This window comes from Parasphingomonas frigoris, from assembly GCF_036663815.1.
Classification (GTDB): domain Bacteria; phylum Pseudomonadota; class Alphaproteobacteria; order Sphingomonadales; family Sphingomonadaceae; genus Sphingomonas.
In genome coordinates this window covers 226385-280969 of sequence record NZ_JAXOJQ010000004.1, presented here as the reverse complement: position 1 = coordinate 280969, position 54585 = coordinate 226385, and the positions used below count along the sequence as shown (strand labels likewise).

Here is a 54585-nt window from a genome sequence, read left to right as displayed (position 1 = left end):
GCTCTCACTCCTTCCCTCGATGCACGAGGTCAGGCTCGACCCCGATCCAGGCATCGTATGTGAAGGGGCTGCAATCTCATCGCTGTCGAAATGCAGCCGCCGCGATACACCATCTTTGTCCCAAATTTCGTCATTCCTAGGGTCCTGTGGGCGATCGCTTAAACCGATGAATGAATGTCCGGAACCTGGAAGCGCAAGCACGATGCCGAACGTCCACAAGTGGGTCATCTGGCCACGGGTTAGAATGCGGCTGCTGACCTTCGCAGCCTAAGGTAAGCTAGGCCGGTTGCTGCTGTCCAATAGACTGGTTGTAACAGCAGCTAACAGCTAACACCTATTTTGAAATTTTGATAGCTAAGACCTAACCATGAACTATTCGCCCAATTGCTTCCGTAATTCGCCTGATATTGATAGGCTTTTGACACAGAACAATATCTGAAAATCGGCTCGGCAACACTGACTGATCGTAGCCCGTCGTGAACAGAAATGGCACTTGACGCTCGGCTAAGGCATCGGCCGCGGGGAATGCCCATTCGCCTTCTAAATTCACGTCGAGGATGGCGCCGTCGATCTTCACCGCAGACGCGATCAAATCGATTGCGTCCTCGATCGTTCCAGCCGGTCCAATCACGGTAGCACCAAGGTCGGTTAGTTCAGCCTGAAGCTCATCGGCCAGCATGTACTCGTCTTCAACAACAAGGATATGGCATCCTTCAAGGCTTTGCTCCGGCATGCTTTATATCCCCTGTGCTCGCCGATACCGGCATCGAAATCGTGCAATGAACGCCGTCGGACTCGAAAACGTACGAGGTCTTTGCGCGCAGCTGATGCGGCAATGCCTTCTCGATCAGTTCGCGGCCCTGACCGGTGCCACGTGGTGCTGACCCGACGGGTGGCATCTCAACGCCACGTTCTCGCCAATCGATGTGCAGCCATGGCTTACGGCCTTCACCGACTTCCTCCAGCGACCATGTGATGTCGAGATGCCCAGCCGTTTGCCCAAGCGCGCCGTATTTGACCGCGTTGGTCGCAAGCTCATGCAACCCCATGGCGAGTGTCTGCACCGTAGATGAGCGCAAGCGTATGCCGCCGGGCCCACTGAGCGTCACACGTCCGGGGCTGACGTCCATAGCCGTCAGCTCGGCATTGATGAGCTCGTCGAAGGTCACCCGATCATGCTCGTGCAGCCGGGACAAGAGACCCTGGACACGCGCCAACGCCTCGATCCGGTCGCGAAAACGGCTGCGGAAATCCGGAATATCGACGCTCGCGCGCGCGGTCTTGTCGCTGACGGCGCGCACAACGGCCAGGAGATTACGGGTGCGATGCTGAAGCTCAGCGACGAGCACTTGCTGACGCTCGTGCAACTCTCGCAAATCGTGAACGTCGGTCGAGGTGCCCAGCCATTCAATGATCTCCCCCGAACTGTCGCGCACCGGCGTCGCGCGGGTCTGGAACCAGCGATATTGATCGTCTGCGAAGTGACAGATGCGATACTCAACCTGGAAGCCGCCATCGCCCATCGCGTTGCCCCAGGCGTCGACGGCCGCCGCGCGGTCGTCGGGATGCAAGGTTTGCAACCAGCCCGAACCGTGACTGTCGGAGCCGGTCTGGCCGGTATATTCGGCCCATTGCGGGCTGGCCCAAGTCCACTCTCCCCCGTGCACAGCCCGCCAGACCAGCTGCGGAATGCCCTCCATCAGCGTCTTCAGACGTTCTTCTGCTTCCCTAACGTCAGTGAAATCATGACCGGTGCCGCCGATCGAGATAATTCGCCCCGCAGTATCCGTAATCGGGAAGTCGGTATCGCGCATCCAGCGGATCGCGCCGTCTGAAGGGCGACGGATGCGATATTCGAAGGTGACGTGCTCGCCCGCGCTCACGCGCCTGATCGAGGTTGCCGCGTGTGCCCGATCCTCGGGCTCGATCAGGTCGAGCCAGTTCTGGAAATCGTCCCCCTTCAACGCCGCCTTACGGTCCAGCCCATAGGTCGTGTCAAAAGCTGGAGTCAGATAGGTCCACTGGAACGTCTCGACGTCGCGAATCCACAGAACGTCCTGTGATGCCTCGCCGAACCGGCGCAGCCGTTCCTCACTATCCCTGACCTGCTCGACCGCCGCGCGTCGCTCGGTCACATCGCTCCCTGTGCCGAACCACTCGATGATCGCGCCATCTGCGTCGATCAGCGGAACCGCCTTCGATAGCACCCAGCCGACGGTGCCATCTGCGAGACGGACGCGGTGTTCGAGTTCGAACGGCGCCTTGTTTCGGATCGCCCGCTCGATTGCGGCCCTGACGTCGGGCAAATCCTGATCCGGAATATATTTCTCGACCCAGTTTTCGATCGGCTCGTCGGTGATAGCCATGGTCTGGCTGTCGAGCTGGAACATCAGCCGCCAATCGGGACTCATTCGATAGGTCGAGGCCGTGCCGGTAAGAACCAATGCGCGGAGCTGCTCCTCTGTACGTTTGCGTGAAGTAATGTCCCTAAACAGAATAGCTACGCGCCCACGCTCCGGCTCGTCGATGCGAAAAGCGTATACGTCAAAAATGATTCCGAGCGCCGCGGCCCGGTGCTCGAAGCGCGCTGGCTCACCAGTTACGGCGATACGGCCATAAGTATCGAACCAGAATTGCTCATGGTCCGGCGCGATCGCCCGCATACGGCTTCCGGGCGCGACCTTGAAGCCGGCCTGCTCTTCAAAGACAGGATTGCTTTCCAGGAAGATATAGTCAGTCGCTTTGCCATTTTCTTCGAAGACAACTTCGACGATACAGAAGCCTTCATCGATCGACTCGAACAACGATCGATATTTCGACTCACTATCGCGCAGCGCCGCTTCGGCGCGCTTGCGAGGGTCGATGTCAATGTTCATTCCGACCCACTTCGCCAGGCCCCCCTCGGCATCAAGCACGGGGGCAGCGCGAACATTGGTCCAGCGCCAGCCGCCATCGGGGGCACGAAGGCGAAATTCCGCATCGACCAGCCCGTGTGCCGCGATCGCTTCGCGCCATTGCTTCTCGGCGTAAGCCCGGTCGTCGGGATGGATCGCGTCCAACCAGCCGTAGCCGAGCCACTCCTCGAAGGTCTGACCGGTGTGGTCGCGCCAGCTCGGGCTGTCTGCAACAACGACCCCATTACCATCGGTTTCCCACTGCGCCTGGGCCCAGCTTCCGACCAGCAAGCTGTTGCGTGCCTCGCTGGCCCTCATCACATCCCGGTTTCGTGCGCGCTCTTCGACCAAGTGCAGGCGATCGATGACCGGACCGAGGATCATGGCGTAGGTTCGCAGAAACTCGATTTCGTCATTCCCGAATTCGCGCGGCCTCGTATCGTCGATCTGTAGCACGCCGTAAGGACGCTGGCCTGGAACGAAGATCGGGACATTGACGAGCGCGACGACTCCGGCCTGTTTCATGAAGGGCGGAACATCGAATCTGTCGTCCTTCGCAATGTCTTGCGAAACAACCGGTCTGGCAGCCTCGATAGCGTATGTCTCAGACGAGCGTTCGCCCATCTGAAGGCGAACCTTGCCTACCACACCTAGTGCCCAGCCAACGCCCGCGCGGACGAGCAACTCTTGCCGACCTTCCTGTATTTCAAGGACTTTGGCGCGATCCGTTCCGGTCGCCTCCCCGACAAGCCGACACGCTTCCATGAGCACCGCGTCAAGGTCGTTCGAATGGATCGCGAATTCGCCAAACGCGGCCAGCACCTGCTGGCGTTTCATCATTCTTTCTAGCTCGGGCACGCTGGTCTCCAATCCGCCGCTCAGCTAGTTTGAGTTAAAACCGCACCCCGTAGGTTAATGAATGAACTCGTGTTGGACGGGTTCGATCCCGTTGCCAAAACGAATGTTATTATCTGCAGCGGAAGGACACCTGATTATTTAGGACCGGCCAAGATGGCGTCACAGGTTATTATCATTGCGAAACGAACCTAGTGAGAGGTGGTGGCACCGTCCGCAGGAGACCGTGTCTTACGGTCGGGCGCCTTCAGATCCTCCCATCAGCGACGGCTTTGCTCCGTTGCGAACGCCAATGGTCTGTGATTGGGGGCGGGACCCAGCGACGGGAGCGAATATTTTCTGACCGTTTCGGGCGCGGGGTATAAGGCGCAACTGACCTGCCGTCGGACGAACGTAGTTGTCGCGGCGCATAGCCATGTCTGATCTCCTTGCTTCGATCCGCGCCCGTCGCGGCCTCGATGGCGATCAGGTGCCGGGGGCGCTCGGCGATGCATCGTTTACGGCCGCAGCACAGCGAAAGACGAGAAGAAGGGCCTTTTTTGCTTCGCGATGCAAAGCTGCATGCGGCGGAAAAAAGGTCACGCTTCCCGTTGCAGCTAGACGTTCGAGGCGTAGCCGACCCCCGGTTAGACGTATCCATCCGACGGGTGCAGCCTTGCGGAGTGTGGGTCGGGGATAGAGTACGTCCTTACAGTCGTACGTAAGGACGTCCGTTCCGATCATGGCACAGGTAACGATATTGGCAGGGCCAGAGCGTCGGCGTCGCTGGAGCGATGAGCAGCGCGAGCGGATTCTGGCGGACGCTCTCCGGCCCGGCGCCAGGGTTTGCGATGTGGCCCGACGCCATGACGTTGCCCGCAGCCTGATCTACGAGTGGCGCGGGGCTGCGCTGCGCAGGGAGGATCCGGTGTTCGTGCCGGCGGTGGTGATGGACGGTCCGCCCGGGCAAGCGTCCAAGCCTGTCGTCGCGGCCGTGCTGGATCTGCCCGACGGCAGACGGCTGCGGATCTTCAACTCAGCGTCGCCGGCGTTGGCGGCGGCGGCGCTGAAGGCGCTGCGGTGATCCCACCGGGCGCGCGGGTGTGGATCGCGATGGGCCACACAGACATGAGGAAGGGGATGCAGGGCTTGGCGCTGCTCGTACAGCAGCACCTCCACCGCGATCCTCACGCGGGCGATCTCTTCGTGTTCCGGGGTCGGCTCGGATCGCTGGTCAAGATCATCTGGCACGACGGTCTGGGCATGTCGCTCTATGCGAAGCGGCTGGAGAAGGGGCGGTTCATCTGGCCCTCGGCGAACGACGGCGTCGTGTCGCTGACAGCCTCTCAAGCTGCAGATCGCCAAGCTCAGGCGTGAGCAGTACGGTTCGAGCGCCGAGCGCAGCCGCCGCCTGCTCGAGCAGATGGAGTTACAGCTCGAGGATCTCGAGGCCGACGCAAGCGAGGACGATCTTGCCGCCGAGGTTGCTACCGCCAGCACCACCAACGTTGCCCCGTTCGAGCGTAAGCGGCCGATGCGCAAGCCGTTCCCCGAACACCTGCCGCGCGAGCGTGTTGTCATACCAGCACCGTGCTCGTGTCCGGCCTGCGGCGGCTCGCGCCTGTCCCGGCTCGGCGAGGACGTGACAGAGACGCTTGAGGTGATCCCGCGGTCGTGGAAGGTTATCCAGACGGTCCGCGAGAAGGTCTCGTGCCGCGACTGCCAGACTATCAGCCAGCCGCCGGCGCCGTTCCACGTCGTGCCGCGCGGATGGGCGGGGGCCAGCTTCCTCGCCATGCTGCTGTTCGAGAAGTACGGCCAGCACCAGCCGCTCAACCGCCAGGCCGAGCGGTTCGCGCGCGAAGGCGTACCGCTGAGCGTCTCGACGCTCGCCGATCAGGTTGGCGCCGCCGTATTCGCGCTGATGCCACTCTACAGGCAGATCGAGGCTCACATCCTCGCCGTTGAGCGCTTGCACGGTGACGATACGACCGTTCCTGTCATGGCCAAGGTCAAGGCCGATGTTGCTCGGCTGTGGGTTTATGTCCGGGACGATCGGCCGTTTGCCGGCGCCGACCCACCCGCAGCGCTGTTCCACTATTCACGCGACAGGCGCGGCGAGCACCCACAGGCACATCTCGCGTCCTGGTCAGGGATTTTCCAGGCTGACGCCTATGGCGGCTATGGCGAGCTGTACCGCGAAGGTCGTGCGCCGGGCCCAGTACGCGAAGCCGGGTGCTTCGCGCACGCCCGACGCAAGTTCTTCGAGCTCGCCGATGTCGCAGGCGCCGCGCGCAAGAAGAGCCGCGGCGAGCGGACCGGCATGATCTACCCGATCGCGCTCGAAGCGGTGCGGCGGCTTGACGCTCTGTTCGACGTCGAGCGCACCATCAACGGCAAGTCCGCTGCCGACCGGCTCGCGGTACGCAAGACACTCAGCGCGCCGCTGATGACCGAGCTCCACACCTGGCTCACCGCCCAACGCGCGATCCTGTCGCGCAACCACGATCTCGCCAAGGCGTGTCTCTACATGCTGCGTCGCTGGGATGCGTTCACGCGCTTTCTCGACGATGGCCGGGTATGCCTCACCAACAACGCCGCCGAGCGCGCCCTTCGCTGCGTCCCGCTCGGCCGCAAGGCCTGGCTGTTCTGCGGCTCGGACCGCGGCGGTCAGCGCGCCGCCGTCCTTTACACGCTGATCCAGACCGCCCGCCTCAACGATGTCGACCCGCAAGCCTGGCTTGCCGACGTGCTCGCCCGCATCGCGGACCACCCCGCGGCTCGGCTCGACGAGCTATTGCCGTGGAACTGGGCAGCTCGGATCCAGGTCGCGAAGGCCGCCTGATGTCGGCACCGTCGATGGTGTTCACCGCTCGCTACGCCGCGAGCTGGCTCGGCGTCGAAATCGACGTGGTCGAGGTACTTGCCCAGGAGATGGCGCCCGAAGATGGTTGCCTGAACGTCATCGACAGCCTCGACAACGACGCTGTTTCCGCAACTGCGTTCACCAGACGCGGTCTCGACCACCTCGACGAACTTCTCGACCAACGCCGCTCGGATTTCATGCAGGAGAGCTAACATCATCCGCGGCCTTCGGCGGATGGATACAGCGGACGTCCGGGTATGGGTCCTTATCGACGCAAAGCTATCGGACGGCTCCTGACTAAGACGACAATGTCGGCCGGTCGCCGCGTTCCTCGGCAGCCTGTTCCATAACCCTGTTGATTAGCGAATCAGTCCCAGCCTCGCTGATGGATTGACCTAATTTAATGGCGACCTCAGGTGTCATGCTGATCGTTACGCCGTCATGACCTTCTACGAACACATGTCCATCCTCGACCCATACTTTGCGAGGTGACCCATACGCCTCAACTTCCCCAAGTCGGCTTGCGTCGTCGGTCTTTTCTTCTTGTGTACGCGGAACATGACGCGTGGGACGGATCATAACTAATCCCTTTCACCGAGCGCATGTTACGCACTCCAAGAACACTAATTAACTTTGGGGACTTAACCAACGCGACGTTTCGTAGTTCCGATGCTTGACGAATGCGGGCTTGATATCGCTCACCGGGGGGGGAGAGAAAGATCGATGGTCAGGGCCTCGTGGTCGAATGCCGTCAGCAGGTCAGCACACGGATCGTCGGGTTAGGCCCGTGCCTCAAAGCTTTCATCCGTCCGACATGAACAAGTGGCAGCTTCTGGCAAACACACGGAGCGCTCTGGGTCATCTTGGCTGATCCCACGCACCTGTTCGCAATGACTTACGCGTTGACATCTAAGACCTTCTTTGTCGCGCGCGGGTGCTATTCCTAATCGCTCCTGCGTCGGCCTGATCATGCTCGACGGATTCTTCTCGTAAATAGATAACGAAGCGCCGACTTACCATTCATAGGTTGTCCCGCCGAACCAAATCGCCGCGTCGTCGACTTCATCGTTCGGGAGCAAGCGCGTCAGGCCTTGCCGCCCATAGAAGCGCACGGCTCGGGTGTTTTCACTGCTAACGCCAAGATGGAATCCGGTCGAGCCGAGTGCGCGTGCTTGCTCGGTCCAGGCGCGAAGAAGGCGTCCGCCATAACCGCCCCCCTGCACGCGCGGCAGCAGGTTGATGTGGAGGTGCGAAGGGTAGTGCTCCAGAAGCCAGTCCGGCGCGCGATGCGGATCGTGGATGGTCCGCCAGGCGTGTACGTCATCCCCGGCAGTTACGCCGATAAGATCGTCCCCCATAGCGGCGTGCGCAGCACGCAGTGCGGGCCACCATTTCTCCTCGAGGATTTGTTCGAAACCTTGCGTATCCAATGCTCCGACGATGTATCCGCCGACGCCACGGTCGTCTTCGAGGACCAAGGCGAGTTCCGGTGCGAACAGGGCGTAGGGCGCTGCGTAGATGTGACCCAAGAGTCTGGGATCGCGATACGAATGTGACGCGTCGGCGCCGCCGTCACCGGTCTGAACGGCGATCTGATACAACGCATCGAGATCGCCCTCTGCGTAATTTCTGATGACAGCCGTGGCTCGGTTTCCTTGGTGCGGCGCTCAATTCCCACATGGACCGTTGGCGCAAATCCGTCGACCTGAGATGCACGCCGCTGATGCACTGCTATCGGGCGGTTCGCATCTCGTGCACTGAACGAATTTGCCGACGCGACAATGGTTCATATCGGGCGTTGATGGGTTGGGGGCTGACGGTTGCGTTAGCCGAAAAGAACGTAGGCTTGAGTTTATGACCGCGCTATCTGAGCTACCCGATGGTCTTTCAAACTGGCAGCAGGCGCCGCGCGTTCGCCCGCTAAACGATCGGTTGCCAGCCGCCGACGGTCGCTATGTGCTGTGCTGGCTGCAGCAGGCATTGCGCGCACACGATAACCCCGTCATCGACGCAGCCGTCCGTCTTAGCAATGCGCTACGCCTCCCTGTTCTGGTCTATCACGGCGTCCGTGAGGATTATCCATACGCGTCAGATCGATTGCACCACTTCATCCTAGGCGCCAGCATCGATCTCGCCGTGGGGTGTCGCCAACGCGGGCTTGCGTGCGTGCGGTTCATCGACCGCGCCGAGCGACGGGAGAAGGGTTTGGTCTACCGTCTGAGTGTCGACGCTGCCGCAATTTTCGTGGAGGACCAGCCGACCTTCGTCGCGCGGTGGCAGTCTGAGCGCGTAGCCGCACGGGTAGACGTACCCGTCTTCGCGGTGAACGCCGCGTGCCTGGTCCCGCCTGCCATCATCGGCGCCGACGTCCGCGGACGGACTGCGTTCCTGCGCATCCACGAGCCGGCGCGCTTCGCCTGGGCGGTTTGGGATGAGGAGCTTGCCGATGTTGCGCCATATGCCGGTGCGTTGCCCTTCACGCCCGACAACTTCGGGGTGGGCGAACTCGATACGTTGATCGCAGGCCTCGACATCGACCATTCTCTTCCGGCGACCTCCGCGCATTCGGCGGGTCGGAAGGCGGCGGTGGAGCGGCTCGCGCGGCTGGTCGCGGATGTGCTGCCCAGCTACGCATCCACCCGGAACGACGCCACGCGCACCGACGGGGCTAGCGGCCTTTCGCCCTATCTGCACTTCGGCGTTCTCGGCCCGCGCGAGGTCCTGGCTGCGGTGAACGCCGCTACTGCTGGCGGACAGCATAAGCGAAAGTTTGTCGACGAGTTGCTCGGCTGGCGCGAGTGGTTTCACTATCAGGCGCGGCATCTGGACGTTCCCGAGCATTACGAGAGGATCGCTAGTTGGGCGCGTCAGACAATGACCGACCATGCCAGCGACGCGCGCCGCGACCAGGAGACGCTTGCGACGATGCTCAGGGGTGAGACGCGCGACGAGACGTGGAATGCCTGTCAGCGGCAGTTCCTGGCCGAGGGTTGGATGCACAACAATTTGCGGATGTACTGGAGCAAGCGGATCATCGCGATGACGGCCAGCCCCGAGGCCGCATGGACGACGGCCTGCTATCTCAACGATCGGCTCAGTCTCGACGGCCGTGATCCAAGTACCTACGGCAACATCGCTGCGATGTTCGCCGGCTCACCCGCCGATCGCGAGCGTCCCATCTATGGTCGTGTGGCGCCGCGTAGTGATGGTTCTATCCGTCATAGGGTGGGCGGAGATGAGTGGCTCTCGGCTTCCGCATCAAGGGCGGTACCGAAAGTTACTGTCCCCGACATGGCGCCGGTCGGCCCATATTTAACTGGGGATATGACGATTTAACCGGTCTGCCTATTCGCCAGAATAAATGGCAGCCGTCGTCAGCCGAGCGAGCGACCCTCGATGTCTGCAATTGGAGCCGGTCGGTCGGTCGTGCGAAGTCGAATGTGATGAAACATCAATGCTTTCTTACCTAAATTGGAAAACTGCGCTACCTCACATTGCTCCACAGGGTGTAACGGCCGGCTCGGCATAAGTAAAGTGATCTGACCTATGTTCGATTAGTTTGATTCTTCAGGCAGCGCGGATCTGGAAGACGCCGCGCCTCTTCTTGAAACTTTTGTGTACTGCAGTCGTGCCGCCGAAGGCGTCGACGAGAGCGAAGTCGGCCGCATCATCGAACGGTCTCAACGCCGCAATAATGAACGTGGAAACACTGGGGTGCTGGTTTTCGGCAGCGGTGTCTTCTTCCAATGGGTCGAGGGACCGCCCGTAGAAGTGGAGTAGCTGATCTTGGATCTTAATGGCGATCTGCGCCACCACGATATCGTTCCGTTCGATCGGAGTGTGGAGATGCGGGATCGCCTGTATCCACATTGGGATATGGAGCGGGTCGGAGCGGACGGGATCCGCGCGGTTCTGCAGGATGCGCTCGCAAGCGCCGAAAACGACAGCAACATCGCTTCACTTAGACGCATTCTCGAGCATCTAAACTCGGGTCCGCTGGACACGCTCGGGCGGAGTTGATTCGTTCGCCAAGTGGACACTTCGAGCCGACCCGCGCCGGCACCGCGTTGATCAAGCGGCTAAAACCACCCCCCCCCCATATGGAGCTGTCGGTTTTTCACCTGCAAGTCCGATTCCATTCAAACTGCCGCACCCTAATCAGCCGATGCACGCCACAGTCGCTGCGCGAAAGAACAGCAGGCGTTCCAGCGCGGATCGGATGGCGTACGTCGATTGTACGTTGCCGTGGACGCAGCCTATCAGTGTTCTCGATTCTTCTGGAGGTCGTTTCTCGGACCGTAAGGTCTCGACACCTGCCGTCTGATGTGCTGATTTCAGACATTGCAATCGTCACAATGGCGAGGCGGAGAGGAAGGTTATGGGGCAGGCGAGCAGCGCGTTGGCTAGACCAGCAATCCACCGTCATGGCCTAAAACGTCTTGAAACGCATTTCGTCGCTCCGGAGATCTATCGCCGAGAAGATGTGGCTGAGCGGCAGGCGAAGCTGGCGCGCATCGTGTCGAATGAGATCGTACCGCGATTGCTGAGGTTGCACACGGCTGTTGCGACTGCCCCATCCGTAAACGTTGTTCTCGAGACCCTGGCTCCGACTAGCGCCGACATTACGGGCCTCGCCGACATTGTGCTCGGCAGTGATTTGGAGGCGGCGGCCGCGTACGTGCTGGTGCTCCGTGACCGCGGGCTTTCGATGGAGACGTTGTTCCTCGAGCTGCTAGAACCTACCGCGCGCCTGCTCGGCGAAATGTGGGACAGCGACGAGTGTGATTTCATCGATGTCACCTTGGGTGTTGCCCGGCTGCAGAAGCTGCTGGCGATCTTCAACAACACCTATACCCTATCGGCGCTGGACGAACGTCGCCAAGTCCTGATGGCGATGACCCCGGGTAACGAGCACTCCTTCGGGGTCACAATGGTGGAGCGGTTCCTGCTGGCGGCAGGGTGGCAGGTCCGTACCGAGCTCGAGGGCACGTCCGAGGACATTGCCGACATCGCCAAGAACGCCTGGTTCGCGGTCGTCGGGTTGACGGCGGGATCTGAACGCCAACTCGATAGCATGAGGACCACGATTGCGCAGGTACGCCGGGAGTCTTGCAATCAGGCGGTCGGCATCATGGTCGGCGGACCTATGTTCACCGCGAACCCGGCGCTGGCGGATAACGTAGGCGCTGACGCTACGGCGCCTAATGCGCCCTCCGCCGTAATCGTCGCGCAGAAGCTCTTCGACATCACGGCGGCGGCCTTCCGGGACTCTGAGTAGCGATAAGTCGCAGTCGATATCGCTGATGGCGGCGACCACATTGGGTGCTGGGACGTACATCCGTGTTGACAGACAAATCGGTAAAGTCAGTCAGTGCGCCGCGCAAATACCTTTCGTCATTTCTTTCCGACGCCATGTTCTCAAAACTCTATTCCGTTCGAAAGGCTGATCTTCCCGATTGATGGCGGATTGCCTTCTTTCCAGTGCTCCCAAAATTTGAAATCGGTCAATCCGATCCGAGACGGAAGCTGAATGGATGGCAGGAATAGCGAGCCGGGACGCGGGCGTGAATGTCGTCTTATGGGTCAATCCGGCGTTGGCGGCGAGTTATTGAACCGCACCACAGGATCTTGGTCAGTCCCCCGCGCGAAGATCACCGTGTCGACCGGATGCATGTCCTCTTGCGCCCAACGATCCCAATCGCGGTGAATGAAGTCGGGCTTGCCCCATATTCGTACGGCGGAGTGATACTCCTCGCCACGGAAGGCAATGAAGTGGAGTGCCGGCGTAATTTTGAACAGCTCTGCCATCGCTTCGTTCGAGCTCCTCCGGCAAGCTACGCTTCCCGCAGGCGTCGGGAATGGCGGGGACTGAATTGTTGCAGGTAGGTGCGGCCAGCAAATTCAACCGACCTATAGCAATACGACGCCTTTTCCTCGTAATTAGCAGCATGATTGAGCAGGCGCACGCTGTTGTAGATGCACTCGCCAAGCTTCTGGAGCTGGTGGGGGCGGCGATCATCCTCGGCGGTGTCGTGTTTGCCTCGGCACGATTCGCCGTCGATGGTCGTAAGATGAACTGGGGCGATGCGTATCAGCTGTATCGAGCAGGACTGGGGCGTGGCATCCTCGTAGGTCTCGAGCTCCTCGTCGGAGCCGACATCATTTCAACGATCACCGCGCCGCTAACCTTCGCGAGCGTTGGGCTCCTCGGCGCCATCATCGCGATCCGCACCTTCCTGAGCTTCTCCCTCGAAACTGAGATCGAAGGGTGCTGGCCATGGCGGCGAACGGCGCGTGACGCGGATCGCAGCAGGAGCCGCGAGCAGGGGCACGGCTAGCGCCTAATGGCGGGTAGCCGCAAACAGTTGGTCGGCGAAGGTCGCGCCGATCCAAATCTGAATCGACCGTTTGTTGGCCTACTGCTTATGCGCGGCAGTGGGGTTGGCCCGACGGTAAAACACAGATCTCATAGGCTTTCAAAGAAAGGTACGGTGCTCCATTCGGCACCGGTTCGAGGCCTAAAAAGGGACCGAATTTTTAGTGGGCCACGAAGGGACCACGAATTTGGCGGCGAGCCAAAACCTCTGCTTTCCTGCGGGTTGTAGAGCGCAATGTGAGTCCTGTAAGCGGCACCATTCCAAACCATTGAATTTTTGGACCTTTTTCTTAGGCCGTCTTGGCTAGGCATGTGATGCCCGCAGTTTGGTATCGCGCTGGTATCGCACCTCCGTGGCCTTCAACGGTTCACGTCGCGTCAGGACGCGGTCCGATCTGAAGCGGGCCGACGAATCGGTTGGGATTGCAGCGGTTTCTAAGGCTCTGTCATCCTCACAGGGCCGACAATGGAATCGACGCGCGTTGCGGATGATCTGGTATTGAACCGGCGAACTGCGATCAGTCGCGAGAAATCGTCAGATCGGGTGGAAACCGGAACGGCCGGTTTGGAGCACCCAATGCCGTAAGCAGACTTTCGTTCAGGCTCTGCGGTCCTCGATGCTTTCATAGCGAACGCAATCTGCGCTTCGCAGGACGTTCCTACTTTTCGACCTCCATCACCCGGCCCTCAAACCTAAGCGCGAGTTCTCCAGTTCAATCGGTCCAGGAAACGGGCAGCGGGTCAATCGACTGGAACCGTAACCGGAAAAGACTGCCAAATCAGGCGAAAAGCTCATCGACGGTCAGCGATACCGGCGCGAGCCCGTCGGCGACCGCATAGCGCAGCATCGTCTCGAGCACCTCGCGATTGCCCTCCACGCCATAGGTCCAGGGATCGGTACCGAGCGCGCCGTGCGTTTGGTGGGCGAAGGATGGCAGCCAAGGCAGCATAACCTTGGGGAAATCGCGAGCCTGCAAGTCCGCCGCTGCGATGCTTCGGGCCGCGTCAAAGGCCGTGAACACCGCTTCCGCCAGACCGCGCCGCGCGGCGCACAGGCTGCGCCGGACGACCAGCACATGCATGATCGGGAACAGCCGACGGCTTTGCCAGTATCGCAGTTCCGCCGCCCGGGGATCGGGCCAGAGCCGATCGACCGGGCTGGCGGGATCGGCGAAGGCGCGGGGCGCGGTCGGGCTGATGACGGCATCGATCGCACCCGCGCGCAGCAGCGCGTCGAGCGTCTCGGGCGAGCGTTCGACGTGCAGGCCGGGCGGCAATGCGAGCGGCATCCGATCCTCGAGCATCGGCGCGTGGAGGCCGCCGGTGATCCAGGTGATTGATTCCCGCGCGACGCCGTAATCGTCGGCGAGCAGGCCGCGCAGCCACAGCGCCGCCGTCTGCTGGAAATCGACGAGGCCGATCCGCTTGCCCGCCAGATCGGACGGCGAAGCGATCCCACGGTCGGTCCGCACATACAGGTTCGAATGGCGGAAGCTGCGCGACAGGAACGCCGGCACCGCGCGATAATCGCGCCGCCCCGCCGCGATCGCGGCGATGTGCGATCCCATCGACAGTTCGGCGATGTCATAAGCCTGGTCGTGCAACACCTGCCGGAACAGCCGCTGCGGCTCGACGATGCGGAGATCGTGCGCCACGCCCTCGATCGCCACGCGACCATCGAGCAGCGCCTCGATCCGGTCGGAGAAGGTGCAGCCGATCGAGAGCGCCTGCTCCATCAGGCGAGCGTCACGTCGATCTGGTGGGCACGCGTTAGTTTCGCGCTATCGGCCTCGCGGTTGTGTTCGGTCGGGAAGCAGAAGGCGGCGCAGTCACTGCCCGCAACATCCCATAGCTCGGCGCCATTGCCGCCCGACGCCGTCGCGACCCAGCGGGCTGCTCCGGAAAGGATGTGCGTCGCATAGGCGGTCCCCGCCGGGATGTTGGCGGAATCACCGCTGCTGAGCTGATAGGTTTCGCCGTCGAGCGTCAGCGCGACCAGGCCGTCCAGGATGTAGAGAAACTGGTGCGTCTCGCCGTGGCGCAGCATCGGCATCGCAGCATCATGCCCGCCCTCGATCACGCGCATATCGACGAAGCCTGCGCTTTCCTTGGCCGTGAGGACCGCGGTCGACAGATGGCCGAACAGCGTGCGGCGCATGCCGTAGCCGGCTTCGAGGAAATAGGATGCGGGCGTCCCCGGCAACTGCTGGTCATTCTCGCCGACCGGCGTGGCCTCTGCATAGACCGGATTGTCCACGCGCATGATGCCGTGCTTGCCCATCGCCGGGCCCATCCGCGAGAAGTCGAACGGCTTGTCGGCCGGCGGCAGGCCGGTCATGCCCCACACTTCGCCCGCATCGGCGAAGAACTGCTCCCAACCGCCCGGCGCCACGACGCCGAAGAATTGCGTGCGCGGGGCGACGCTTTGATAGCTGTGCGTGCCGCCCGGTTTCACATAGGCGAAATCGCCGGGGGTCAGCACGCGCGATTCGTCGCCGCTCCACACCTGCAGCTTGCCGCGGACGCAGAACCACGTGTCATGCTCGCGCTCGTGCCAGTGCATCGGGATCGGACCGCGATCGAGCGGGGCATCGCACACCATCGCGCCGAAACCCCCGGCGGTCTGCTCGATCCCGGCGAGCGTGCGGACGACCTGGCCCGCCACGAGATGCGACACGCCCTCGCCGGCGCGCAGGACATAGGGGGCGGCACCGGGCAGGATTCGATTAAGCGTCATGGCGTCTCTCCTAAAGCTGTCAGGCGAACGGAATGGCGAGCTGTGCCGCCTTGCATTCCGGGGTCTTGGGCGGGGCAATGCCCCATTGGTCGGATCGGCCGGCGGGCCAGGTCCAGTCATCCGGGCTACCGGTGCGGTAGCTATCGTCGACCTGCAACACCTCGGCGGTGTATTCGATCACGAAGCCGAACGGATCCACGAAATAGGTGAAGACATTGTCGCCCGGGCCATGCCGGCCGGGCCCCCAGCCGATCGGGAAGCTGCGGTCGATCATCTTGCCCGCCGCAAGCATCACGCCTTCCCAGGTCGGCATCTGGAAGGCGACGTGGTTGAGCGTGTTGACCGGTGCGGTCGAGATGACGATCGTGTGATGATCGGCATTTGTGCGCACGAACCCCATCATCTTCGAACGATCGGTGAGCCCGAAGCCGAGCGCGTCGGTGAAGAAGGCGACGTCGCGGTCGACATCGTCGCTGTTGAAATTGACGTGCGACAGCCGCTCGGGGCGCGCGGGATCATCGGGTAGCGCAGCGATCGGTGTGTCGCCCTGGACGAACCGGATCGCGCGGCCCATCGGATCGCGCATTGCCAGAACGGAGCCGCCACCGGGCTCGTCGGCACCGCGGGCCGCGTGCAGCAGGGTCGCGCCATGCGACAGCGCCGTCGCACAAAGCGCATCGGGGTCAGTATCGTCGGCAAGCCGGAATGTCATCGAACGGATGTCGGGCGCCTGGCCGGCGTGAAGCGCGACCACGTGCGGATCGGTCCCGGTCGCGCGCAACCACGCGCGGTCGGCGGTCTGGTCGGCTAGGTCGAGACCCCATACCGACGTGTAGAAATCGATCGCGGCGGCAAGATCGGGCACCGTCAGATCGACGCTGCGCAGGCCAGTGATGGGAAAGCGGGCCATAATCCTCTCTCTCGCCGCGGATGCGCGGTCCAGATTGCTATGCGCTTCGATCGGCATACCCGCAAATATGCATTGCCTAGAGATGCATAGTTTCAGACTATAGCATCGGACGGAGACAATGATGATCGATTCCCGCGTATTGCGCATGTTTCTGGCGATCGGCCGTGGCGGTTCGATCAGCGGGGCGGCGCGCGAGCTCAACATCTCGCAACCCTCGGTGTCGGTGGCGATCGCGCAATTGGAACAGCAACTCGGCACGACACTGTTCGTGCGCGGGCGTCGCGGGATCGTGCTGACCGATACGGGCACGGTGCTGATGCGCCGCGCCGAGATGATGGAGGCGTTGCTGCGCGATACCGAGGAGTCGGTCGCGCTCGCCCGCAAGGGCGTGCGCGGGCCGCTGCGTGTAGGTGGGACGCCCGGCGCACTCGTCAGCCTGTTGCCCGCCGCGATCAATCGTATGGCGCAAGCCGACCAGATGGCGCTGCACATCATCGAGCGGTCGGATGCGCAGCTCGCAGATCTGCTGCGACGTGGCGCGATCGAAGTGGCGGTGGTGACGACCGGGATCGAGCCGCCGCCCGAGGATATCGAGGAGATCAGCATCGCGCGCGATCCCTTCGCGCTGATCGTCGGCAAGGCGCATGATGCGCTGGGGCCGACAGTGTCGCTCAGTGAGATGAGCGCGATGGGGTGGGTGCTCCCGCTGCCGGGCGGCGCGTTCCGGCGGCAGATCGATGCGCTGTTCCTCGCCGCCGAAGTGCCGTTGCCGCTCGACGTGATCTATTGCGATTCGCTGCTGACGTCGATGGCGATCGTACGCGGCGGCGCGCGCGTCACGATGCTGCCGCGCGGGGTGGCCCGAGCCGAGCTGTCGATGGGCGTGCTGCGCGCGGTGCCGGTGACCGACGCGAAGGTCACGCGCAGCATCGGGATCAGGACGCTCCGCAACCGCGCGCTGTCCGACTTGGGCGCGCAATTGGTAGCGGCAATCACTTCGGAATAGCCATAGGTCCACTCTATGGTATTTGCAAAATCCAATATTTTACAACAGGGCTGGGAAGCGCGCAGTTGGGGCTCGGTGTCATCAGAACACCGAGAGAGGATCCCGATCGATGCGCTATCGCTGCCACCAGTCGTCTGCTGAACACCTCGGATGACGGTGCCGATCGCCTATGATCTGGTCATCGTCGGATGCGGCCCCGTTGGCGCGCTGGCGGCAAACCTTGCGGCACAGGCGGGGCTTCAAACCCTGGTCGTCGATCGTCACGCGGCACCGCATGTCCTGCCGCGCGCGGTGCATCTCGATCATGAGATGATGCGCCTGTTCCAGGGGGTCGGCCTGGCCGATGCGATCGCCCCGACCATGCGCGAGACCGAAGGGCATCTGCATGTCGGCGCCGACCACGGCGTGATCCGCTATATGGGGACGGCGGGGCGACCCAAGCCGTTTGGCTGGGCCAATGACTATTTCTTCTATCAGCCCGAGCTGGAGGCGCTGTTGCGCGGCGGCCTCGCGCAAGCCCCGACCGTCACGGTGTCGCTCGACACGACGCTCGACGGCTTTGTCCAGGACGATGTCGGGGTCAGCGTGCAGCTGGGCCGCAACGGCACGACCGACACGGTCCGCGCGCGGTGGGTGATCGCGTGCGACGGCGCGCGCAGCGATACGCGCAAGGCGCTTGGCATCGCGCTCGACGATCTCGATTTCGAGGAATCGTGGCTCGTCGTCGATGCACAGGTCGAACAGCCGGTGCGCTTTCCCGATCTGTGGGGCGTGCCTGAAGCGGCCAACCTTCAGCAATTGTCGGTCATGATGTGCGACCCGCGCCGCCCGGCGACGATCGTACCCGGACGCGGCAACATCCGCCGCTGGGAATTCATGCTGCTGCCGGGCGAGGATGACGCCGCGATGATGCGGCCTGACGCGGTTGCGGCGCTGCTCAAGCCATATCTCGATGGCGTCCCCTACGACCTGATCCGCGCGACGACCTATCGCTTCCACGGGCTGATCGCCGAACGGTGGCGCGACGGGCGCGTGTTCCTGGCGGGCGACGCGGCGCACCAGACCCCGCCCTTCTTCGGGCAGGGCATGTGTCACGGTATGCGCGACGTCGCGAACCTGATCTGGAAACTCGCGCTGGTCGAACGCGGCGATGCCGATGCGGCATTGCTCGACACCTATCAGGTCGAACGCGATCCGCACGTGCGCAGCGTCGTCAGCGCGGCGGTCGAGGCCGGGCGCTATATCTGCGAACTCGATCCCGAACGGGCCGCCGCGCGCGATGCGGCGATGCGCGAACAGCAGGCCGGTGGCGCGGGTCGCACCGCGGCCGATCTCATCCCTGCCTATTTCTCGGGGGTCGTCGTTGCGGGCACGCGCGCGGCCGGGGAGCGCTTCATCCAGCCACGGATCGGGCAGGGGGTAACGCTGCTCGATACGGTAACAGGCGGGGGCTGGCGCCTGTTCGCGGTCGATGCCGCGGCAACCGCCGACGCCGTGGCATCGCCTGTGCTCGCGTCGCTCGCCGCGCTCGACCTTACGATCGTCGATGCGGAATTGATCGACGACGGCGGTGTGCTGGGCGCCTGGCTTGCGCTGCACGGGGCGCGCTTCGTGCTGGTGCGGCCCGATTTCTATGTGTTCGGGGTCGCGCAGGACGATCTCGACGCATTGCTGATCGAAGCGCGCTCCGCGCTGAAGCTGCGCGCGTGAAACCCCAGTCTCGCCGCGGCCCCGCCGATCGCGGCCCTTTCTTCAGGAGAGCGTTAATGCCTTATGTCAGCTTCCGCCGCGCCGATGGCACGACGAGTTACGGGCGGATCGATGGCGGAACGATCCGCGATTGCGGCGCCATGCCGGGCGCCCCGGCCGACCTGAAGGCGGCGATCGCGGCCGGCCCGCTCGACGACATCGCGGACGGTCCTGCGCTGGCCGCGGCGGACGTGCTGCTGCTGCCGGTGCTCCCCAATCCGGGCAAGATCCTGTGCGTCGGGCATAATTACGAAAGCCACCGGGTCGAGACCGGTCGCGCGAAGGTCGACAATCCCTCCATCTTCACGCGGTTCGCCGATACGCTGATCGCGGACGGCCAGCCGATCGTTCGGCCGCGCGTGTCCGAGCATCTCGACTTCGAGGGGGAGCTGGCGATCGTCATCGGCCGCGGCGGGCGCGCCATCGCCGAGCAGGATGCGCTCGCGCATGTCGCGGGCTACGCCTGCTTCAACGACGCGTCGATCCGCGACTGGCAATGGCATACGTCGCAATTCATCCCGGGCAAAAATTTTCCCGGCACCGGCGCCTTTGGCCCGCAATTGGTGACGCCGCAGGAGGCGGGGGATCTGTCCGGCGTGCATGTCACGACGCGGCTCAACGGAGAGATCGTCCAGGACCAGCCGATCGGCGACATGGTGTTCCCGATCGCCAAGATCATTGCCTATGTCTCGGCGTTCACCCCGCTCTCGCCGGGAGACGTGATCGCCACGGGCACGCCCGGCGGCGTCGGGGCCAAGCGCACCCCCCCGTTGTGGATGAAGGCCGGCGACCGCGTCGAGGTCGAGATCGGCCCGATCGGTACGCTGAGCAACCATGTGGTCGATGAGGACATCGCCCACTGAAACGGCCCTAAAAAACCAACAACAACAAAAAATCAGGAGAGGTCATCATGAACCGCACGCTTGCAGTCGCACTCGCATCCGCCAGTTGGCTGGCTGTCCCCAATGTCGCCTCGGCGCAGGACAGCGCACCTTCTACGTCGCCCCCTGCGGCGACCACGGCCGACCAGACTGGTGCCGATATCGTCGTCACCGCACAGCGTAGGCGCGAACGCGTGGTCGACGTGCCGATTTCGATCACGGTTGCCGACCAGAAGCAGCTCGAGCGCCAGCAGGTCAACACGCTCAACGACCTCAACCGCATTGCGCCCTCGCTCGAGATCCAGCAGGCGCCCGGCCAGAATACCGGCGGCGGCGGTGCGATCCGCGGGATCGGTACGCAGACCTTCTCGGCGGGCGCAGTGGCATCGGTCGGGGTCGTGGTCGATCAGGTCAGCCAGGGCAACGCCAACATCGGTGATCTGTTCGACGTCGCGCGGATCGAGGTGCTCAAGGGGCCGCAAGGAACGCTGTTCGGCCTCACCACGTCGGCCGGCGTCATCAACGTCACCACCAACGCGCCCGATCCGACCCGGCTCAGCGCGCGCGTGCGGACCGAGCTCTCGAACGACGGAACGGCCGGATCGAAGTTCGGCAACCAGGTCGTGCAGGGCGTCGTCAACGTGCCGCTCGCTTCGAACGCTGCGATCCGCGTGTCGGGGCTCCTCAACCAGCGGCAGGGCGTCAACCGCAACGCACTGACCGGCGATCTCAACAACGTCGATCGCTTCGGCTTTCGCGGGCGGCTGCTGTGGACGCCGACCGACGCGCTCACGGTCAACGTGATCGGCGACTACACCAAGTCGCGCCTCGAGAATGGCGGCGACTTCTTCACCTTCGTCCGCGCCGGCGGGCCGGGGCCATTCTTTGGCGGTGGCGGGTTCGATCCGATCGGCATCACCGCGCGTCTCGCCAGCTGTGGCGTGACGGTGGGCGAGGGCAACCAAAACTATTGCGCGGCGACGCCGCGGCTCAGCCGTAATTACAATTTCGGCGGTTCGGTCCAGCTCGATTACGATGCGGGTCCGCTCACCCTGACGTCGATCAGCGCCTATCGCGCGAACAAGGAGCGCGGCGACGTTACGTCGATCTTCCGCGGCGATCCGCTCGAACTGCAGGTCGAAAACGGCGCGACGCATCGCAATATCGACCTGTTCACGCAGGAATTCCGGGCCAGTTCGCCATCGGGCAACCGGCTGGAATATACGGTCGGCGCCTTTTACTCGCACCAGAAGCAGACCCGGACGCCTGAATCGCTGAGTGTCACGCTCATCCCGGCGCCCAATGTCGCGATCCCGATCGCACGATCGATCGGGGCCTATGACACGATCATCGATGAATCGCTGGCCGCGTTCGGGCAGGCGACTTTCCACGTGACGCCGGCCTTCCGGCTGATCGGCGGGGGGCGCATCACCAGCGCAAAGCTGTCGCTGGATCGCAACAACCTGGACCTGGCGACGAACCGGATTCAGGCGCAGCGCCTAAGCACCGAAAAGATCTCTTATCGGTTCGGCGCGCAATATGATCTGCAGAAGAATGCCATGATCTATGCAACCGCTTCGCGCGGCTTCAAGGGCGGGCAGATCGCGACGCCGGCCGCACCGCTGGCGCCCTATATCGTCCGTCCGGAGATTCCGATGGCGTATGAAGCGGGGCTCAAGGCCACCCTGTTCCGCGGTCTTGTTGCCGATCTCAACCTGTTCTACACCAAGGTTAAGGACTTCCAGGCGCAGCAGTGCACGACCGTTGCTTCGACGGCAGCCTTGTCGTGCGTTCAGACCAACATCGACGGCGTCAAGACGCGCGGTGCCGAGCTCAATTTCTTCGGGCGCGTGAACCGCAATTTGTCGCTCAACACCGGCTTCATCTACGCCAAGGCGACCTATCCGACCAACTACCTCGGCACCGACGGGACGCAGATCGGCGGGACGCAGCTCGCTTATGCGCCAAAGTACAAGTTCACGCTGTCGGGCGAATATCAGCAGCCGATAACCACGCGACTCAACGCGTTCCTGGCGGCCGACACGGTGTGGAAGTCGCGGATCCGCTATGAAGCCAATTCGCGCCAGGAATCGACCTTCCGCCCCCACTGGACGGTCGGCGGGCGGATCGGCCTGCGCACCGAGGATGATCGTTATCAGATCGCGGTGTTCGCGCGGAACCTGTTCGATGTGCATGAGCCGTCGCTGTACCAGAGCGATTTCCCGTACAACGGCTCGGCCAATGTCGGCGCGATCTATGGTCCGCAGTCCTTCCGCCAGGTCGGACTGAGCCTGGACGCAAAGTTCTGAGACTCGCCAGCGGCGGCGGGTTGCAGGGCGATCCGCCGCCGCGGTCGACGACGCTCGGCTACTACGGTCGGAGCGGTGCGGTGAGCGCCCAAAGGGGACGGCAGTGTATCTGATGATCGACCGAACCTTCCACGCCACGGTGCCCAGTAGCAAAGCAGGGCCTGACGGACGGAGCACATGGTCATGACGCACGCTTCGGATCCACGACGCGCCGCGATCGCGGCGCTCGGCCGTACGCTCGGCCCGACGACGCTGGCGCAAGTCCAGGCGCTGTTTCGGGCCGAACAAGATGCGTATCTGACGGCACAGCCGGCAAGCGCGCGCGACCTGCCGTATGGCGACGATCCCCGCCAGATGCTGGATCTGTACGCGCCCGCGTCGGCGGAGCGCGTGCCGGTCGTGCTGTGGGTCCATGGCGGCGGCTTTGTGCGCGGGGAGAAGAGCAGTCCGGATCACCCGTTCAACGCGCATGTCGGGCGCTGGGCGGCACGGTTGGGAATGCTCGGGGCAATAATGAACTATCGCCTCGCGCCCGAAGCCGTCTGGCCTGCCGGCGGCGAGGATGTCGGCGCGGCGATCGACTGGTTGCGGGGCCATGCCGCCGAGCATGGCGGTGATCCCGACCGCATCGTCGTCGTCGGCACGTCGGCCGGGGCGGTGCATGTCGCGACGCATTTGCGATTGCGCGCGGCTGATCCCGGCGTGCGCGGTGCGGTGCTGCTGTCGGGGCTATACGGCTTCACGCCGATCGAAGACCGCGACACGCTCTATTACGGCCCTGCGGAGAAGTATCCCGAGCGGCACCCGCGCGATGCGATGGTCGAGACCGACGTGCCGCTTCTGATCGCGTGCGCCGAGTTCGACCCGGCCCGCTTCCAGACCGAAACGATCGCCGTGTTGGCGGCGCGGCTCGCACGGCACGGGCATCTGCCGCGCAGCCATATCGCATCGGGCCACAATCACTTCAGTCTCGCCTGCCATATCGGCGGTGCCGACACGCGGATGACCAACGAAATCCGCGCCTTCATCGCCGACGTCGCGGCACCACAGCAGGAGTCCCTATGACCATCGACCGCCGTATGCTGCTCGCCGCCGGTGGCGCGCTCCTCGCTGCGCCGGCCTTGGCTCGGCGCGCCGGCCCGAGTGCCACCGCGGGCGCCTTCCCCAAGGGCTTTCTGTGGGGCGCTGCCACCGCAGGGCATCAGGTCGAGGGCAACAATACCAATAGCGACCAGTGGGTGCTGGAGAATGTCCAGCCGCCGATTGGCCCACCGTCGGGCGATGCCGACAACAGTTTCGAGCTGTGGCGCACCGATCTCGACCTGGTGAAGAGCCTCGGCCTCAACACCTATCGCTTCAGCCTGGAATGGCCGCGGATCGAGCCCGGGCCCGGCTTGTTCTCGATCGCAATGCTCGATCATTACAAGGCGATGATCGACGGCTGCCGCGCGCGTGGGCTGACGCCGGTGGTGACGTTCAACCATTACACCACCCCGCGCTGGTTCGCGGCGCAGGGTGGGTGGACGCACGCGCAGGCGCCGGCGCTGTTCGCGCGCTTCTGCGAGCGGGCGGCGCGCCATCTGGCGGGCGGAATCGGCTATGCGATGACGTTCAACGAACCCAATATCGCCAGTATGCTGCCGATCGTCCTGCCGCCGGCCTTTTTCGGCTTGCTCAAGGCGAATCTGGCGGCGGCGGCACGCGCGACCGGGTCGAGCAAGTTCGTCGTGGCCAATACCGTCATGCCCGAGGATGTCGCGGCGGTGACGCGCAACATGCTCGCCGGGCACAAAGCCGCGCGCGACGCGATCAAGGGCGTCCGCCCCGATCTGCCTGTCGGTATCAGCCTCGCTGTCGCCGACGATCAGGCCGTGGGGGACAACAGCCTGCGCGATGCCAAGCGCGCCGAACTGTATGGCGTGTGGCTCGAATCGGCCAAGGGCGACGATTATCTCGGCGTCCAGAATTACGAGCGATCGGTGTGGACCGCGACCGGCAAGCTGCCGCCGCCGCCCGGCGCGACGCTCAACTTCCGCGGGGCGGAGGTGTATGCGCCCTCGCTCGCGGGCGCGGTCCGCTACGCGCATCAGGCGACCGGCAAGCCGATCCTGGTCAGCGAACATGGTGTCGGCACCGACGACGATCGCATCCGTAGCGCGCTCATCTCGGGCGCACTGCCCGAATTGAAGCGTGCGATCGACGATGGCGTGCCGGTGCTTGGCTACATCCACTGGTCGCTGCTCGACAATTACGAATGGGGTGGCGGGTTCGACCATGGCTTCGGGCTGGCGGCGGTCGATCGCACCACCTTCAAGCGGACGCCCAAACCCAGCGCCGCCGTGCTAGGCGCATTCGCGCGGCGGAACGCGTTATGAAGCGAGGCGCGCGGGGTGCTGCGCTGGCCGCCGCACTGCTGGCATCATCAGCCGCGCTAGGCCAGACCACTTCGCCAGCCGCCGACAGCACCTCCGGCGACAGCCTCGCCGCCGGGTTCGTCGATCCCCCGGCCGAGGCGCGGCCACGGGTGTGGTGGCATTGGCTCAACGGCAATATCAGCGAAGCCGGAATCGTCGCCGATCTCGAATGGATGAAGCGCGTCGGCCTGGGGGGCGTCCAGACGTTCGACGCGTCGCTGATGACCCCGCAGGTGGTCGAGAAGCGGCTTGCTTATATGACCCCGGAATGGCGCCACGCGTTCCGGCTTGCGGCGACGACAGCAGACCGGCTCGGCCTCGAATTCGCGGTTGCGGGCTCACCGGGATGGAGCGAGACCGGTGGACCATGGGTCGCACCCGCCGACGGCATGAAGAAACTGGTGTGGAGCGAAACCGACATCGTTGGGGGCCATCGCTTCGCGGGGCGGCTGGCTTCACCGCCGCGCGCGACCGGGCCGTTCCAGGCGCTGCCGTTCGACGATCCGCTGACGGCGTTTGGCGGCAAGGCGTCGGATCCGCCGGCACACTATGCCGATGTCATGGTGCTGGCCTATCCGGTCGATCCGCCCACAGCCGCGATTCCGACCGCGACCGTCGCCGGTCGCCCGGTCGATGCTGCGGCGCTGCTCGATGAGGATGCCAAGACGACAGTCGCCGTGCCGCGGGGCAGCGCCGATCAGCCCGGCAGCGTGACGCTGAGCTATGCCCGCCCCACCACGATCCGCAGCGCAACGCTGTTCATACCAAGCGCTCTGCCACCCTTTGGCGACCCGTTGTTCCAGCCGGTGCTGGAGGTTGCCGACGGGGCGGGGTGGCGCGCAATCGCGACGCTGCCGCTCGGCACCGTGCCGACGACGATCAGCTTTGCGCCGATTATGGCGCGTGCGTTCCGGCTCGTGCTTGGGCCCAACACCGCGCCACCGCGGATCGGGCTCGGTGCGCCCGCGCCCGGTGCCGTGGTCGATGGCTTGTTCCCGAGCGGACCGCCCGCGCCATCGGTCGCGCTCGCGCAATTGCGCCTGTCGGGCGAGGCGAGGATCGACCGGTTCGAAGCCAAGGCCGGTTTCGCGACCGTCCCGAATTACTACGCGCTCAGCGCCGATGTGCCGGAAACCGCGGGAATCGATCCTGCGCGCGTGGTCGATCTCACCGCGCGGATGCAGCCCGACGGCACGCTCGACTGGACTCCGCCCACGGGCCGTTGGCGGATCGTTCGGCTGGGGGCGACGCTGCTCGGCACGACCAACCACCCCGCCACCGCCGAGGCGACGGGGCTGGAAGTAGACAAATACGATGCCGCCGCGGTCACGCGCTATCTCCAGCATTATATCGGGCTGTACCGGGAGGCGGCGGGGGCCGATTTGGTCGGCGCGAGGGGCGTGCGTGCGATCGTCACCGACAGTTTCGAGGCGGGCGATGCCAATTGGACGCCGTTGATGCTCGCGCAGTTCGAGCGGCTGCGCGGCTATGATCCGCGGCCGTGGCTTCCGGCGCTGACCGGGGCGGTGATCGGATCGCGTGCGCGCAGCGACGCCTTTCTGTACGATTATCGCCGGACGCTCGCCGATCTGCTCGCAAGCGAACATTATGGGACGATCGCGCGCGTTGCCCATGCCGCGGGTCTCAAAGTATATGGCGAGGCGCTCGAGGATGGTCGACCCGCGCTCGGCGACGACATCGCGATGCGGCGCCATGCCGACGTGCCGATGGCGGCGATGTGGACCTACGATCGCGCCGGAAAACCGCGCCCGACGTTGCTCGGCGATTTGCGCGGCGCGGCATCGGTGGCGCATCTCTATGGCCAGAACATCGTCGCGGCGGAATCCTTCACCTCGGGGCTGGCACCCTGGGCGTTCGCACCGGCCGATCTCAAGCGTGTTGTCGACCTGGAGTTTGCAAGCGGCGTCAATCGGCCAGTGATCCACACCTCGGTACATCAGCCGGTCGACGACAAATTGCCCGGTCTTTCGCTCGCGATTTTCGGGCAATATTTCAACCGGCACGAAAGCTGGGCCGAGATGGCCCGGCCCTGGATCGACTATATCGCGCGCTCGAGCTATGTGCTCCAGCAGGGGCGCAACGTCGCCGACGTCGCCTATTTCTATGGCGAGGAAGCGCCGCTGACTGCGCTGTTCGCGCGCGCGCCGTTGGGCGATACGCCGACCCGCTATGCCTATGATTTCGTCAACGCAGACGCGGTGACGGAAGACCTTTCGGTCGAGCAGGGCAACTTGGTTTCGTCCGGCGGAGCGCGTTACCGCGCGCTTTATCTCGGCGGTGCGGCACACCGGATGACGCTGCCCGTCCTGCGTCGGTTGGCGACGCTGGTCGAGCAGGGGGCCACCCTGATAGGCGATGCGCCGACAGGGTCGCCGGCGTTGACCGACGATCGTGCCGCTTTCTCCGCGCTTGTGCGGCGCATGTGGTCGGGCACGCCGGTCACGACGATCGGGAAGGGGCGCGTCATCGCCGGGCATGATGTCGAGGCCGCGCTTGCTGGAACCGGTTTGCTGCCCGATTTCGCCTATACCAAGCCCGCGCCCGACAGCGAGCTCCTCTTTGCGCATCGCGCGCTCGCCGATGGCGACGTCTATTTCGTCACCAATCGACGCAACCGTGCGGAGCGCATCGAGGCGCGCTTCCGCGTCACCGGCAAGGTGCCTGAACTGTGGCACGCCGACACCGGGCGGCGCAGCGCCGTTTCGTATCGCATCGAAGGAGGCCAGACGATCGTCCCGCTCGATCTGGTGGGAGAGGAGGCAGTGTTCGTAGTGTTTCGCCGCAAGGCGACCAACGCCAGCGTGACGGTTCCAGCCCCAGCGTCGCGGCCGGTGGGAAGAGTGGACGGACCGTGGACCGTCACCTTCCAGCCCGGACGCGGGGCGCCTGCCACCACGAGGCTGGCGCGACTGATCCCGCTCAACGAGAATCCGTCGCCCGCGATCCGCTATTTCTCGGGCGTCGCCAGCTATGCGGCGGCCCTGGATTTGCCAAAGGCGATTGATCGCGCGACGCCGCTTCTGCTCGATCTCGGGCAAGTCGGCGATCTCGCCGAAGTGCGGGTGAACGGCATTGTGGTCGGCACGGTATGGCACGCGCCCTATCACATCGACATCGCCGCCGCGGCACGCCCCGGCCACAACCGGATCGAGGTGCGCGTGGCCAATCTCTGGGTCAATCGCCTGATTGGCGACGCCAAGTCGGGCGCGCGCAAACTGACCTGGACCGCGATGCCGAGTTACCGCCCCGATGCGCCATTGCGGGCGTCGGGGCTGATCGGGCCTGTCACCGTATTGGCTCAACGGTGACTCCGGCGCAGCGGCGCTATGTCCGCACCGAGGTGGCCATCTCGGCGATCATCAACGCAGTGCTCAGCGCAGCGTTCGTATGGCTGACGTTCGGCGGCCAGGCGGTCGTGCCCGTTCTTGGCTGGCGGGGGCTGGCCGTCGACACGGTCCCGCAGAGCCTGATGGTCGCGCTGATGAGCTGCCTCGTTCCGACGGTGCTGACCCGGCGGCGGCTTGCTTCCGGGCGTGTCGCGGCCCTGCCGCCGGGGCGCCGATGGCCGCGCCATGCGCTCGTGCGTGCGTTGGTTGTCGCTGTGCCGGTCGCGGCTATGGCAGGGTTGGCGGGTATGGCCGTGCTGCCGCTGACCGGATCGGCTTGGTCGCTCGCAGCGGTCGCCGCGCTCAAACCGCTTTATGGTGCGCTGCTGGGTGGCATGATCGCGCGGCTGGCGATCATGCTCGCGCTTAGGGAGTCTGCGATGCGAGCGAGCCGCTCGGCTGTTCAGCAGGGGCGCGGTTCGCGGTGCGCAGGCCAATCAGAGCAAAAATCTGAATGACAACGAGCGGCCGCTTTAGGGGAGCACTCGGGCAGGGCTGGTCGTCTGCCGTTGGGTCTTACTGGCTTTGATTGGACCAGAGCCAGTTAGTGGTTTTGAGAGCATAGCTGAGAGAGCCGGTCTCCAAGAAAATTCAGCGTTGCACGAACATGCGGCAGTTCGCGCGTGCGTTCGTGAACTAGTAGCCAAAGACCGCGCTCGTTTTCCGGGTCGGGCGGCAGGCATTGAATCAGGCTGGTATCCTGGTCGGCCACGAGACACGGTAAGGCGGCAATTCCGATACCAGCACGTACCCAGGACAGGATACCGGTCGACGAATCGTGCTGTAGCCCGATCGCATCCACCAATTCGTTACGCTCAAGCCAAGCGCGGTAATATCGCCCGAACCCCGCACCGCCGCCGCCAATGATCGTATGGCTACGCAAATCCTTCCGTCGCTGCGGCTGCCCATGCTCGGACGCATAGGCTTGACTGCAATACACCGCCCAGTTGTCAGTCCCGACCCGCCTTCCCACAAGCCCAGCGCCGCTGGGTCTCACACAGCTGCGCAGCGCAATGTCCGCTTCTCCGGATGCAAGATCGCGGACCACGTCGGTCGTATCCAGATCGATCCGTATCAACCCATGCTCGTCATGCAGTGCGCGCAAGATCGGTGTCAGAACGGTGGCCGCGTAGATATCGGTGACCGTCAGCCGGACTGTACCGCTTGCATCGCGAAGACCAGCCGCAGCCGCATCAACCAGCTTTCCTGCCTGACTCGCTACGTCGCGCGCGAACGGTAATAACGCCTTGCCGCGTTCGGTCAGACGATACCCCGCCGATAATCGCTCGAACAAGGTGACCCCAAGTGCTTGCTCGAGCGATGCCACGCGGCGGGCCGCGGTGGTTTGACTGACGCGTAGTGTGCGCCCCGCCGCCAAAGTGCTGCCAGTTTCAGCGACCGCTATGAAGTAGCGAAGGTCGTTCCAGTCCATCACGCCTGATACTGCAAAATTGCAGAACGTGCGCGCAATATCGTTGTTAGGCAGAGAAACGAAGCGGACTTAATTGGAGCGCCGCGGCGATGTGCCGCAGGAGATCGCTGACATGATCCGTTTTCCACTTCTCGCGGCGCTGGCCGCGAGCGCCGTTGTTGCGCCCGCTGTCGGGCAGACAATCGATGGCGTTTCGGTAGTCCGACACACCGACCTCCAGTTGAGTCGACTACACGACATCGCTCGGTTGGACCGCCGGATCGACCGCGCGGCATCGGATGCGTGCGGCACGGTCTCGTCAATCGACCCGGCCGGCGTGGATGCTCATACCCGCTGCAAACGCGAGACGGTCGCTGCGGCTCGCCCACAGCGCGACGCTGCTATCCGCCGATCGGAAATCCAACAAGCGAGCGTCCGCTAACCATACCAGCAGTTTGCGCATCTCTTAGAAGGACCGATCCATGTCGAACGTTCTGATCACCGGAGCCAATAGCGGTTTCGGACTGCTGACCGCCCGCAAGTTCGCGGAGGCCGGACACACTGTTCACGCCGGCTATCGATCGAAGGCTCGTGCCACCGATCTCTATGCATTGGCGATGGAGTTGCCGCTGGTTCGCGCGATCCAGTTGGACGTTACCGATCAGGCTTCGATCGACGCGGCGGTCGTCGAGGCGAGGGGCGCCGGGCCAATCGACGTCCTCGTCAACAATGCAGGCTTCGAGGTAGCCTCTCCTATCGACACGCTGTCCGACGAGATGTTGCATCGCCAGTTCGACACCAATGTGTACGGTGTCGTCCGAATGATCCGCGCCGTTGCGCCGGAAATGCGCGATCGCCGTCGCGGCGCTATCATCAATCTTTCCTCGGTCCTTGGTTGGCTGACTTTGGCCTACACGGCGGCTTATGCCGCCAGCAAACATGCGGTGGAATCGCTTTCGGAAGGTCTTTGGTTCGAACTCGCGCCATTCGGTATCCGGGTTGCCATCGTTGAGCCGGGCGTCTTTCCGACGCGGTTTGGCGTCAACACGATAGCGTCTCCTGACTTCAAGGAGGGCTCGACCCACTGGGCGAACTTTCAGCGCTACAACGCGGCCCTGCGGTCGACGATGGCCGCCGCGAGTACCGCTGCGGATCCCCAAGACGTAGCCGATGCCGTATTCGAGGCGGCCATGACCGCCACGCCCGTGCTTCGGTATGTGGTCGGTACCGATGCACGGGCATTCATTCCAGCTTATAAAAGCATGGAGTTCGAAGCATTCAGGGACGCGGTCTTGGCGCGGGCGGGCATAGCGAATTGGGCAACAGCCGCAGATGCGAGATGAATGAATAGGCGCTCACGCGTCGGCAAGGCACGCGTTCGAGTGGCGACCTCTGGGTCTTTTCGGCGGCGCACTCGCATCGGCCGCCAGCTGTCTCTCATATAGCGCTTCTTGCTAAGAACTGTATTAATAGAACAACACAGTTCGAGTCGGAGAGCGAGAATGGGATACCTGACAGTGATTGTCGCGCTTGTTACCGCCGTATCCTCGAGCACCGCGCCGCCTGATCCAGAGCAGCGGGTAAGAGTTGCGGACTCTGAGTTTTGGGCTGCTTTCAACGCCTGCAATCGGACGCGAATGAGTGAGATTCTCTCGCCGGATGTTGAGTTCTATCACGATAAAACGGGCGCTACGATCACCCGGAGCGCTGTGGTGAAGTCCCTCATGGACGGCCCATGCGGCACCGCGGGCTTGCGGGTCCGTCGCGAATCTGTCGCTGGATCTGTATCTTACGATCCTATTCCTGGATTTGGCGCAATTCTGACCGGGCGGCATCGCTTCTATGCTCAGTATAAGGGGCAAGCCGAGCGCCTGGACGGCGAGGCGCGGTTCGCGGTTGTATGGCAGATCGCGAATGGGCGGATCCTGATCCGCCGAGTTCTGAGTTATGCTCATGGCCCGGCGCATGAGACCGCGGCAACCTATCGTTCCGTGCCGACGTCCATGCTGCAGCGCTATGCCGGGAGTTACTCATCCAAGCTGGGTGAAATCGTAGTGACCATCGAGGGCGATCACCTGCACGTTGCATCGGGTGGCCTCGCCACGCCGGTATTTGCGATTACCAACAATACGTTCGAGGCTAGCGGGCGACCGCTGCGATTCGAGTTCGCAGAACAGGGAAACACTCTAATGGTGCTGGTTCAAGAGAATGGCACGCTCGCCGCGATTGGAACCCGAAGGATTGGCGGCTAAGCGCAAAGTTGTACATAAACAAATGTCCGCTTCTGGTAAGCAGACTTAGCGCTCTGAAAGGCCGGCATTCGGGTCATGTCGGCCAACGTAAAGCGGACACCACCGCGAACAGGCTGGCCAGAAATTACGCGCCAAACTTTGGCCGCTCAGGATCGGTGAGCCCGATTCTGGAGCGGCCGTTATCGACGAGTGGGAGCTCGCCTCACATCAAAGTATCGATGACGCCACCGTCCACCCGCAAAGCCGCGCCCGTTGTCGCCGACGCCAGCGGTGATGCGAGATAGACGACCATGTTCGCGACCTCCTCGACCGTGGCGGCACGCTGGAGGATTGAGCTGGACCGGTGCTGCTGGACGAAGGCCGCGGCAACCTCCTCGATTGGCTTACCCGAACGGGCGCGCTCCGCTTCGAGCATCGCCTCGACGCCTTCGGACAGGGTCGGGCCAGGCAGCACCGAGTTCACGGTCACACCGGTTCCGGCCATCCGTTTGGCGAGCCCGCGTGCAAGGGCGACGTCGGCCGTCTTGCTGACGCCGTAGTGGATCATCTCGACCGGGATGTTGAAGGCGGATTCTGACGCCAGGAAGAGAAAGCGGCCCCAGCCGCTTGCTTCCATTCCCGGCAAATACGTCCGTGCGAGCCGCACGCCCGCCATCACGTTGACCTGCCAGTGCCGATCCCAGGTCGCGTCGTCGGCTTCGAAGAAGTCGGCCGGCTGAAAGATACCGAGATTGCTGACGACGATGTCGGCCATGGGCACTGCGGCGACGAGCTGATCATGGCCTTCGATGTTCCCGAGATCAGCCGCTACGCCGCGCGCGCTGCCGCCAATGCGCGCGACCGCAGCGTCCACCTTGGTCTGCGTGCGGCCGTTGACGATCACGGTTGCGCCGGCCCTTGCCAGACCCTGCGCGATGCCGAAACCGATGCCTTCGGTCGAGCCAGTGACGAGGGCGGTCTTTCCGTTGAGGTCGATGTTCATGAGATTGATCCTTTCATAAAGTGCGAGGAGACCCGCCGGACCCTGCCTTGGTCGTATCCCGGCGGGGCTTGGGGATGTGTCGGGGTTTTCGAGCGCTTGTGGCCGTGCCCGACTTTCAAGTGGCCAACGCGACTGCGCGGCGCTGTATCCAGTTGCCGATATCGTTCGTGACGCGGTCTCGGTCGAGGTCGTTGAGCAGATCGTGGTAATGCCCCTCGTATAGCTTGAGCGTCTTGTCGCTCGAGCCGGCAGCATCGAAAAAGTCTCGGCTGCCGTCGGCGTTTGCCGCCTTGTCCGCGGTGCCGTGCAAGATCAGGACGGGCAGGACGATGCGGCCAAAGTCTTCACGCAGCCGAGCGGCGGCGCGCGTCAGCGCCGCGACGGTCTGCATGGGCTGCACCTCGTCGCGCACCAAGGGATCTTGCTCGAGCTGTTCGACCCAGGCGGGATCGCGCGAAAAGTCGGTCATCTTCAGGCGCAGCGCGCTCGCGTGCGGCACGATGTGGCTGGCGCCGCGCAGGAGCGCCAGCGCGAAATCGGGCGCGAACACGCGGTACGCGAAGCTCTCGCAGATGAGGCCGTCGAGCCTGTCCTGATGATCGAGGGCATAGCCGAGCGCGATCACCCCGCCGGCACTGTGCCCGAGCAGGAAGACCGGCAGGTCGGGTGCAAGCGAACGCGCAAGCTCGACGGTCCGCGCCAGGTCCGACCCATAGTCGTCGAACGTGTCGACATACCAGCGATCGCCGTCCGACCGGCCCCGGCCGCGCAGGTCGAGCGCGGTGACGGCGAAGCCGCGCTGGGCGAACACTGCGGCGGCACGCGCATAATGGCCGCTATGGGCGTTGAAGCCGTGGCAGATGATCAGCGACGCGCAGGCCGTGCCGATCGCGGGCCAGTGCCGGACGAACACGCGTCCGGCACCCCCATCGAAATCAAGCGCCTGCATGGCGGTCGCAGAGAAGTCTGGCATCTTCTGTCTCCTTGATTGGGGCCGATCACCGCGGGGTTGCCGCGGCAACGAAGGCGGTGTCGCTGGGCCCGGTGCCGGTGATGCGGACGACGGCTGCTTCGTCGCGCGTGGCGGCGAAGTGCGGCGCTGTGCCGGGTTCGGTGTAGAAGCCGCCGGCGCCGAGCGCGCGCAGCGTCGCGGTCGCGGTATCGGCGCCATAGCCGAAGTACCAGGTGCCCGAGACCACGGTCGCGACACGATCGTCGCGGTGCGTGTGCGGCGCGATCGTCGTGTGCGCGGGGACGGGGATCTCCAGCGTATACGGGCCGGGCTTCGTCGGATCGCCGGAGAGCAGCACCGTGCGGATCCCGGCCATGCCCGAGGTGCCGGTGCCGGCCCCCGTGGTCGGAACGCGATCGACCTGTTCGCTCGACAGCGCGACCGGGCCGAACCGCACCCGCGTCGTGACAACCGGCGCATCCAGATAGTCGCGGATCGCCTTGACGGTGGCGTCGGGCTGCTCCTCCATCAGCCAGTGCCCGGCATCGGCAATGACGCGCTCCTGCACATCGACCGCGCCGGCGCGCGTGACCGCCGCCATCGTCGCGCCGAACGATTTCTCACCGCCGATCGCGAGGACCGGCATGGTGAGCTTGCCGTGCGCTGTCATCCAGGCCCGATTGTCGACCGCGTCCTGATCGAACGCGGCGAATTGCGCGAAGCCGGCATGCATGCGGCCGGGGCCGGCGTAGAGCGCCGCGTAATGCTCGCGGTCGGCTTCGGTGAAACGCGCCGGCTTGGCCGAAAAGTCGTTCCAGAAGCGATCGAGATAGATCCGCTCGCGGCCTGCGACCAGTCGCTCCATGTCGGGTCCGCCGAAGCGGAAGTGCCACAGCAGCGGGTTCTTGAGGATCTCCTCCCACGGCCCGATGCCCGGCACTGGCGCATCCATCAGCACCAGCTTGGTCACGCGCTCGCCGTGCCGCGCGGCAAGCGCATAGCCGACCATGTTGCCGATATCGTGCGCGACGACGTCGGCGCGCGCTGCACCCAGCGCATCCATCACGCCGACGATATCGTTCGCCTCGTTCGCCTTCTCGAAGCCGCTATCGGCACGTGCCGACAGGCCCATGCCGCGCAGGTCGGGCACGATCACTTTATGGTCGCGCGCGAGCGCTGTGGCGAGTGGCACCCACATGTCACCGGTGTCGCCGTAACCGTGGAGCAGCACGACCGCCGGTCCCGATCCGCCGACGCGGACGTGGATAGTGGTGCCGTTGGTAGCGATGTCCTGCTCGCGGAAGCTGGCGGGAAAGTGCGGCGCGCTTTGCGCAAGCGCGGTGGTGCTCGCGAGGCTGAGCAGGGATGCCGCCGCGTAGGCGAGGCGGCGGGGCTGGCGGTGCGTCGTCATCGTCTGTCTCCTGAAGGCGCTCCATGCGCCTAGGCAAAACCTAGACAGATCGCCGCCTTCTGATTAGCCAGATCGGAGGGCAAGAACCTTTGATCCGGGAGCAAAGATGGCCAATTTCGATCGTGCGCGCGACCTCGCCGTCTTTGCCGCCGTCGCATCGACCGGCAGCTTCTCCGCAGCAGGCCGCCAGCTCGCGCTGACACCGTCGGGCGTCAGCCGAACGGTCGACCGGATCGAGGCCCGGCTGGGAACACGGCTGCTGCTCCGAACCACGCGCGCGCTTACCCTGACGGCGGAGGGCAGGACGTATCTGAGCGGCGCACGGCGGATCCTCGCCGATCTCGACGAGGTCGAGCAGGGGATCGCCGATCAAGGCGCGCCGCGCGGCCGGATTCGGGTGAGCGCCGCGGTCTCGCATGGCCGCGTCTGCATCGTGCCGCTGCTCAAGGCGTTCACGCGCGATCATCCGTTGATCGTCGTCGACATCAACCTGTCCGACGAGAAGGTCGACGTGGCGCAGGGACAGGCGGACGTCGCAGTGCGTTCGGGCCCGTTGCCCGACAGCCTGCTGATGGCCCGCCGACTGGGCGACAACGGTCGCACGATCGTTGCCTCGCCCGACTATCTCGCCGAGCGCGGCACGCCGCGCGCACCGGAAGATCTCGCGCAGCACGATTGCCTGAACTTCAACTTCCGTCGCGCCGAGCCGGTCTGGCCGTTTCGGATCGACGGCGAAACCGAGGTGATGGCGGTGCACGGCGCGATCGAGGCCAATAGCGGCGAGACGCTGCTGCAACTGGCATTGGATGGCGTCGGCATAGCGCGCGTCGGAAATTTCGCGATCGGCCGCGCGATCGCGGAGCGGCGGCTTGTGCCATTGCTGGAGCCGTTCAATCCCGGCGACCGGGAGGTGTTTCACGCCGTCTTTGTCGGTGGGGCGAATATGCCCGCGCGAACGCGCTTGTTCGTCGACTATTTGGCGGAGCATTACGGCGAGTACAGGCATCAGCAAATTTAGTCGCTGCAATCGGCAGGGCCGCGAACGTTTGCTGCGGCTGTGCGCCCTAGTTAGGCGTATTCGGAAGATGAACCACATGTCCGCTGTTCGAGAGCGGAAACCAGACTGCGCGTGACCAGGTTTGGGACGTCGCGTCCCGCCACGCGGTCGGCGGGTGTCGACCAACTCAAGCCGTTCCCAATCCGCCACATGAATGGCCGCTCCTGCAAAAATCTGCCATTGCCGTTCAATTGAGCAGTCCGGCAGCAGTGCGCTCCAATTGCGGTCCTTAACCCCTCACTGAGATCCAGCCGAAAGCGGCCGTCCGTTCAACCGGATTGACTTCATCATTGTGGACGTGGCCGCGACAGTGATTACAGTGTCTCGTATGCCCGCTATCCTGTACGCTGCCTCGGCCTTCCTGCGGACGCGTTGGCTAGCAGCTCGATTACAAACCCCAACCGATGTTCGTCGGTGGCAGGCGAAGAGGCTCGCCAATTGGCTGAAAACTGCCGTGCCACGTGTCGGAGCGTTCGCCGGGGCAGGCGTTACACGCCTCGATCAATTGCCCTTTATGGACAAGGCGACACTTATCAACGCCTTTGGCGAATATAACCGTCCCATCATATCGGCTGAAGAGGTCCGCGCGGCGATCGATGGCGGCGCGGATCGGGTCCGCGGTTATCCGGTCGGACAAAGCACCGGGACGAGCGGCAACCGCGGGTATTTCGTGATAAGCGATGCCGAGCGCTTCGTATGGCTGGGGACGATCCTCGCCAAGGCACTGCCCGATGTGTTGTGGCACCGGCACCGCGTCGCGCTCGCGCTGCCGGGTTTCTCGACGCTGTATCGCTCGGCCGAGCATGGTCAGCGGATCGCGCTGCGCTTTTTCGATCTTGGGCTCGGTGTCGACGCCTGGGCCGACGAACTGGTCGGCTTTGCGCCCGATACGATCGTCGCCCCGCCCAAGGTCTTGCGCCGGCTCGCCGAAACCGGGCGGCTGACGGCGCGGAATGTCTTCAGCGGCGCGGAAGTGCTCGATCCGCTCGACCGCGCGGTGATCGAAGCAGCGACGGGCATCACGGTTCGCGAGATCTATATGGCGACCGAGGGGCTGTTCGGTGTGTCCTGCCCGCTGGGGACGCTTCACCTGGCCGAGGATGCCGTGAAGTTCGAATGGGAAGCGTCAGGCGACAGTGGGCTGGTGACGCCGCTGATCACCGATTTCACTCGGCGCACGCAGATCATGGCGCGGTACCGCATGAACGATCTCCTCGCACTGGCTGAAACACGCTGCCCGTGCGGCTCGCCGCTGCAGCCAGTGGCGCGGATCGAGGGGCGGCAGGACGATATATTCGAGCTGCGCGGTATCGACGGCGCATGGCGCATGATTACGCCGGATGTGCTGCGCAACGCCGTCGTCGATGCCGATCGTGCGATCACCGATTTCCGCATCGTCCAGACCGGCGCTGATGCGGTCCGCGTCGAACTCGACGCCGCATTGCCGCACGGCAGCGACGCGCAGGTGATCGCGTCACTGGGCGCCTTGTTCGATCGTGTCGGGGTTGTCGCCCCGGCGATCACCGTCACGCGTGGGCTGATCCTGGATTTCGATCGCAAGCTGCGTCGCGTCCGGCGCGAATGGCGTCACAGATAGAGCGTCGTGGTGCGCTGTTCCGGCGCTTGTGGCTTGCCGTTGGCCAGTCGCCAGATCGTCGGGCCCAAGAGATCGGCGGGGCCGATCGCGAAATCGACGGCACCCCAGTCCTCGAGCGCCGCGACCTGGTCGGCCAGCACACGCTGGTCCTGGCGCAGCAACGGCAGGTTAAACGCTTTTAGCACCCAGCGCTTGAGCCAGGCCGGCGCGAGCCCCTTGCGCGTGGCGAACAGCGCGTAGGGGCGGACCAGATCCTTGTCCTCGGGCACGAAGATCGCGGTCAGCGATACGCTCAACCCTCGGTCGGTGCGGAATTCGAGCTGGCCGATCGTCGGCGCGAAGTAGCGCCCGATCGAAACCGTCCTTTTGCCTTCGAAGAGCCGCGGCATGATCCCATCGGCGCGGGCATGCTCGTGATAGATCGCCTCGCCGCCATCGGGGCCGAGCGACACCTCGACGTGCATCGCGCGGCGCGCCGGACCGCGCAGAAACCACGGATGGACATAATGCGGGTGCGAGGCGTCGAGCATGTTCTCCAGCCCGTCGAGCAACCGCATCCGGCTCGGCGCGACCAGCCAGTGGAAATGATCGAGGTCGGGATCGTCGAGCAAGGCCGGCAGCCGCGGAAACGGCGGGGGCGTCTCGGCAAGGCAAGTCCAGATGAGCCCGGCACGAACCACGACCGGCAAGACTCCCGCGGTAACCTCGGGCACCGCGTCCGATCCTGGGACCTCGAGGCAGCGCCCGTCGGCGCCGAAGCGCCAGCCATGATAGGGACAGGCGATCGTCCCGCTGCGCACGCAGCCGTCCGAGAGCTTGAGCGCGCGGTGCGGGCAGCGATCCAGCATCGCCACCGGCTGATCCCCGCTCAAGAAGAGCACGATCGGCGTACCCATCAGCCGCCGCGCCAAGGGCTTCTTGCGCAGCGCAACGCGCGCTGCCAGCGGGTGCCAGCCTTGCGCCACTGCGACCGGCCATACCTCGCTCATAATCCTCGCCTCTGCATCATTGGGACTGCAAATCGATCGAGTATGAAGGCCATGATGACGAGCACCGCCCGCCTGCGCCGCGGTAGGTGTCCGGCGGCCACGGCCGTATATTCGATCACCCCGGTCGCGCCGCGGTTGCGTTTGAACTGCGGCGCACCAGCTGAGCCGTTGAGGCGTACGCCCTGCTCGGCGGCCATGGTCGTAAACAGCAAAGTGGCGATCCGGTACAGCCCTTCGCGCTGCGGCCGCGCAGTGTCGTAGCCGACCACCGGCGGGGTGAGTACATCGCCGCGGACGAGCGATCCGGCCACCGCCAGCAACTCGCCATCGGCATCCCGCACGCCGCGATAGCGCAGCGTGCCGGCGCGCCAAGTCGCGCGTACATAGTCGGGCGAGAAGACCGGGTTCAGCGGCGAGTATTTGCCGACATAGAGCAGATGGTAGAGCTCGGCGATCCGCGCGGCATCGGCATCACTCATCGCCATGAACGCGTCGATTGTCAGGCCACTGGCGGCGAGGAGCTGCTGGTCGGTGCGCGTACAGCGTCGCGGTCGCCAGTCCCGCTCCAGATCGCCGGTCACCCAAATCTGGCGGCTTGCCAACAATCGCCAGCCATCACGCTGCGCGGCCGCGAGCAACGCCGGCGACGACCAGCGATCGATCGAGCGGATGGCGATGGCGTGGGTGGGAAAGCGCTCCGCCAGAAACGCGCGGATGGCGGGCAGGTCGTCCCCTGTCCAATCGCCGTGCAGATTGGTCGACAACAGCCAATTGTCGACATGGACGATACGGTTGACCTTGCCCCAACGCAGCAACCGATCCGCGGCGGCGATCAGCAACTGCAGCAACGGCCGCAGCCCGCCGGTGTCGACGAGGTCGAGCTCGGCGCGGGCGTAGAGGATATAGGCGCTGTGCGGCAGGCAAACATAGCTGCCCCCCGTCTCGCCATCGTTGACCGTCACGGGATACACCCGCTCGCCTGAGCGCAGCGCCAGCCAACGCGTGGCGACGTTGGGGATCATCGCGGTCGGGCCGACACCGGCTATACCGTCGATATAGGCGCGCGCATCGCACCCTGCGGGCCATGCGCCGGGTGGCGGGTCGCGCGGATCGAACAGCATCATGCGATCGGCTCGCCATTCCATTCGATGTCGGCGGTGGTCGCACCGGCCGGGCTGCGCCGCGTGACCAAAGCATGGACCGCGAAGCGCGCAGCGTCGATCAATGCGCCGATCGCAGGCCAACGATCGCCCGCGCGTCCGACGACGTCGCGCCCGCGGCGAACATCGCTGGCGAAGCCGACCGTCCTGCCGCTGGCAATCGCCGCGGGTACGCCCAGCAGCGCCATTGCCGGGCCCAGATAGCGCAATCCCTCGACCGGGCTAGCCGCGCCGGTGCCGAGCATAGCGCGCGCCAGTTCGGGCCGGGCTTCGAAGAGATGCAGCCCGCTGACCGCGCGCGGGTTGCACTCGATCGGCACCACCGTTCCGTCGAGTGTGACGATCAGGTCGAACGACAAGTGCCCCGTCAATCTGCCTGCCTCGGCAATCGTAGAAGCAATTGCCAGCGCGGCGGGGCACTCGACCGCTTCGAAGGCATAGGCCGCCGCCTGACCGTGCCGCCAGCGCGGGCGATAGACCACGGACGCGACCAGGCGGCCTTTGCGCGCGAACGACCACAGGCACAGTTCCTCGCCGTCAACGAAGCGCTGCGCCGCCCAGGGCCGGGCAGGGGTCGGGTCGATGACGGTCAGTTGGGCCGGCGTCGGCCGGATCAGCGTATGTGTCGCGAAGCGCGAAAAATCCGGCTTGAACACCAGACTTCCCGGAGCAGTGGGTAGCGCGTCGAGATCGCTGCGACGCTCGATCCGCCACGTCTCGGGCGCGGCAAGCCCCAAGCTGCGCGCGTGATCGGCGAAGCATATCTTCGAATGCAGCGTGCGCAGCGCCGTGATCGGCGGTGCCAGCACCCGCTCGCCCAGTTCTGCGGCCGCCAAGTAGAACACTTCCTCGCAAGTGGGCACGATCGCAATTGGATCGAGCCGTTCGACGAGATTGCGTAAAGAAGCGGCGAAGCGCGCAAAATCGCTGCGCGGCGGCGGCAGCAGGTGTGTCGCAGTGACGCTGCGCGATAACCGCGCCGCCCATCCGGTCACCGAATCCGCCAGATGGACCGTGTGGCCCGCCGCGGCGAACGATCGCGCAAGATCGATCGCAACCGGCGCACGGGCACCGGTGATCAGGACATTGCTCACGCGTCGGCTTCGGCGGCGCGTTCCGGGCAATGCGCCGGCGTCAGCCGGATCGCCGGATTGCGGCGCCACAGGGCGTGGAGCTTGGCGAGCGTTGCCTCCACGCGCCCCGCATGGCCGAGCAAGTTGCTCGTCAGGCGCGGCGGCGGCATGTTGCGGCGGATCGCGTCGCTCGACCATGCCGCGTCGGCAACCAGGAAATGCTCCCCGTGCGCGGCGTCGGCGACCACCATTCCCCAATGTCCGGGGCAATGGCCGGGCAACTCAACCGCGAGCAAGCTGCCGTCGCCGAGAATATCGGCGCCCGCATCGAACGGCTGGAGCGCGCCGGGCAGCGCGCTTCGCGGTGCGTCCTCAAAGAAGCGCGCACGCTGGGCGATGTTCGCCGGCAGAAGCGCCGGCAGGATCCCGGCCCGCAAACCGGCGATGCGGCCGCTCGAGCAGGCTGCATCGAGACCGGCCCGCGCGCAATGGATCGCCGCGCCCGGAAAAGCATGGGCGCCGGCGATATGGTCGGCGTGGAAATGGGACAGGATCAAATGGCGCACGTCGCACGGGGCGTAACCGAACCGCGCGAGCTGACTGGCGACGTCCGCGCCCTGCACAAGCGTCGCCGGGGTGAGCCAGCGATATAAGCGCTCGGGAAAGCGCTGTGTCGCGGCGAAGAAGGCCGGGTCGTAGCCGGTGTCGAACACGATCGGCCCTTCGACCGGGTGGACCAGCAGCAACGATAACGCCGGAAAAACCGCCGGCCGCCAGCTGCCGTCGCGGATCGTCGCGCGCAACGGATGAACGCAATGCCCGGCGCGGATGAGGTGGACGGCGACTTCACGCATCGGTCGGCTCCGGCAAGGCAAAGGCGATCATATCTTCGACGCGATGCCGCGGCGTCCAGCCTAGCAGATCACGGGCACGGTCGAGCACCATCGTCTGCGAAAAGCCGAACGTCATGACGCTGTAGCGTGTCACCGGCGGCTCGGGGCTGCCGGGGAGCAGCGCGGCGACACGCTCCAGCGCGCCGGCCGTCGTCATCGCCAGTCCGGTCGGCACCGCGACGAACCGTGGCGCCTGTCCAAGCCGTGCGAACAATTGCTCCAGGAGTTGGCGCACCGGTCGCGGGTCGCCGCCCGACACGTTGACCGCGCGCCCGCCCGCTTGCGCGCGATGGCGGTCGGCAGCGACGAAGGCGGCAGCGGCATCGCGCACGTCGGTCGGCTCGATCACGGCGGCGCCGCCGCCCGGCAAGGGAAACCGCCCGCGCCGCGCCGCGCGCAGGACGCGCGGCAGCAACACCGTGTCGTGCGGACCGACGATCGCGCGCGGGCGGATCGCGACCGTGCGAAACCCTGGCGCATCGGCGGCGATGACCAGCCGTTCCGCAGCAAATTTGGTGGCTGCATAGGCGTTCGCGAACGGTGTCGCGACCGGGCTGTCCTCGATCAGTCCGATGCGATCGTACGGCGCCGCGTAAATCGATGGCGTCGAGGCATAGACAAAGCCGTCGCATCCCGCCGCGCGCGCAGCCGCCAGCAATCGCTCGGTCGCCGTTACGTTGATCGCCGTGAATGCCGCGGGCGACCCCCAGGGCGAGGACAGGGCAGCAAGGTGGAAAACTACATCGACACCGGACACGAGCGTGGTCAGCGGAGCGATCGTCAAGTCGGCGGCGATGAATTCGGCACCGAGCGATGCGCCAATCGCCGCGTCGCGCCCCGAGGCGCGGACGTCGTATCCGGCGGCGTGCAACTGGCTCACCAGCTCGCGTCCCAGTCCGCCGGTCGCGCCGGTGACCAGCGCGACGCGGTTCACCACCGGATCACCGCGCCGCCCAGCGATACACCGGCCGAGCTGCCGATCAAAAGGGTGTGATCGTCCGGGGCGGTCAGGCCGCGCTCGCGCGCGACGTGGAGTGCGTGCGGCATACTGGCCGCGATCTGATTGCCATGGGCGCGGAAGATATCGAGTGTCTTGGCATGGCCGTCCGGAATCGAGCGCTTGAGGTGTTCCAGCGCCGCAGCGCTGGCCTGATGCGGGACGATCGTGTCGATGGCGTCGATCGCCACGCCGCTTTCGGCCAGCAGGTCGCGAAGGAAACGCGGAAAGCGTCTGGCCGTCGCCGCAAACAGCGCCGGCCCGTCCATGCGGAACTTGGCAGCTTCGAGAAAGGCGGCGAGATCGTCCTCAGGGCGCATCCGCGTGCCCCCCGATTCAAGCCGACACAAGCCGGCGTGATCGCCATAGGTCGCCAGGCGGCACGCCAGCAAATGGCTGGGGCCACCGGCTTCGATCGCCACCGCTGCCGCTCCGTCGCCGAAGATCGCCGATGCTTCGGGTGCGGAAAAGTCCAGCGCAGCCGAGGCGATGTCCACCGACACGATCAGCCCGCGACGCCATTTTCCGACGACCATGCCAGTCACCAAGGTATCCAGCGCGACAAGGAACGACAGGCACGTCGCATTGACGTCGAACGCGGTAATGCCACTGCCGCCGATGCCGAGCCGGCGCTGAATCAGCGCTGCATTACCGGGGATCGGTTGCTCCATCACACCGCATGCGGAAATCAGCACATCGATGTCGCCTGCATCCCAGTGCGCGGCCTTGAGCGCAGCCGATCCCGCCATGGCCCCGAGCGACGAACTGGTTTCGTCGGCCCGAACCCAATAGCGGTTCTCAATACCGAAATTGGCCCCGGTCCAGCCCGCGGAGCGGCCAATCCGAGCGTCGATTTCGGCCGATGGAATGGCGGTCTGCGGCAGGGCGATGCCGCTGCCTGCCAATCGAAAGCCAAATCCGCGAATCGCGTTCATGGCAATATATTGAACGGCGTTCATTTTATTGTAAAGCGCGGTTTTTCAATTGCTTCTAGGACGCGGGCATAGACGCTTTCGAGCGGCGTGGTTTCGCCGAGCAGCGCGAATGTGCCGTTGAGCGTGAAGAAGCAATGGCCGTGGACCGTCGCCAGCAGCGAGCGTGTCAACGCGGTGGCCTGGTCGCGCCGCTCTGGCGGCAGTACCGCGGCGATCTCGTCCTGTACGACCCCGGTAATCGCGCGGATATGGTCGAGATAATAATCCGGGGCCGCAACACCATCGGGCAGGCGATGGTCGTACAGTGCGGTCCACGCGTGGCGATGTAGCAGCGCGAACTCAAAGTAAGCCTCGACCAGGAGACGGAGGCGATCCTCCTCCGCTCCCGCAAGTCGCGCCTCCACATGCGCCTTCCACAACGCCAACGTCCGGGCGTTTATCGCGATGATCAGCATGTCGTGGCTGCCGAACACATTGTAGAGCGTGCCGATGGAATAGCCGATGCGTTTCGCCACCTCGCGCGCCGAGAAGCGCGCAAAGCCGACTTCGGAAATCTGGCGATGTCCCTCATGAACGATCATCGTTCGAAGTTCTTCGCGGGTGTGATCGGAGCGGCGTGCCACCTATCGAAGGTGCCATCGGATTTAACAGTGTTCAATAGATTTACGCTCGGTCGAGTTTCGAGCCATCCGGGCGTACCTCGCCCACACAACGCAAGGCGACGCGCCGCACGGCCGGATGAGCGAGCCGTTCGATTAGCGGCCCGTCCGCAACCGGTCAGGTTTGCTCGCCCTTGGCGGACCACCGCCGCCCTGGAACGGGACGCTTCATTCGAAACCCGACGCTCATGAGCAAGTTCACTAACGACGAATTTGTCCCAATTTTCGCCATTAAAGCGGCGCTGCAGTTGATCGAACGGCGATGAATGAACGTCGGGAGTTGGGGAGGCGAAAGGGCGGAGGGAGCGGCGGCTTTTGGGTCGTCTCAGACCTCGGCACGCTCGGCCCGCTCCAAAGCGTCTTCGACATCCACGCCGAGGTAGCGGACGGTACTATGGCCGAGAAGGATTTGAACTGCGCGCAGATTGCCCGTCGCCTTGTATATAATCGAAGCTTTGGTGCGGCGCAGGGAATCCGTGCCATTATCCTCGGCTGGAGGCCGATGCCGACAATCCACTCGCGAACGAGGCCGGCAATCGCCTCGTGCTCATGTGCCCCATATAGTCGTTACGGCTTGGAAAAACGAAATCGTTCAATGTGCCGCCACGGCACTCGAGCCAAGCGAACAAGGTCCTACGGGCAGGCTCGACGATCTCGAACTGCACTGGTCGTTTCGTCTTTTGGTGAACCACGATCGCGCGATCCCGAATGCGGCCACCGGCAACGATGTCGCCGATGCGGACTTTCACGACATCGCAACCGCGCAGTTTGCTGTCGAGTGCGAAGTCGAGGAGCGCTCGATCCCGTAGGCGCTGGTGCTGGGCAAGGCAGAAGCGAATAGCCCACACTTGTTGCGGTTTCAATGCGCGCTTCGCGCGCAGCACGCGGCCCTCGTTCCAAGGGCGGAGCGCGTGGAAAGCTGGATCTAACGACGAGTGTCCCATCGCATATCTCCAAGGTGTCGAGTCAGCGCTGTAGGATACATCGGGAGGGTGAAGTGCCCGTTTACATCCATGGTTGGCGAGGCGCCGTGAACAAACCGCCGAGGCCGTGACCGGAGGAAATGTGGGTCTCGCGCTTGGTTGTGGGTCGCATTTCCTGTATCGGCGGGGCGGTCCACTCAGCTTTCGCGAGCGTCCAGCAGAAGGCGCAATCGCTCGGCGTCTGCTGCCGAGGCGGGATTATATATGATCATTCCGAGTTCCGGCCGCCCTTCGACTGCGAACGACGAGAACTCCATGGCGAGCAGTCCTGCCTCAGGGTGATGGATGCGCTTTATCCCCTCGCCGTGAGCGACCACGTCGTTGTCTTGCCACAGCGCCTCGAACTCGGGGCTGATGCGGTACAATTCCGTGACAAGTTCGGTGACCGCCGCGCTGCTGTTGGCACCCGCTCGCGCCACGTCTGCACGAAAGGCGCCGACGACGAAGCGCGCAACACCTTCCCAGTCTGCGTTTCGAGCGCGGACATGGTTGCTGCCGAACATAATGCGGAGGATGTTGCGCCCTTCACGCGGCAGCTTGGCATAGTCGGTCAGCAGCACCGCCGCCGCCCGGTTCCAGCCGACGACATCCCACATCGCCGTCTTGATGATCGCCGGGCTCAGCACCATCCCGTCGAGCACACGCTGCAGCCGTGGGGAGATGCCGTCGACCGGCTGATAGCGCGCCTCGGGCGGGCGGCCGAGGCCGAGCATGTAGATGTGCTCGCGCTCCGGATCGGTCAGCATCAGGCCCTTGGCGATACGGTCGAGAACGTCGGCTGACGGCGCACCGCCGCGACCCTGTTCGAGCCAAGTGTACCAGGTCGGGCTGATGTTCGCCCGGGCAGCCACTTCCTCGCGGCGAAGCCCAGGGGTGCGCCGCCGACCGCCGCCAAACCCAAGGGCCACCGGGTCAAGGCGGGTGCGGCGATCGCGGAGATAGGCCCCGAGTGGGTTGGGGAGCGGGTTGCGCGCTTCGCTGGCCATGATCGATCCTGTTAGGCGGTATACCATGATAAGGTCACTACTTTAACACTCTCGAACCGGCCGCGATATGCCTTTCCAGGAAAAGGAGATTTGAAATGCGCGTGTTCCTCACCGGTGCGACCGGATTCATCGGCTCGCACGTCGTGCCCGAACTCATCGCGCGGGGCCATCAGGTGCTCGGGCTCGCCCGTTCCGACGCCGGCGCGCGGCACCTCGAAGCGGCCGGTGCGGAAGTCCATCGTGGCGACCTGGAACAGCCCGAGACGCTCGCGAACGGCGCGGCGGCGGCCGATGCGGTGATCCACTGCGCGTTCGACCACAATTTCGCGACGTTCTTCGAGAATACCAAGAAAGACGAACGTGCCATCGCCGCGATGGGCGCGGCGCTGGAGGGGACCCTGAAACCGATCTTGATCACCTCGGGCGTCGGCATCGGCACGCCGTTGAACGGCGGCCCGGCGACCGAGGACGTGCTCAACCCGCGCCATGCCAATCCGCGCATCGCGACCGAACTCGCCGGCGCGGCGCTGATCGCGCGCCGCATCGACGTGCGCACTATCCGGCTGCCGCAAGTCCATGACACCACCAAGGCCGGCCTGATCACGCCGTTGGTCGCCGAAGCGCGCCGATCCGGGGCGGCGGCCTATGTCGGCGAGGGGCAGACGCGCTGGTCGGCGGCACACGTCAGCGACGTGGCGAAGCTGTACGTCCTGGCGCTGGAGAAGGGCGAACCGGGTGCGCGCTACAATGCGTCGGTAGAGGAGGGCGTCACTGCCCGCGCCATCGCAGAGGCGCTTGGAAAGGGGACCGGGCTGCCAGTCCGATCCGTCGCGGCCGACGAAGTCGAGCGGTATTTTGGCTGGATGGCACCCTTCGCGATGCTCGACATGAGTGCGTCGAGTGCCTGGACGCGCGCGCGGCTTGCGTGGGAGCCGACGGGGCCCGATCTGCTCACCGACCTTGCCGCGATGGACTTTTCGCCGCCCGCCGAGGCCTGATCCTGCAATGATAGCCGGCGAGCGGAACCGCCGAGCAAGCGGGCAACGCATCACGCGCATGATAAAGGAGTAGGCGATGCTTCCTGGCACACGAACGAGCGGCCGGTGTTGGGAAGCCGCGCGGACGCACTGAATGTCGGCAATTGGGTCTTCCTGGCAACCGGTCCCATCGCGCCGAGGCGATTGTCGCCCTCTAGCGAGCGTCAGGACGTCGGGTTCTGCCGGAGATAGGCGAACATGTGCGACGCGTAGTCTGCCTTTCCCAGCTCGATGCCTTGGGCTCGGATGATCGAGTATGCGGTCACGACGTGGAAATAGAACTGCGGCAGCGCCCAGTCGCGCGCATATTGCTCCGCCGTCATGTCGAGGATCATGCCGTTCGGCAGCGCGTGGGCGATCGGTGCGGCACGGTCGATCGTGATGCCCGCGGCTGCGGCGGCCTCGACCACCGCGATCGTCTCGACGATCCGGGCTTGGGCGTCCGCGAGCGTGCCGGGCCGCTCGCCAGCGTTTCGCCCCTCGTCGAGCAGTGTCTGCAGCGCGGGCGGAAACGCCTGATCGAGCAACCGGAACACGCCTTCCTGCGCCTGCCGGCACGCAAAGCGGACCTGTGTCGCCAAGGGGAACATGTCCGGCGCGAGCCGCGCCGCCAGCAGGGTGTCGACGCTCCCGTCCGGCCGCTGCGCCTCGGCCTTGGAGAGCCACTGCGACAACGCGCCCAGCATCTGCACATAGGTGGGGACGACAAGATCTGAGAGCGTCATGGAGCTTCGCGTTTGTTGCGGGTCGGCAGGTCGATCCCGCGCGCGTTTTACACAGGCCAGCCGCTCGGAGCCAAGCGTTTGTCAGCCGATGCCATCGAGCGCTGCCACCTCCTGGTCGGGAAGCTGCAGCGCCGCTGCGGTGAGGTTTTCGCGAAGGTGCGCCACCGACGACGTGCCGGGGATCAGCAGGACGTTGGGCGACCGCTGCAGCAGCCACGCCAGCGCGACCTGCATCGGCGTGGCGTCCAGTCTTGCGGCCACATCGGACAAGGTCTGCGACTGGAGCGGGTTGAAACCGCCCAGGGGGAAGAAGGGCACATAGGCGATGCCGTCCGCCGCCAACGCATCGATCATCGCATCGTCGTCGCGATGCGCGAGGTTGTACTGGTTTTGCACGCAGACGATGTCGACGAGGCCGCGCGCCTGCTCGACCTGCACGGGCGTCGCGTTGCTCAGCCCGATATGGCGGATCAGTCCCTGCGCCTGCAGCGCGGCGAGCGCGGTGAGCTGCGGTTCGACCGACCCTTCCGCGGGCCCATGATCGTTACCGCCACCCATCAGGCGCATGTTGACGACATCGAGCACGTCCAGACCAAGGTTCCGCAGATTGTCGTGCACTGCCGCCGTGAGCGCCGCTGCGTCCTGCGCCGGGTTCCATGAGCCATCGTCACCGCGCACCGCACCCACCTTCGTCACGATGGTCAGCTCGTCGCGATAGGGATGGAGCGCTTCGCGGATGATCTGGTTGGTGACGTGCGGCCCATAGAAATCGCTCGTATCGATATGATCGACCCCGCTTTCGATCGCTTCGCGCAGGACGGCGAGTGCTGCGTCGCGGTCGCGCGGGGGTCCGAACACGCCGGGTCCGGCAAGTTGCATGGCACCATAGCCGAGCCGCCGCACGTCGTGGTCACCGAGCCGGAAGCTGCCTGCCTGTTCGATCGTTTGCATGTCGTTCTCCTCTTCCCCCTCCAGATAGACGTTGCCGAAGCGCGCGATAATCCCGCATGATCCGCACGGGCTGTACGGAAAACCGAACGATGGACGCTGACCTTGGAGACCTGACTGCCTTCCTCGCGGTCGCAAAAGCGCGCGGTTTCCGCGACGCGGCGCGGACGAGCGGCACCAGCGCCTCGACGCTGAGCGAAGCCGTGCGCCGCCTGGAGACGCGGCTCGGCGTCCGACTGCTCCACCGCACCACCCGCAGCGTCACGCCAACCGAGGCCGGTGCGGGGCTCATTGACCGGCTTACCCCGGCACTCGGCGAGGTCGATGCCGCCCTGGACGCCGTCGGACGCTTCCGGGACGGCGCGGCAGGGGCGCTTCGACTGAACGTGCCGGTCAGCGCCGCGCGTCTCGTGCTGCCCGCGATCCTGCCCGGATTCCTAGCCGCGCATCCCGCGATCCGGCTGGAGATCGTTGCGGAAGACAGCTTCGTCGATGTGCTCGCCGCTGGGTGCGACGCCGGCATCCGCTACGACGAACGGCTCGAGCTGGACATGATCGCGGTGCCCATCGGGCCGCGCGTCCAGCGAATGGCGACTGCCGCTGCGCCGTCCTATCTCGATCGACACGGCCGCCCAGACCACCCGCGCGCCCTGCTGGACCACGCCTGCGTGCTCGGACGTTTCGCGAGCGGTGCCCTGACGAGCCCCTGGGAGTTCGAGCGTGCCGGCGAGATCGTCCGGGTCGAGCCACGCGGGCCGTTGATCGTACAGGTCGGCGGCGCGACCGATCTCGCCGTCGACGCCGCCGTCGCAGGCGTGGGGATCATTTCGCTGTTCGAGGACTGGCTGCGTCCGCATCTCGACAGCGGTGCGTTGGAGCCAGTGCTGGAAGACTGGTGGCAGCCGTTTTCCGGCCCTTTTCTCTACTATTCGGACCGTCGCCTGGTGCCGCCCCCGCTGCGCGCGTTCATCGACTTCATCAGGGCGCGTGCAAGTTAGGTAAGGTCAGATTTTAGGAAGGCGGCGGCGGTCCAAGTATCGGTTTTTGCTACTGCGCATCAGCGATTGAGCCGCAAAATAAAGCGGAATTTCGATGTTGAACGAACGTCGGGTATCGGGACGCGACGAGGATGAGACGAATGTCGGATTGTGGGTCATACCGTCGCTAGTAGGGACGCAGGGCCACCTTGGGATGGTACTCGACGCAGTGACGTCGTCAGCTGGGTCAAGTCGCGATCTGTCCCAACCGCCTGTCGTGGATGCGAGAGAGCAGGACCACGGCGGAAACAGCGCCAAGGAGACACGTAAGCATGTCCCATTGCGTGTCCCATGCATCGCCTTGGGTGCCAAGAAACTCGTTGGCGCCCTGGCCTAACGCCATCGCGGCCGCAAATTCGATTAGCTCGTAGGACGCGCTTACGGCCAAGCAGCACGCCAAGACCAAAGTGGTGAGTAGCCGACCCGGCGGCATGCCGCCCAGCCTGATGAGTAACTCGCGCAAGACGATGGCTGGTACGAACCCTTGCATTAGGTGGCCAAATCGATCGTATGGATTTCGCGAAAGACCAAGCCAGCTCTCAACGTCAAAGCCTATCGGCACCCGCGCATAGGTGTAGGCGCCGCCCACCATCAGCACGAGACCGTGCACGAAGATCAGGGTGAGCGCAAAATTCGTCAGCTGGAAGCGCCGACGCGTTGCCCATAGAACAGGTAGAACGATGAGGGCGGGCGCGATCTCCATCCACCACGTCGCACGATCAAAGGGGTTCCAGCCCGACACGACCAGCGCGCCTGCCCACCCTACCGTTAACAACGCGAGCCCTCTATTACTTCGCGTCCGGTTCTGTTCTGGCATTTAACCTCCGAACCCTCCCGTACTGCGCCGATTAGGCGATGCAATCGAGAGCATTGATCTGGCACCTTCGTCACCTTTTTTCGTTCCGCGGGCACTTCAGCTAAACCGGAAGCGGCCGTCAGATCTACCTGAATGAACGGCCGGAATAGGGACGGTGGAAACTGTCAATGAGCGTTCAGTTGTGGATCGTAGCGGCGGATAGGCGAGGAAGACTCATGAAGATGACCGTGCTGAGAGCATCGGCGTTGCGCCTTCTCCTGCTAGCAGCCTTGACGGTCATGGTGGCAGGCGCGGCCCCGGCGGGAACGGGCGGGCCCCAGCCCGTCGAGCTGTCGGCGCCATTCGGCGCCCGCATAGGATGGCGCTTCACCGCGACGCAGGGGCCCGCGATCCCGGATCCATTTGGCGACCCCACTGACAAGACCCCCGGCCCAATCCGTTTATGCATCAGCGCAGACGGAGGACGGAGCTGCCGTCCAAACCTTGATGGGCTGCTCGCCGGACCGGACAAGGACGATCTCTTCTCGCAGGCCCACTTTCTTAACGACGTTCGCATCGTCAGGCCGCGGCAGGACCTCCCATTGCTGCTGATACAGGTCGCGAGCCTGCACAGCGGCGATGGCGACCAGCGCGTCGCGATGGTCGCGCTGACCTACGAACGAGCGCTCGACCGATTTGCGCCCGTTTACGAGAAGCAGACCGGTCGCAACAACAATCAAGAAATCCGATACGTCGAGGCCGGCCAACTCCGTGGCGCGATCGTCTCCGCCGAACCGACGAACGATGCCCCGTTCGGCTTCTGGATCACGGTCGACCGCCTCGGACGAGGCGACCGCTACGTGCGGGTCCTCCGCTACCGGAGCGCCACCCTCTACGCCGACGGCAACCCCCTCGCGGTCATCGATTCCGAAATGCCTAACATCCAGCAGCGACTGGGCATGTGGCGCCCGGGATCCAAGCCGCCACTCCCCGCGAGCTCGTGCCGCAAGCCAAGGATCGTGAAGCAGGAGCTCTGGTGCATCGATACGCCCGGTCGGGGGTGATCGTGCACGAATGTATGAATGTCGGAAGTTGGAAAGGCGAAACGGCGCCGGGAATGGCGGCTACTGGGTCCAATCGGCCTTGGAAGCGGTCGGTGTTTGGTCGGCGACGCTCGGCAGCTACGCCAAAATGATCCTCGAGCGCTGCACCGGCGATTCCCTTGCCGTCGTAGAGGCACTCCGGCCCTGCGCAACCGACCATGGCGTTAAGCAATACCGGCGCAAAGGCGCGCGCCACCGTATAGGCGCGGCCTGAGAGTCAGCGCACTGCCGCGGCCGATCCGGCGCCGCCCCGTGCATCATGCGCGCCGAACATCGTCGCTCCGGCTAGCGGCGGCGCGCCGAGCGAAAGGAACCCCGACGTCGCGCCAGCTATGCTGCGGAGCCTTGGCGCCCCCAGCGCGATGCCCTCGGCAATGCCCCATTGCCCCTCGTCGGAGAAGGTATAGCCGCGCTGTTCGAGCAAGTGTCGCGTGTCGGCCGACAGCGCAAAAGGTTCGAGCGCGACCGTGTCGGGGAGCCATTGCTCGTGGATGCGCGGAGCGTCGATCGCCTCCTGCACGTCCATGCCATGATCGACCATGTTGAGGATCGCCTCGAGTGTGATGGTGATGATGCGCGAACCGCCCGGGCTGCCAATCACCAAAACGACCTTGCCATCTTTGAGCACGATCGTCGGGCTCATCGAGCTCAGCGGGGTCTTGCCCGGCGCGACCGCGTTGGCCGCGCCCTGCACCAGCCCGAACATATTGGGCGATCCCGGCTTCGAGGTGAAATCGTCCATCTCGTCGTTCATCACGATGCCGGTGCCGGCGGCGACCCGGTGCGCGCCGAACCAGTCGTTGAGCGTGTAGGTGACCGACACCGCATTGCCCTTGGCATCGACCACGTCATAGTGGGTGGTGCTCTTGCCCTCGTGCGCTGGCGCCGCGGGTCCGAGGGACGCGGACGGCGTCGCGCGTTCGGGATCGATCGTGGCGCGCAGCTTCGCGGCATAAGCGGGCTCGAGCAATTCGGCGATCGGATTGGCGACGAAGTCGGGATCGCCGAGCTTGTTATTGCGATCGACATAGACCCGGCGCAGCGCCTCGACCAGCACATGAACCTCGGCGGCGGAATGGAAACCCATCGCGGTGAGGTCATAGCCCGACAGGATGTTGAGCGTTTCGCAGATCGACACGCCCCCGGAGCTCGGGGGAGGCGCCGAAACGACGTGGTAGCCGCGATAGTCGCACTCGATCGGCTTCAGTTCGCGCACCCGGTAGTCGACGAAATCCTGCCGGGCGAGAATGCCGCCACCCTTGGTCGAAGCCGCGATGATCGCGCCGCCGATCGATCCTTTGTAGAATGCATCGGGGCCATTGGCGGCGATCCGTCCAAGCGTCCGGGCGAGGTCGGCCTGCACCAGCCGATCGCCCTTGGTCAGTGGCTTGCCGCGTGGCTGAAAGATGCGCGCGGCTTCGGGATCGCGCGCAAGCTTCGGGCCCTCGAGTGCCATCACCCCGGCATCGCCTTGGCCGAGCAAGAAGCCGTCGCGCGCCAGGCGGATCGCCGGCGCCATCAAGGTCGCGCGCGACAGGGTGCCATAGCGGACCCGCGCGATTTCCAGGCCCAGCACCGTGCCCGGTACGCCGACCGCTTGCCAGCTATCGGTCGACCGGCTCGGTACGGGGTTGCCGTCTTTGTCCTGGAACATGGTGGCGGTCGCGGCACGGGGGGCCTTCTCGCGAAAATCGAGGAAGGTGGAGCGTCCGTCGGCGAGATGGAGCGTCATGAAGCCGCCACCACCGATGTTGCCGGCCTGTGGGTAAACGACAGCCAGCGCGTAGCCGACCGCGACCGCTGCATCGATCGCGTTGCCGCCTTTTGCCAGGACCTCGACGCCGACATCAGTTGCGAGCTGCTGCGCGCTGACGACCATTCCACCGGAGCCCGCGACCGGCTCGCGATCGGCAGCGGTTGCAACTGCTGGGACCAGAGCCAAGCAAAGGGCGGGGAGGAACGTGCGCATGGCACCGATGGTGACGCAAACCGCAGGCGTTGAAAAGCACGTACAGTCGAACCGTTTGTGCTTGGGCTATTCATATGGGTACGGGAGACGGATCCGCCCCGCCTAAAATGGGTACTGAATGAAGGTCCGAGATTGGGCGGTGCGGATGTTGAAGAGAATGTCCGACTGTAGGTCGCCGTTGCTGCAAAGCTGCCGGACCCCTGTCGACCAGTTCTCGCCGGTTGCGCGCGCTTCCAGAACGCCATCAGCA

General features: G+C 64.5%; 47 protein-coding genes and 4 pseudogenes. 25 read left to right on the top strand and 26 right to left on the bottom strand.

The genetic code is table 11. From position 1 onward, the window contains the following. Positions 1-361: 361 nt before the first annotated feature. Together U1872_RS15835 and U1872_RS15830 are read right to left on the bottom strand one after the other, a co-directional pair. A complete protein-coding gene (locus U1872_RS15835; protein ID WP_332793877.1) occupies positions 362-733 on the bottom strand; it encodes a response regulator in 372 nt (123 codons plus the stop codon). Then, on the bottom strand, positions 714-3752 hold the full coding sequence (locus U1872_RS15830; RefSeq protein WP_332793876.1) for a PAS domain-containing protein: 3039 nt from the start codon (positions 3750-3752) through the stop codon (positions 714-716). The genes U1872_RS15835 and U1872_RS15830 overlap by 20 nt, the downstream gene beginning before the upstream one ends. A 718-nt stretch (positions 3753-4470) precedes the next feature. Between U1872_RS15830 and tnpA the strand changes: the two genes are divergently transcribed. From tnpA to U1872_RS15810, 4 genes and pseudogenes are all read left to right on the top strand, one after another. Then, positions 4471-4812, top strand: coding sequence for an IS66-like element accessory protein TnpA (gene tnpA, locus U1872_RS15825; RefSeq protein ID WP_332793875.1), 342 nt, complete (start codon positions 4471-4473; stop codon positions 4810-4812). 29 nt (positions 4813-4841) lie between these two features. Then, on the top strand, positions 4842-5105 hold the full coding sequence (gene tnpB, locus U1872_RS15820; RefSeq protein WP_332793885.1) for an IS66 family insertion sequence element accessory protein TnpB: 264 nt from the start codon (positions 4842-4844) through the stop codon (positions 5103-5105). Then, positions 5074-6573: pseudogene (gene tnpC, locus U1872_RS15815) on the top strand (IS66 family transposase); the annotation flags it as partial. The gene tnpB and the pseudogene tnpC, both read left to right, overlap by 32 nt. Beyond that, complete coding sequence (locus tag U1872_RS15810; RefSeq protein ID WP_332793874.1) at positions 6573-6806, top strand: hypothetical protein; 234 nt, start codon at positions 6573-6575, stop codon at positions 6804-6806. The pseudogene tnpC and the gene U1872_RS15810, both read left to right, overlap by 1 nt. Positions 6807-6891: 85 nt before the next feature. On the opposite strand, the gene U1872_RS15805 is transcribed toward U1872_RS15810, so the two are convergent. Together U1872_RS15805 and U1872_RS15800 are read right to left on the bottom strand one after the other, a co-directional pair. Beyond that, on the bottom strand, positions 6892-7173 hold the full coding sequence (locus tag U1872_RS15805) for a hypothetical protein (RefSeq protein ID WP_332793873.1): 282 nt from the start codon (positions 7171-7173) through the stop codon (positions 6892-6894). A gap of 434 nt (positions 7174-7607) precedes the next feature. Then, a complete protein-coding gene (locus tag U1872_RS15800) occupies positions 7608-8195 on the bottom strand; it encodes a GNAT family N-acetyltransferase (protein WP_332793872.1) in 588 nt (195 codons plus the stop codon). 253 nt (positions 8196-8448) lie between these two features. Here U1872_RS15800 and U1872_RS15795 point away from each other — a divergent pair, with 253 nt between their 5' ends. From U1872_RS15795 to U1872_RS15785, 4 genes are all read left to right on the top strand, one after another. Next, positions 8449-9930 (top strand): deoxyribodipyrimidine photo-lyase, encoded by a 1482-nt coding sequence (locus U1872_RS15795; protein WP_332793871.1) that lies wholly within the window; start codon positions 8449-8451, stop codon positions 9928-9930. Positions 9931-10209: 279 nt separating this feature from the next. Then, complete coding sequence (locus U1872_RS22875; protein WP_443025397.1) at positions 10210-10374, top strand: BLUF domain-containing protein; 165 nt, start codon at positions 10210-10212, stop codon at positions 10372-10374. A gap of 6 nt (positions 10375-10380) precedes the next feature. Further along, positions 10381-10614 carry a hypothetical protein gene (locus tag U1872_RS22870; RefSeq protein ID WP_443025395.1) on the top strand — a complete coding sequence of 78 codons (234 nt, stop codon included), beginning with the start codon at positions 10381-10383 and terminating at the stop codon, positions 10612-10614. 358 nt (positions 10615-10972) lie between these two features. Further along, the gene (locus U1872_RS15785) at positions 10973-11872 is read left to right on the top strand and encodes a cobalamin B12-binding domain-containing protein (protein WP_332793869.1); all 900 of its coding nucleotides are present in this window, start codon (positions 10973-10975) and stop codon (positions 11870-11872) included. A 305-nt stretch (positions 11873-12177) separates the two neighbouring features. On the opposite strand, the gene U1872_RS15780 is transcribed toward U1872_RS15785, so the two are convergent. Then, positions 12178-12402, bottom strand: a complete 225-nt coding sequence (locus U1872_RS15780; RefSeq protein WP_332793868.1) for a hypothetical protein — start codon at positions 12400-12402, stop codon at positions 12178-12180. A gap of 140 nt (positions 12403-12542) precedes the next feature. On the opposite strand from U1872_RS15780, the gene U1872_RS15775 reads away from it, so the two are divergent. Further along, complete coding sequence (locus tag U1872_RS15775; RefSeq protein WP_332793867.1) at positions 12543-12932, top strand: DUF1622 domain-containing protein; 390 nt, start codon at positions 12543-12545, stop codon at positions 12930-12932. Between the two features lie 817 nt (positions 12933-13749). Here U1872_RS15775 and U1872_RS15770 read toward each other — a convergent pair. The 3 genes from U1872_RS15770 to U1872_RS15760 are packed head-to-tail and all read right to left on the bottom strand — an operon-like array spanning position 13750 to position 16617. Beyond that, complete coding sequence (locus tag U1872_RS15770; protein WP_332793866.1) at positions 13750-14706, bottom strand: PhnD/SsuA/transferrin family substrate-binding protein; 957 nt, start codon at positions 14704-14706, stop codon at positions 13750-13752. Continuing rightward, positions 14706-15707: a cupin domain-containing protein gene (locus U1872_RS15765; protein ID WP_332793865.1), complete on the bottom strand. Its 1002-nt coding sequence runs from the start codon at positions 15705-15707 to the stop codon at positions 14706-14708. The genes U1872_RS15770 and U1872_RS15765 overlap by 1 nt, the downstream gene beginning before the upstream one ends. 19 nt (positions 15708-15726) lie before the next feature. Then, positions 15727-16617, bottom strand: coding sequence for a VOC family protein (locus tag U1872_RS15760; protein WP_332793864.1), 891 nt, complete (start codon positions 16615-16617; stop codon positions 15727-15729). Positions 16618-16738: 121 nt separating this feature from the next. Between U1872_RS15760 and U1872_RS15755 the strand changes: the two genes are divergently transcribed. The 8 genes from U1872_RS15755 to U1872_RS15720 all read left to right on the top strand — a co-directional run bounded on the left by U1872_RS15755 (position 16739) and on the right by U1872_RS15720 (position 28841). After that, positions 16739-17623, top strand: a complete 885-nt coding sequence (locus U1872_RS15755; protein WP_332793863.1) for a LysR family transcriptional regulator — start codon at positions 16739-16741, stop codon at positions 17621-17623. Positions 17624-17773: 150 nt separating this feature from the next. Next, positions 17774-19333 (top strand): bifunctional 3-(3-hydroxy-phenyl)propionate/3-hydroxycinnamic acid hydroxylase, encoded by a 1560-nt coding sequence (locus U1872_RS15750; RefSeq protein ID WP_332793862.1) that lies wholly within the window; start codon positions 17774-17776, stop codon positions 19331-19333. 56 nt (positions 19334-19389) lie between these two features. Further along, on the top strand, positions 19390-20235 hold the full coding sequence (locus U1872_RS15745) for a fumarylacetoacetate hydrolase family protein (protein WP_332793861.1): 846 nt from the start codon (positions 19390-19392) through the stop codon (positions 20233-20235). Positions 20236-20282: 47 nt separating this feature from the next. Then, entirely contained in the window at positions 20283-22562 is a 2280-nt protein-coding gene (locus U1872_RS15740) for a TonB-dependent receptor (RefSeq protein ID WP_332793860.1), read from the top strand. A 183-nt stretch (positions 22563-22745) separates the two neighbouring features. Continuing rightward, on the top strand, positions 22746-23627 hold the full coding sequence (locus U1872_RS15735) for an alpha/beta hydrolase (RefSeq protein WP_332793859.1): 882 nt from the start codon (positions 22746-22748) through the stop codon (positions 23625-23627). Beyond that, on the top strand, positions 23624-24937 hold the full coding sequence (locus U1872_RS15730) for a family 1 glycosylhydrolase (protein ID WP_332793858.1): 1314 nt from the start codon (positions 23624-23626) through the stop codon (positions 24935-24937). The genes U1872_RS15735 and U1872_RS15730 overlap by 4 nt, the downstream gene beginning before the upstream one ends. Further along, positions 24934-28305: a glycosyl hydrolase gene (locus U1872_RS15725; protein WP_332793857.1), complete on the top strand. Its 3372-nt coding sequence runs from the start codon at positions 24934-24936 to the stop codon at positions 28303-28305. Before U1872_RS15730 ends, U1872_RS15725 begins: the two co-directional genes overlap by 4 nt. After that, positions 28302-28841 (top strand): hypothetical protein, encoded by a 540-nt coding sequence (locus tag U1872_RS15720; protein WP_332793856.1) that lies wholly within the window; start codon positions 28302-28304, stop codon positions 28839-28841. The genes U1872_RS15725 and U1872_RS15720 overlap by 4 nt, the downstream gene beginning before the upstream one ends. 86 nt (positions 28842-28927) lie before the next feature. Here the strand turns inward: U1872_RS15720 and U1872_RS15715 are convergent, their stop codons facing one another. After that, entirely contained in the window at positions 28928-29815 is an 888-nt protein-coding gene (locus U1872_RS15715; protein ID WP_332793855.1) for a LysR family transcriptional regulator, read from the bottom strand. 112 nt (positions 29816-29927) lie between these two features. Here U1872_RS15715 and U1872_RS15710 point away from each other — a divergent pair, with 112 nt between their 5' ends. The 3 genes from U1872_RS15710 (at position 29928) to U1872_RS15700 (ending at position 32046) form a co-directional block, all read left to right on the top strand. Next, complete coding sequence (locus tag U1872_RS15710; RefSeq protein WP_332793854.1) at positions 29928-30236, top strand: UrcA family protein; 309 nt, start codon at positions 29928-29930, stop codon at positions 30234-30236. Between the two features lie 40 nt (positions 30237-30276). Next, a complete protein-coding gene (locus tag U1872_RS15705; RefSeq protein ID WP_332793853.1) occupies positions 30277-31137 on the top strand; it encodes an SDR family oxidoreductase in 861 nt (286 codons plus the stop codon). A 159-nt stretch (positions 31138-31296) separates the two neighbouring features. Further along, on the top strand, positions 31297-32046 hold the full coding sequence (locus U1872_RS15700) for a nuclear transport factor 2 family protein (RefSeq protein WP_332793852.1): 750 nt from the start codon (positions 31297-31299) through the stop codon (positions 32044-32046). 202 nt (positions 32047-32248) lie between these two features. Here U1872_RS15700 and U1872_RS15695 read toward each other — a convergent pair whose 3' ends face one another. The 3 genes and pseudogenes from U1872_RS15695 to U1872_RS15685 all read right to left on the bottom strand — a co-directional run bounded on the left by U1872_RS15695 (position 32249) and on the right by U1872_RS15685 (position 35391). Then, positions 32249-33028 carry an SDR family NAD(P)-dependent oxidoreductase gene (locus tag U1872_RS15695; RefSeq protein ID WP_332793851.1) on the bottom strand — a complete coding sequence of 260 codons (780 nt, stop codon included), beginning with the start codon at positions 33026-33028 and terminating at the stop codon, positions 32249-32251. Between the two features lie 115 nt (positions 33029-33143). After that, positions 33144-34127 (bottom strand): annotated as a pseudogene (locus U1872_RS15690) (alpha/beta hydrolase); the annotation flags it as partial. After that, complete coding sequence (locus U1872_RS15685) at positions 34027-35391, bottom strand: alpha/beta fold hydrolase (protein ID WP_332793850.1); 1365 nt, start codon at positions 35389-35391, stop codon at positions 34027-34029. The gene U1872_RS15685 and the pseudogene U1872_RS15690, both read right to left, overlap by 101 nt. A 106-nt stretch (positions 35392-35497) precedes the next feature. Between U1872_RS15685 and U1872_RS15680 the strand changes: the two genes are divergently transcribed. Together U1872_RS15680 and U1872_RS15675 are read left to right on the top strand one after the other, a co-directional pair. Next, positions 35498-36409, top strand: a complete 912-nt coding sequence (locus U1872_RS15680) for a LysR family transcriptional regulator (RefSeq protein ID WP_332793849.1) — start codon at positions 35498-35500, stop codon at positions 36407-36409. 367 nt (positions 36410-36776) lie between these two features. After that, positions 36777-38045 (top strand): F390 synthetase-related protein, encoded by a 1269-nt coding sequence (locus tag U1872_RS15675; RefSeq protein WP_332793848.1) that lies wholly within the window; start codon positions 36777-36779, stop codon positions 38043-38045. Here the strand turns inward: U1872_RS15675 and U1872_RS15670 are convergent. The 9 genes and pseudogenes from U1872_RS15670 to U1872_RS15630 form a co-directional block, all read right to left on the bottom strand. Continuing rightward, a complete protein-coding gene (locus U1872_RS15670) occupies positions 38036-39034 on the bottom strand; it encodes a Rieske 2Fe-2S domain-containing protein (RefSeq protein WP_332793847.1) in 999 nt (332 codons plus the stop codon). The two genes, U1872_RS15675 and U1872_RS15670, sit on opposite strands and share 10 nt — an antisense overlap. After that, positions 39031-40158: a GNAT family N-acetyltransferase gene (locus U1872_RS15665; protein ID WP_332793846.1), complete on the bottom strand. Its 1128-nt coding sequence runs from the start codon at positions 40156-40158 to the stop codon at positions 39031-39033. The genes U1872_RS15670 and U1872_RS15665 overlap by 4 nt, the downstream gene beginning before the upstream one ends. After that, entirely contained in the window at positions 40155-41288 is a 1134-nt protein-coding gene (locus tag U1872_RS15660; RefSeq protein ID WP_332793845.1) for an ATP-grasp domain-containing protein, read from the bottom strand. The genes U1872_RS15665 and U1872_RS15660 overlap by 4 nt, the downstream gene beginning before the upstream one ends. Then, positions 41285-42121: an MBL fold metallo-hydrolase gene (locus U1872_RS15655; RefSeq protein ID WP_332793844.1), complete on the bottom strand. Its 837-nt coding sequence runs from the start codon at positions 42119-42121 to the stop codon at positions 41285-41287. The genes U1872_RS15660 and U1872_RS15655 overlap by 4 nt, the downstream gene beginning before the upstream one ends. Beyond that, positions 42114-43094 (bottom strand): NAD-dependent epimerase/dehydratase family protein, encoded by a 981-nt coding sequence (locus U1872_RS15650; RefSeq protein ID WP_332793843.1) that lies wholly within the window; start codon positions 43092-43094, stop codon positions 42114-42116. Before U1872_RS15650 ends, U1872_RS15655 begins: the two co-directional genes overlap by 8 nt. Then, entirely contained in the window at positions 43091-44092 is a 1002-nt protein-coding gene (locus U1872_RS15645; RefSeq protein ID WP_332793842.1) for a 3-oxoacyl-[acyl-carrier-protein] synthase III C-terminal domain-containing protein, read from the bottom strand. Before U1872_RS15645 ends, U1872_RS15650 begins: the two co-directional genes overlap by 4 nt. A gap of 20 nt (positions 44093-44112) precedes the next feature. Further along, entirely contained in the window at positions 44113-44673 is a 561-nt protein-coding gene (locus tag U1872_RS15640) for a TetR/AcrR family transcriptional regulator (protein ID WP_332793841.1), read from the bottom strand. A gap of 403 nt (positions 44674-45076) precedes the next feature. Beyond that, positions 45077-45695: pseudogene (locus tag U1872_RS15635) on the bottom strand (tyrosine-type recombinase/integrase). A gap of 176 nt (positions 45696-45871) precedes the next feature. Then, complete coding sequence (locus tag U1872_RS15630) at positions 45872-46720, bottom strand: helix-turn-helix transcriptional regulator (RefSeq protein ID WP_332793840.1); 849 nt, start codon at positions 46718-46720, stop codon at positions 45872-45874. Between the two features lie 95 nt (positions 46721-46815). On the opposite strand from U1872_RS15630, the gene U1872_RS15625 reads away from it, so the two are divergent. Next, positions 46816-47718, top strand: coding sequence for an SDR family oxidoreductase (locus U1872_RS15625; RefSeq protein WP_332793839.1), 903 nt, complete (start codon positions 46816-46818; stop codon positions 47716-47718). A 203-nt stretch (positions 47719-47921) separates the two neighbouring features. Here the strand turns inward: U1872_RS15625 and U1872_RS15620 are convergent, their stop codons facing one another. Together U1872_RS15620 and U1872_RS15615 are read right to left on the bottom strand one after the other, a co-directional pair. After that, positions 47922-48482 (bottom strand): DUF1993 domain-containing protein, encoded by a 561-nt coding sequence (locus tag U1872_RS15620; RefSeq protein ID WP_332793838.1) that lies wholly within the window; start codon positions 48480-48482, stop codon positions 47922-47924. 81 nt (positions 48483-48563) lie between these two features. Continuing rightward, positions 48564-49433, bottom strand: a complete 870-nt coding sequence (locus U1872_RS15615; protein ID WP_332793837.1) for an aldo/keto reductase family oxidoreductase — start codon at positions 49431-49433, stop codon at positions 48564-48566. 89 nt (positions 49434-49522) lie between these two features. Between U1872_RS15615 and U1872_RS15610 the strand changes: the two genes are divergently transcribed. Continuing rightward, complete coding sequence (locus U1872_RS15610; RefSeq protein ID WP_332793836.1) at positions 49523-50428, top strand: LysR family transcriptional regulator; 906 nt, start codon at positions 49523-49525, stop codon at positions 50426-50428. Positions 50429-50654: 226 nt separating this feature from the next. Here U1872_RS15610 and U1872_RS15605 read toward each other — a convergent pair whose 3' ends face one another. After that, complete coding sequence (locus U1872_RS15605; RefSeq protein ID WP_503654766.1) at positions 50655-51284, bottom strand: DUF2238 domain-containing protein; 630 nt, start codon at positions 51282-51284, stop codon at positions 50655-50657. Between the two features lie 215 nt (positions 51285-51499). On the opposite strand from U1872_RS15605, the gene U1872_RS15600 reads away from it, so the two are divergent. Continuing rightward, the gene (locus U1872_RS15600; protein WP_332793834.1) at positions 51500-52327 is read left to right on the top strand and encodes a hypothetical protein; all 828 of its coding nucleotides are present in this window, start codon (positions 51500-51502) and stop codon (positions 52325-52327) included. A gap of 136 nt (positions 52328-52463) precedes the next feature. Here U1872_RS15600 and eutB read toward each other — a convergent pair. Together eutB and ggt are read right to left on the bottom strand one after the other, a co-directional pair. Then, positions 52464-52565: pseudogene (eutB, locus tag U1872_RS15595) on the bottom strand (ethanolamine ammonia-lyase subunit EutB); the annotation flags it as partial. 18 nt (positions 52566-52583) lie between these two features. Next, positions 52584-54245, bottom strand: coding sequence for a gamma-glutamyltransferase (ggt, locus tag U1872_RS15590; RefSeq protein WP_332793833.1), 1662 nt, complete (start codon positions 54243-54245; stop codon positions 52584-52586). Positions 54246-54585: the final 340 nt, after the last annotated feature.

Excerpts from the sequence above, each read along its gene's own strand:
- U1872_RS15835 (WP_332793877.1), bottom strand. The coding sequence starts at position 733 with ATGCCGGAGCAAAGCCTTGAAGGATGCCATATCCTTGTTGTTGAAGAC.
- tnpA (WP_332793875.1), top strand. The coding sequence starts at position 4,471 with ATGGCACAGGTAACGATATTGGCAGGGCCAGAGCGTCGGCGTCGCTGG.
- tnpB (WP_332793885.1), top strand. The coding sequence starts at position 4,842 with ATGGGCCACACAGACATGAGGAAGGGGATGCAGGGCTTGGCGCTGCTC.
- U1872_RS15810 (WP_332793874.1), top strand. The coding sequence starts at position 6,573 with ATGTCGGCACCGTCGATGGTGTTCACCGCTCGCTACGCCGCGAGCTGG.
- U1872_RS15805 (WP_332793873.1), bottom strand. The coding sequence starts at position 7,173 with ATGATCCGTCCCACGCGTCATGTTCCGCGTACACAAGAAGAAAAGACC.
- U1872_RS15795 (WP_332793871.1), top strand. The coding sequence starts at position 8,449 with ATGACCGCGCTATCTGAGCTACCCGATGGTCTTTCAAACTGGCAGCAG.
- U1872_RS15785 (WP_332793869.1), top strand. The coding sequence starts at position 10,973 with ATGGGGCAGGCGAGCAGCGCGTTGGCTAGACCAGCAATCCACCGTCAT.
- U1872_RS15780 (WP_332793868.1), bottom strand. The coding sequence starts at position 12,402 with ATGGCAGAGCTGTTCAAAATTACGCCGGCACTCCACTTCATTGCCTTC.
- U1872_RS15775 (WP_332793867.1), top strand. The coding sequence starts at position 12,543 with ATGATTGAGCAGGCGCACGCTGTTGTAGATGCACTCGCCAAGCTTCTG.
- U1872_RS15770 (WP_332793866.1), bottom strand. The coding sequence starts at position 14,706 with ATGGAGCAGGCGCTCTCGATCGGCTGCACCTTCTCCGACCGGATCGAG.
- U1872_RS15765 (WP_332793865.1), bottom strand. The coding sequence starts at position 15,707 with ATGACGCTTAATCGAATCCTGCCCGGTGCCGCCCCCTATGTCCTGCGC.
- U1872_RS15760 (WP_332793864.1), bottom strand. The coding sequence starts at position 16,617 with ATGGCCCGCTTTCCCATCACTGGCCTGCGCAGCGTCGATCTGACGGTG.
- U1872_RS15755 (WP_332793863.1), top strand. The coding sequence starts at position 16,739 with ATGATCGATTCCCGCGTATTGCGCATGTTTCTGGCGATCGGCCGTGGC.
- U1872_RS15750 (WP_332793862.1), top strand. The coding sequence starts at position 17,774 with ATGACGGTGCCGATCGCCTATGATCTGGTCATCGTCGGATGCGGCCCC.
- U1872_RS15745 (WP_332793861.1), top strand. The coding sequence starts at position 19,390 with ATGCCTTATGTCAGCTTCCGCCGCGCCGATGGCACGACGAGTTACGGG.
- U1872_RS15740 (WP_332793860.1), top strand. The coding sequence starts at position 20,283 with ATGAACCGCACGCTTGCAGTCGCACTCGCATCCGCCAGTTGGCTGGCT.
- U1872_RS15735 (WP_332793859.1), top strand. The coding sequence starts at position 22,746 with ATGACGCACGCTTCGGATCCACGACGCGCCGCGATCGCGGCGCTCGGC.
- U1872_RS15730 (WP_332793858.1), top strand. The coding sequence starts at position 23,624 with ATGACCATCGACCGCCGTATGCTGCTCGCCGCCGGTGGCGCGCTCCTC.
- U1872_RS15725 (WP_332793857.1), top strand. The coding sequence starts at position 24,934 with ATGAAGCGAGGCGCGCGGGGTGCTGCGCTGGCCGCCGCACTGCTGGCA.
- U1872_RS15715 (WP_332793855.1), bottom strand. The coding sequence starts at position 29,815 with ATGGACTGGAACGACCTTCGCTACTTCATAGCGGTCGCTGAAACTGGC.
- U1872_RS15710 (WP_332793854.1), top strand. The coding sequence starts at position 29,928 with ATGATCCGTTTTCCACTTCTCGCGGCGCTGGCCGCGAGCGCCGTTGTT.
- U1872_RS15705 (WP_332793853.1), top strand. The coding sequence starts at position 30,277 with ATGTCGAACGTTCTGATCACCGGAGCCAATAGCGGTTTCGGACTGCTG.
- U1872_RS15700 (WP_332793852.1), top strand. The coding sequence starts at position 31,297 with ATGGGATACCTGACAGTGATTGTCGCGCTTGTTACCGCCGTATCCTCG.
- U1872_RS15695 (WP_332793851.1), bottom strand. The coding sequence starts at position 33,028 with ATGAACATCGACCTCAACGGAAAGACCGCCCTCGTCACTGGCTCGACC.
- U1872_RS15685 (WP_332793850.1), bottom strand. The coding sequence starts at position 35,391 with ATGACGACGCACCGCCAGCCCCGCCGCCTCGCCTACGCGGCGGCATCC.
- U1872_RS15680 (WP_332793849.1), top strand. The coding sequence starts at position 35,498 with ATGGCCAATTTCGATCGTGCGCGCGACCTCGCCGTCTTTGCCGCCGTC.
- U1872_RS15675 (WP_332793848.1), top strand. The coding sequence starts at position 36,777 with ATGCCCGCTATCCTGTACGCTGCCTCGGCCTTCCTGCGGACGCGTTGG.
- U1872_RS15670 (WP_332793847.1), bottom strand. The coding sequence starts at position 39,034 with ATGAGCGAGGTATGGCCGGTCGCAGTGGCGCAAGGCTGGCACCCGCTG.
- U1872_RS15665 (WP_332793846.1), bottom strand. The coding sequence starts at position 40,158 with ATGATGCTGTTCGATCCGCGCGACCCGCCACCCGGCGCATGGCCCGCA.
- U1872_RS15655 (WP_332793844.1), bottom strand. The coding sequence starts at position 42,121 with ATGCGTGAAGTCGCCGTCCACCTCATCCGCGCCGGGCATTGCGTTCAT.
- U1872_RS15645 (WP_332793842.1), bottom strand. The coding sequence starts at position 44,092 with ATGAACGCGATTCGCGGATTTGGCTTTCGATTGGCAGGCAGCGGCATC.
- U1872_RS15640 (WP_332793841.1), bottom strand. The coding sequence starts at position 44,673 with ATGATCGTTCATGAGGGACATCGCCAGATTTCCGAAGTCGGCTTTGCG.
- U1872_RS15630 (WP_332793840.1), bottom strand. The coding sequence starts at position 46,720 with ATGGCCAGCGAAGCGCGCAACCCGCTCCCCAACCCACTCGGGGCCTAT.
- U1872_RS15625 (WP_332793839.1), top strand. The coding sequence starts at position 46,816 with ATGCGCGTGTTCCTCACCGGTGCGACCGGATTCATCGGCTCGCACGTC.
- U1872_RS15620 (WP_332793838.1), bottom strand. The coding sequence starts at position 48,482 with ATGACGCTCTCAGATCTTGTCGTCCCCACCTATGTGCAGATGCTGGGC.
- U1872_RS15615 (WP_332793837.1), bottom strand. The coding sequence starts at position 49,433 with ATGCAAACGATCGAACAGGCAGGCAGCTTCCGGCTCGGTGACCACGAC.
- U1872_RS15610 (WP_332793836.1), top strand. The coding sequence starts at position 49,523 with ATGGACGCTGACCTTGGAGACCTGACTGCCTTCCTCGCGGTCGCAAAA.
- U1872_RS15605 (WP_503654766.1), bottom strand. The coding sequence starts at position 51,284 with ATGCCAGAACAGAACCGGACGCGAAGTAATAGAGGGCTCGCGTTGTTA.
- U1872_RS15600 (WP_332793834.1), top strand. The coding sequence starts at position 51,500 with ATGAAGATGACCGTGCTGAGAGCATCGGCGTTGCGCCTTCTCCTGCTA.
- ggt (WP_332793833.1), bottom strand. The coding sequence starts at position 54,245 with ATGGTCGTCAGCGCGCAGCAGCTCGCAACTGATGTCGGCGTCGAGGTC.